Origin of the sequence: Rivihabitans pingtungensis, from assembly GCF_003201855.1 — a bacterium.
GTDB lineage: Bacteria > Pseudomonadota > Gammaproteobacteria > Burkholderiales > Aquaspirillaceae > Rivihabitans > Rivihabitans pingtungensis.
The window spans coordinates 32407-85568 of the sequence record NZ_QJKI01000008.1; the positions used below are offsets into that span (position 1 = coordinate 32407).

A 53162-nucleotide genomic window follows, 5' to 3' on the forward strand; every position below is an offset into this window, starting at 1 on the left:
GGTAGCGCACTCGCACGCCAGCCGCGCCGCCTGTGCTGTGCGCAGCGCGCAGCGCGCGGCGCAGGCTGACTGCTGACCAAGTGCGCCAGCTGTCTGGCGGCAGTGCGCCAAGCCGGGCAATCACTGCTGCACCAGCGCCGGCGCTTGCGGCCGCGCCGAGCTGGCCCGCTGCCAGCGCCGGCCGGGCAATCAGCCCTGCCGCCGCCCGCGCATGCGGGATGGCCGCTGTGCCCGCCGGCGTTGGCGCGTTGTAGCGCACTCGCACGCCAGCCGCGCCGCCTGTGCTGTGCGCAGCGCGCAGCGCGCGGCGCAGGCTGACTGCTGACCAAGTGCGCCAGCTGTCTGGCGGCAGTGCGCCAAGCCGGGCAATCACTGCTGCACCAGCGCCGGCGCTTGCGGCCGCGCCGAGCTGGCCCGCTGCCAGCGCCGGCCGGGCAATCAGCCCTGCCGCCGCCCGCGCATGCGGGATGGCCGCTGTGCCCGCCGGCGTTGGCGCGTTGTAGCGGGCCAGCGTGGCCAGGCTGGCGCGGGCATAGGTCTGCAATGTTGGCGACGGCCAGGCGTCCGGGTCGTCCGGCAGGCTGCCTGGGTCGTCCGGGTGGTCAATCGGGACGATGACAGTTGCCCATTCCGGCCAGCTGCGGACGTTTTTGTACGCGGCCACCGCAGATTTGATCCGCGCCCATTCTGCTGCGTCGGCAAGTGCAGGCTGCCAGGGCAACGTCACACGGAACGTGCCCGGGTGGCCCTGTGGTGTTTGCTCCCACCACTCGGTGAGCCTGGCGCGCGGGTAGCCGATAGCTGCCAGCGCGGTGAGCACGGCCCAGGGAGTGCCGCGCAGCCGGTGCAGCTCAAAACTGCGTTTGATCAGCTCGCGCAGCTGATCCGGCGTGGCTGCCGCGTCCGCGCCGTCAACGTGGCGCTCCCAGGCCAGCAGCGGCAGCAGCTCGACCGGGCAGGCGTCAGGGTTGTGATACCGGCGGATGATGCTCGGGTCGGTGCCCACCGCCAGCGCGTCGACGACGGCGCGCTCCAGCGGCGTGCTGTTGTGCGGCAGCAGCGCCGCCAGGCTCATCGCACCATCCAGCCAATGTCCACCAAGTCAAACACCACGGCGGTGTCGGCGGCGCAGACGATGTCGTCGGCAAAATCTGTTTCGACGCGCAGCACGCCAGGCTGGCGCAGCGCGGCGTACACCATGGATTTGTCCACGATCTGGCCCAGCCGCACCTGCCGGCCACGGGCATCGCCGGCGGCCAGCGCATCAGCAAATGCGCGGCGGGCAGCGGCGACGATCAGCTCGGCGCCGGTGGCAGCGGCCAGCAGCAGGGTGGCGTGCAGCTGGGCGCGGATGATGTTGGCCGGCTCGGTCAGCACATGGTCGGTCAGCGAGCGGGTCGGCGAGGCGCGGCCACCGCGCAGCGCGGTTTGCAGGCTGTCCAGCAGCGCGGCGCTGGGCGCGCTGTCGCCGGCCAGCGCCACGACGCGCACCTCGACCGGTGCGGGGCTGTAAACATGCACATCTGTGATGTCGGCGCTATGCGCCAGCGCCAGCGCGGTGTAGTAATCGGCGCTGCCGATGGCCAGGGTTTCCCAGGCCAGCTGGGCGCGCAGGCGCAGCCGGGCGTCGCTCTCGTACACCGCCAGCGTGGGCGGGGTGGTGGTGTCGTCGGCGGGGATCAGCTCGATGCGCTGGACGTTGAGCGCGGCAGCCAGGTTGTCCAGGTCCGCGCCGGTGGCGTACACCAGGCTGCTGGCCCGCCAGGCGTCGTTGACGCGGGCGCGAAACACCAGCTCGCTGTATGCGGCGTGCTCGGTGAGCAGGGTTAGAGGTTCGCTCTCCAGCTCCAGCGTGCGGGCCAGCGCGTCGCGCATGTCGACCGGGGCGCGGGCGATGATCTCGGTTTTGCGCCGGGCAATGTCGGCCTCGACATCGAGCGGCTGGAGGATGTCCGGCTGTGGCAGCTGGCTGAAATCGACGAGGCTCATGCTGCGGCCGCCAGTTCGGCGCGGGCCATGGCCAGCGACCCTGCGCCGCCGTCGCCGGTGCGCACGTAGTCGATGGCCAGCGTCCAGTCTGTGGCGCTGTCGCTGGCGGCAAAATCGATGCGCGACACGCGGATGCGCGGCTCCCAGCGCGCCAGCGCGGCCACGGCTCCGGCGCGCAGGCGCTGGATCAGCAGCGGATTGACCGGCTGGTCAATCAGTGCGGCCAGCGTGGCCCCGAATTCGCGGCGCAGCATGCGCGTGTACAGTGCGGTGTGCAGGATTTTGGCGACAGACTGGCGCAGGTGCGCCTCGCCGGACAGCCAGCGTCCGGTGCGGGCGTGCATGCCAGACCAGGCGGCGAGCGGGGTGGTCATGCGCTGGCATCCTGTCCGTTGGCCACTGGGGCGCCTGTGGTGTTGTCACCTGCATGCACGCCCGTATGCGTGTGTGTGTGCACGACAACGCCATTGGATTGCATCAGGCCATCGTGGTGGATGATGTCGCCCTGGATAGCCGCTGCGTGCCGTCCGACACGACCACGTCCAACCATGCCAGACAGATAGCTCAGCAGGTCATGCACAGTGAGGTTTCCGGTTGCGTCGGTATCCGGTGCATCCAGCACGATATGCGGGGTTTTGATGGTAATCGTGTTATTTTTGATGGTGATCGACGATGCCCCGGCCGTCAGCACGATGCTGCCACCGGCAGGCACAGTCAGACGGCTCTCAGACGTGGCGTGGTTGTGCTCCCAGCGCGCACCATCCGGGTACTCGCGGATGGTGTTGTCTGCGCTGGCGCCATCTGGTGGTGGGGCATTGTCGCTGTTGAGTGACGGCAGCAGGCGGGCCTGGCTGAGGTCGCCGGACGGGCATTGCAGGGTAACCTGCTCGCCGACGGTCAGTGGATCCCAGTCACGGGTTGCGCCGGCTCGGCCATGCGACATCGGCAGCCAGTCGGTGAGCAGCTGGCCGGTGCGGATGCGCACGCGATTGCCGCTGTGGTCGATTTTCTCGACCACGCCGTGGCGGGTTGAGCCGGCGATCCGGTTGGCGTTGTCAACATGTGGGTCCATGTGGCGATCATGACGCAGGCGGCACGCGCGCGCATGAGTGCTGGCTGTAGTCTGCCCGGCTACAGACCGACAGTAGCCAACAGCATTTCGCGGACCATCTCGATATCCGCGTCGCTAAAACCTAGGAGTTGCCGCGCAGGGTATTGCACCTGCAGGCCATATTTGTTGACGCGGTCACGAAGGCCATGCTGATGGATGTTGGCCAGGCGACCTGCCCCCGCTACAAACTGGATGGTGGCGCTATCAGCCGTGGTGCGCACAGCCATCCAGCGGGTTTTGCTGAGTTTGGCAAACATGCGGGCGCGACTGCGCCTGAGTTTGTGTGTTTTGTCGTCAACCTGGGGGCGGCGCGGCGTGTATGCACTGCCATCAGGATTTTGCTGTGCGGCGATGCGCATCTGCTGGTTGTCGCGCAGCTGTTTGCCGGCCGCGCGCAAAAACCGAGCTCGCGCACCGGGCGACAGGCACGCGAGCAGCGCGGCGAGTTCACGCTCGAGTGCCGCCAACCCTGCGTCGTCAGACATCTGGCCACCCCCACGGTCTGCTCGGCCATTCGGCGAGTTTTTCGTCACGCAGCCAGAGTTCCCAGCGCTCGGCCATCACCATGTGAGATGGGTCGGTGGGATTGTTTGGTGTGTCGTGCGGGACGATTTCGGCGCGCACGACGCCGTCAACCAGCGCGGTGCGCACAATGACAATCTCGTCGCACTCGATGTCTAGCAGCATGTCGCAGCTGCTGTGATTGAGCTGATCAATCTGGTATTTCAGGCCGGTTTTGTTGCGGTCAGGGTTGCGCAGCAGCTCGGGCTGATATTGGCGCAGCCAGGGGATCAGCGGCAGGATGATCATGTTGATGTCGCCGGGAAAATCCTTGATCAGCACGCGCAGGGTGTAGTGCCAGCGCCAGCCGTTGGAGCGCTCGCCGGTTGCGGCAATGCGGCCGTGCTCGACCCACATTTCCAGATTGTCCGGGCGGTGGGCCAGCTCGGGGATCATCGCCATCATCGCGGCGCGCAGGCTATCGGGTTTTTTCATGGCTGGCCTGGCAGTCGATGCAGCGGCGGGCGGTGGGCATGGCGGCGCGGCGGGCGGCGGGGATCTCGTCGCCGCAGTCCATGCAGTTGAGCAGGCCGGGCATGGCGGGCTGGCGGGCGGCGTGGTCAGCCAGCGCAGCGGTGCGCTGTGCCAGCTCCAGCTCGGCGGCGCGGTCAAAATGGTCGGTCATTTGAGCAGTCCATCGGCGTGGTCGGCGCACAGCGCGCAGGCGTCGGCCAGCTCGCCGCCTGCTGCGCCAATAAACGCCCGCTGGTAAAAACACCAATGCACCGGCCGCTGACGGCCAGCATCGCCGACCATGGCGCAGACGATGCGATAGCCTGCATCATGGATATAGGTGTCTGGCACGTCGGCAGACCAATGCAGCGGATCACGCATCGCGCTGCTCATTAATGCCAGGCTGTTTGATGACGCGGGCGACAGCGATTGCTGCGGTTGCGTATAGCCCCCAGTTGGCGGGCAGCACCTGGGCCAGAGCAGGTACTGCGGGCTCCAGCGCGGCGATGCCTCCGGCCAGCAGGCCGATGCGGATGCTCCAGTAGTTGAGCGCGAGACGCGGTGAGATGAGTTTGATCATTGCAGTTTTTCCAGGAGGTCAGAGATGCGTCTCTGGCGATCAATCAAGCCCAGCGTGCTGCCGTTGATGGCCTTGGTGATGGCGGTGTTGTCCTGCTTGTCCGCCAGGGCGTTGAGCTTGTGGGTGTCCCAGTACCAGCCGGCGGTCAGTGCGGCGTATTTCGGCGTGGCGGCCAGATCCGGGTTGGCGACCAGGTCCACCCCCAGCGCGGCGCCGGCGGCCTGATAGTTGGCCTTGCCGGTCAGCTGGATCAGGCCACGGCCATGGTAGCGCCAGCCATCGCCCGAGGCTTCAGGGCCATTGCCCATGCGGCCGCCATAGACTTTGTTGGCGATTTTTTCCGGCTGGCGGGCGTAGGCATTGGCGGTGGCATCGTCGGGAAAGCGCGACGGCCAGGTATTGCGCAAGCCCTGGGCCGAGTAGTTGAGGTTTTCGTTCAGCGTGCGAAACCCGCCAGATTCATGGCTGCACTGGCCGATGAAGGCGGCCATGCGCAGCGGGGTGTTGATCTGGTATTGATGGCATGCCGCTGCTAGTGCAGAGGCAAATCGAACAGGTACGCCGGCGCGATGCAGTGCATCAGAGAGATCCACCATCAGATTAACCCCCCATGCTTTGCGGCAAATACGCCGGCCATGGCCAGCGCCCACAGCGCTCGCTCAACGAGCGTGACCGTGCGCGCGGCCTGCGGCGCGGCGTTTTCGAGTACGCGCATCCGGGTATCCAGCGCGCGGATCTCGGCGGTTTGGCCATTAACGGCCTGAGTCATCCAGCCAATCCGCTCCTCGAGACGGCCGACCACCTCGATGGTGTTGGCCATCCGGCGCAGATCCTCGCGCATGGCGGCGATGGTTTGCTGCATCGACTGCAGCGTCGAGTCAATTTCAGGGGGCATGTTCATCTCCACAGATTGACGGTGGCGACCACCGGGGTGACGGTGGCGACATCCGGCAGTGTTACGGGGTGGCCGGCAGGCAGGGTCAGTGGATAGCGCTCGGCCAGGCCAGGGTTGATTTGCATGGTGTTGGCGACCATGGCACCGGCGGCGCGACGCTCGCGCCAGACCAGGCTCTCGATGGTGTCTCCGCGCTGGGCGATGGCTGTGCTCATAGGAGCTCGATCACGTTGTGGCGGTGGCGGTCATCGCCAGGCACACCCGCCGCCAGGATTTGCTGGATCGCATACCAGGCATCGCGTTTGTAGTCGTCAATTGGCCACGTTGCCCGGTCGGCACGGGTGTGGCCCTCCCAGGTGGTGTCGTAATCGCGCATGCGCTCGAGCAGCGCCGCCGTGGCGGTGCAATAGACGGCCTGCACGTAGGCGTGCACGACGGTGCTGATGCCGTCGATCTGCTCGGCTGTGACATCGGCCAGCGCCGAGGCGCCGGCAGATTGCTGCCGCGTGCGCCAGAGTTGCAGATCGCTGTTGATCTGCGCGATGGCGGTGATCAGCGCGCTGCGCAGGCGCATGGCGGTGACCGTGCCGTCCAGCCGCATGGTTTGACGAGCCATTTTCGGGTCGATGGCGGGCCAGAATGCGGCGCTGGTGATGGGCTCGCCATCGTCTGCCGGCGCGCCGCCGGCAGTGACCTGGACGGCGACAAATTGATTGGATTGCTGTGCCATTGCTGCCGCTCCTGCTGTCGGCGGTGGAGGGGGTTGCCGGGTGCGGGTTAACCCGTCCCATCACCCCCTGCCGCCGGGTGCGGGGTTCGCTCGTTTACGCGCCGGCGTGGCCGGCGGTGTCCTGTTGCGCAGAGCGGGTGGCCCGCTCCAGGCGTTCGATATCTTTTTTGACGCCGCATTTGTCGTGCAGGCGCATGGCCTCGCGCAGCGCGGTCAGGGCGGCGGGCGGATCGGACTCGGTCAGGCCGAGGCCGATCGCCTTGAACCCCTTCGCGCGCACCTCGTCTGGCATATCCTCATCACGAGCCATGTCCATGATCGCCTGCACGGCAACCACATCCGGCGGCTGGCCGGACGCGATGGCGCGCAGTGCGGCATCCGAGATTTCCTCGACCAGCAGGCAGCCCAGCGACCGCTGATATTGGTCAGGGAGGGTCAGCCGGTTGCGCAACGCGTAACTGGCAATGTCCAGCGCGCCGGGGTAGTCGCCCACATCGATCCGCCAAACCAACACGGTCATCACCACGTCGTCCTGGCGCGGGCTCTCGGCCGACAACACGCCCTCCACCCAGGGGGTGTAGTCAGGCAGGATTTTGCGTTTGTGCTCGATTTTCCGTTCGACGGACTGGATCTGTTTCAGGTCGCGGCGGTCGGCCAGCAGTTTGGCCAGCATCAGCTCGTACTGCGTGCCCGTGGCCTCTGGCAACGCGCCGTTGGCGCCAGCGGCCGGCGCGCCGCTGGCGCGGGCAGCCAGCGCGCGCTGGAATTTGGCGGCGGCCGGGGTCAGTGGTTTGCGTTCGGCCATGGTCATGCCACCAGCGTGATGTTTTCGATCAGGCAGGCGCCACCATGGTCCTCTACGACGTAGGCGTCGTTGGACGATTCGTAGTTTTCGATTTGGTCCCGTTTGGGGTTGTCAACAATGGTTCGCCGACGCCCGCCGGTCTGGTAGTAGCGGCTCAGGTTGTCCAGCCTGGTGATCAGGATCGCGTCCGGCGGGAAACCAGGCACACGCATCGCGCTGAGGTTGCCAACGCGCATTTGCGACACCAGTGCGTCCATTGCCAGGCGTTCAGTGGGCGCCTGCACCGAGTTGATCAGCGGGAAATATTTGTCGTGCATCAGTTTGCGTCCGACCACGGCAACCAGCTGAGTATCCTCGCGATACCAGGGGTCGAGCATATTTTCGACGGCATCGACAACCACCGCGTCCAGCGTTTTATAGCCGTTTTGCGAGGTTGCCGAGCTGCCAACCAGGATTTCGCCAGACCCATCGTCAACTTCGTTGAGCACACGCTGCGGTGCGTTGATGCGGATTTTCTGCAACCAGCCAACATTAACGTCTTGCAGCATCGGATTGGCGGTGCGGTCGCTGTTGGCGGCGCGTGATACACCGTTGAAACCCACCGTCATCACATCCAGCGCGGTGCGCTGCAGGATGGCATCGCGCAAACGTGCCTGGAAATCCGGGAATTTGGCCCACATGTCCAGTTTTTCGTACCGCACCAGCGTATCAAAATCGGTTTTGGTGCAGATGTAGCCAATCTGATCCATGGTCGATGGATCAATCGGCTGACGGTCGTGTTGGGTCGTGTCCGTGGTGCTGGCAATCGGCGAGCCAATGCCCAGCCCCAGTTTTTCACCCATCAATTCGTTGACCGGGACGTTGTTGATGCGCCGCATGAAATCGGAGGATTCCTGCAGCCGGGATTCCAGCTTTTGTTGCGCGCTCGGCGCGACGTTGTATTTGCAGTTCATTTCCAGCGGCCCACTCAGGCCATACAGCTGACCCAGGGTTCGGAAATATTGATCCAGCGCCAGTTTGGTTTGCGGGGTCATCGTGTGCCTCAGCAGTCGGTTTGTTGATATTGTTGGCCGCCAGTCGCCGGCGGGATGCCAGCGCCAGAGGGCTGGGTCGACAGTTTCTGGGTCAGCTCGGCCAGACTGGCGCTGGTGGCAGCCACAGTGGCGGTGAGTTTTTCAACCTGGCCGGCCAGGTGGGCGGACTGCTCGGCACTGGCGCCAAACAGTTTTTTCACCTGCTCGATGGTGGCGAATTCATGCTGTTGCGGTTGTTGCGGTTGTTGTGGCTGCTGGCTGGGTTGTTGGCCAGCGCCAAATACCCGCGCGAGCATCTCGCTGAGCGCCGCCATCATGGTTTTCTCGGCGCCTGGCGGGTCATTGGCTGGAGGGGTCGCCGCGCCGAAATCCACGCTGATTTGCTGGGCGCTGGAGTAACACTCTGCGCCCTGGGCATTGCTGGAAAATTTGATGCGTTCAGTGCCAATGCTGGCGGGGGAATCGGTAAACGCCAGGCCGGTGAGATAGGCCTGCCCACTGCCCAGAAAATTCGGCACCATTTCGATTGACGAAAACGCCTTTTTCCATTTGTCCTGCAACGCGGCAACGCCCTCATCCACCTCCACCACCGCGAGCAATTGCAGACGGTCAGCGCCAAACAGGTTTTTGGTTTCTGTCGACAGTGACACCACCCGCCCCTGAGAGGAAAAGGTGCTGTCCGGCATCAACGACAAATAGTGCTCTAAATTACACACCCCGGTGTAAAGTTCGGGGTTGTAGTTTTTCGCCATCTGCTCGATTTGCTGGCGGGTGATGGCGCGGCCATCAATAGTCATCCCCTCAGTGGCGACGACAAATGGTTTGGATTGTTTCGGCATGGAATCCTCCAGTAGCGATAACGCCATATTACTGACCCAAATAATCGCGTCCATGCGGTTTTCCTGTAGATAATCCTCCTACAACATATCGAGCCGGCAAATCTCGCGCGCGCGATGCACAATCGCGCCATGTCCACATCTTCTACCGACATTGACCCGCGCCGGCAGGCCAGAACCTTGTATTGGCAGGGATGGCGGGTATCTAGCATTGCACGGTTCCTCGGTGAAAAGGTGCCGACGGTACACAGCTGGAAACGGCGTGATGGGTGGGATAGATCAGATGAAGCAGAGCGCATTGGCAGCAGCCTGGAAGCCCGACTGCATGTACTAATTGCGAAAGAGAAAAAAGAGGGGTGCGATTACAAGGAAATCGACCTCCTGATGCGGGAGATCGAGAGGCTCGCTCGGGTGCGTAAATATGAGGGCACAGGTCGAGAATCAGACCTAAATCCTAATATTCTGGCTCGCAATGCAAAGCCAAAAAAACAGCCTAAAAAGAATTTTTTCAGCGATGAGCAAATTGAAGCTCTCACTGATAAATTCCATGAAAACATGTTTGGGTACCAGAAAATCTGGTATCGAGCGGGCAAATCTGAGCGGATCAGAAATATTCTGAAAAGCCGTCAGATTGGCGCCACGTATTATTTTGCCCGCGAGGCGTTGATTGATGCACTGGAGACAGGCCGAAATCAGATTTTCCTGTCGGCGAGTAAAGCGCAGGCGTTTCAGTTTCGTAGTTACATAGTCGATTTTGCCGCTGAGGTTGGGGTAAAACTGACGGGTGACAATATCAAACTGTCAAATGGGGCAGAGCTGATATTTTTGGGCACAAATAGCCGGACTGCCCAGAGTTACCACGGAAATCTGTATATCGATGAGATTTTCTGGATTCAGAATTTCCAGAAATTGCGTACCGTGGCGTCGGGGATGGCAAGCCAGAAACGCTGGCGACAAACGCTGTTCTCGACGCCCAGCACAATGTCGCATGAGGCGTATCCATTTTGGTCGGGTGAGCTGTACAACCGAGGCCGGGCAAAAACCGACCGGATCAAAATCGACATCTCGCATGCAGCGCTGGCGGGTGGGATGCTCTGCGCTGACGGCATGTGGCGGCATATTGTCACGTTGTCTGATGCTGAGCGCAGTGGCTGTGATTTGTTCGATATCGAGCAACTCCGACGGGAATATTCTCCTGCGGAATTTGCCATGTTGTTTGATTGCCAGTTCATCGACGATGGCACCAGTGTTTTTCCGTTTAGCATGCTGACCCGCTGTATCGTGGACAGCTGGGATATTTGGCTGGATTTCAAACCATTTTCGGCCAGGCCATATGGCGACCGCCCGGTGTGGCTGGGGTATGACCCCAGCGATGCAGGCGATTCTGCCGCACTGGTTGTGATAGCGCCACCAGCCGTGGTTGGTGGTAAATTCCGTGTGCTAGAGCGCCATGAGTTTAATGGGGCAGATTTCAAGGCGCAGGCTGATTTCATAAAAGGCATTACAGAAAAATACAACGTAGAATATATTGGAATTGATAAAACAGGGGTAGGCGCAGCAGTCTACCAGTTGGTAAAACTGTTTTTCCCTGCCGTGGTGGGGCTGAATTATTCCGTTGAGACAAAAACCATGATGGTGCTGAAAACACTGGACGTGCTCGGCAATGGCCGGCTGGAGTTTGATGCAGGCTGGACAGAGATGTCGGCTAGTTTTATGGCAATCAAGAAAACCATGACAGCGAGTGGCGGAAAAGTGACTTACGATGCCAGCCGCGACAAGAATTCCAACCATGGAGATTTGGCATGGGCTGTGATGCACGCACTGATGCATGAGCCTCTTGAAGGCAAGACCGAAAACAACACGGGGAGCGTATTGATATGGTAGACATGACCGCCGAAAAAACCGAGGATGGATCATTTGAGGTTTTTTCGTTTGGCGATCCTGAGCCGGTATTATCCGCTCGCGGTCTGCTGGATTATATCGAGTGTGTCCCACTGCAAAAATGGTATGACCCGCCGATTTCGTTGGATGGATTGGCCAGAGTTGCGCGTAGTGCGGTATGGCACGAATCGCCGATGATCCTGAAACGCAATATTTTGGCGGGGATGTTCAAACCCAATAAAATCATGGACCGGCAAACGTTTGCGCGGTTTTGCTGGGAGTTCATGGTGTTCGGCAATGCCTACCTGGTTCCACAAAAAAATTTGCTGGGCGGTACGCTAAAATTACAATGCCCACTGACGAAATATACTCGCCGTGGCATTGAGCGCGGACAGTATTGGTATGTTCCGCGCTGGAATGAGGAAATTGAACTCACTCAGGTTTTCCATTTGATGGAACCTGATCTCAATCAGGATGTATATGGTGTGCCTCAGTATATGTCGGCGTTGCAATCAGCGCTGCTGAATGAGTCCGCCACCCTATTCCGTCGCCGATATTATGAAAACGGCAGTCATGCTGGGTTCATTTTGTACATGACTGATGCCACGCATAACAGCGATGACATTAAAGACATTAAAATGTCACTGAGAAATAGCAAAGGGGTCGGGAATTTCAAAAACCTTTTTGTTTATGCCCCGAATGGTAAAAAAGATGGCATCCAGTTAATTCCAATCGCTGAAATTGCAGCGAAAGATGAATTCGTTGGCATCAAAAACATGAGCCGCGATGACCTGCTGGCGGCGCATCGGGTGCCGCCACAGTTGATCGGGGTGATCCCCAACAATACGGGAGGATTCGGCGACGCGGAAAAGGCCGCCCGCATCCTGGCGATCAATGAGATCGGGCCGCTCACACAGCGGCTGATGGAGGTCAACGATTGGTTAGGGGAGGAGGTGATGACGTTTGGTGAGTATCCGCTGGCGGCACTGGCCGCTGCGGCGCCGGCCTAGCCGGCAATGAGACGGTGCGACCGTCCAGGGTGCGGGAACACCCAGGGCGGCCACCTCCTGCAGGGTTGGCTGCATTACGGCCTGGGCACCGTGCTGTGCACACAGCGGGCAACAGGCTACATTATGCACCGTGTATATGCAACAGAATGACATCCGCTGCGGCAACTGCCGCCGAAAACTGGGTGAGGGGGTCTACCTCTCGCTAACCATCAAATGCCCGCGCTGTGGGTGCATCAACCATCTGAGGGCCGAGAGCCCCAACCACACAGAGCGCCACGAGCGCCTGGCCCTGGAGGCTCTCAGTGAAACCATTGCCCATCATCCCGTGGCAGGGCGGCAAACGCCGTCTGGCCCGCCGCATCCTACCCCTGTTCCGCGATCACACCTGCTACGTTGAGCCGTTTGCCGGCGGCGCTGCGCTGTTTTTTCTCAAACAGCCCTCTGAGGTCGAGGTGCTGAATGACATCAACGGCGAGCTGGTGAACCTGTACCGGGTGGTCAAACACCACCTGGACGAGTTCGTCCGGCATTTTCGCTGGGCGCTGGTGTCGCGCCAGGAGTTTCTGGCCGCACGCGACATTGACCCAGCGCAGCTGACGGACGTGCAGCGCGCTGCGCGGTTTTTCTACCTGCAGAAACTGGCGTTCGGGGGCAAGGTGGCTGGCCAGACGTTCGGGACGGCGGCGACGGCGCCGCCACGGCTCAACCTGCTGCGCATTGAGGAGGATTTGTCAGCCGCTCATCTCAGGCTGGCCCGGACCACGATTGAGCATTTGCCGTGGCTGGAGTGCGCCCAGCGTTACGACCGGCCAAACACGCTGTGCTACATGGACCCGCCGTACTGGGGCACAGCAGGGTATGGCGTGGAGTTCGCCCTGAATGAGTATGTCCGCATGGCCGAGTTCGCCCGGCACTGCCGAGGGCAGGTGGTGGTGTCGGTCAACGACATCCCAGAGATGCGCGAGGTGTTTGCTGGGCTGCAGGTTGAGACTGTCAGCACCACATACACGGTCGGATCGATCAACCGGGATGCCCCGCGCGGTGAGCTGATCATCAGCAACAGGTGATGCCCACCACCACTCCACCAGAAAATGCACCTAAATGGTGCATTTTTTCGTTTATGCGTTGACATGTGCCTAAATTTTAGGCAATACACCCACGCCAACACCCAGCGCGCGCAGTCGAGACCCCGCCCCGCCCGCGCGCTAAACCGACCTGTTTTTTTGCGCATGCATGACAGGCCAGGATGTAGTGCTGGCGCGGCGCGAGCCCCCCACTATGGGGCCCAGCGGATCATGCATTTTCATGCGCCAATTGCATGCACAAACCGTGCGCCCAGCGGTTGGCACGGTAATGCCACCGCGAAATGGTAATCGGGGGCACCAGGTGCTTGCCGTCACACACAAACTGCTGATTTTTCAGTGATTCATTGATTACCAAAGCGGGTAATTTTTGGTAATCAAAAAGGTAACATGCCTGTAACCATCTGATTATTAACGTAATTATATATGCATAGATAACTATCTAATAAGGTAACAAATTACTAATTAATTACCAAAAAGTTACCATTTCAAAAAACAAAAACACTGTTTAAAATCAATTGGTTATCCGTTAATTTGTGTGGTAGTTACCTAAGTTACCATTTTTTTGTGCATCAACACATGCGCGCACACATTTTGACGTGACGCATGCACACACACATGCATGCACAAACATCATCGCGGCCGCAAAAAAGCCCACGATCATGACCGTGGGCTCGCCGCGTTACGCCAAATTTACGCCAAACACTGCGTAACTCATTGAAAAATATACTTGTTATGGTGCCGGTAATAGGAGTCGAACCTACGACCTTCGCATTACGAATGCGCTGCTCTACCAACTGAGCTATACCGGCGCCGGTCTGGGTGTTTCAGACACAAGCGCGCATTCTAGCAATGAATGCACGGCTTGTGAACCACCCGCCGACCGCCGACATCAGCCTTGCTTTTGCAGCTCGGCCAGCACTTGTGCCGGTTTTTCGGTGATTTCCAGCACGGTGCGCAGGCGATTGAACGCGGCGGCAGCTTGATCCGGATAACGGCCAAACGGCACCAGGCCGCTGTGTGCCCAGCCGGCAGCGGCCAGGGCGTCCACGCGGAACTTGGCGGCGCGGGCGTCGCCGCCGCTGATTTGCAGCAGGGCGCGGTCGATCAGGATATGCGGAAACGGGTCGCGGGAGATGGTGGAAAAGTGTTCGGGTTTGACTTCATCAAACTGCATGATTCGGGTTCCTTCTGTGGCCACGGAAGATTTCACTGTCCCCGCGAGAACACGGAAACAAACGCTTGAAACGGTGCTAGCAGGCAACGCCCCGAGCAAAAGCACAGAGCGCAGCGCGGTGAAAGACAGACACGGCGCGGATTGCCGACAGACAAGCATGGCATGGGTGCGCTGGGCGCGCAAGTGCCGCGCCAAGACTGAACGACGGGTCAGGAATTCGCACAGCAGGCACGACGTTTTGTCATATCCCGCTGGCAGGCTGGCCGCTGGATGGCGCAAAGCAGGAGCAAGGCAATGGAAATCTCGCGGGAATACGGCGCAGATCAGGCGGGCGTGCTGTATGGTTTTGCTTTTCGGCCCGACACCGCCGGGCTGGAGCTGCCAGCCACCCAGTGGCCGGCGCGCCTGCGCACCGGCCTGGACGATGGAGGTTTTGTCTGGCTGCACGTCAATCTGGCGCACAGCGGCAGCGAAAAATGGCTGCGCGCGCACCTGGGCCTGCCAGAAGATTTTTACGCTGGCCTGCGCGAAGGCCCAGCTTCGACCCGCATCGAGCAACTGGACGGCGAGGCGCTGCGCGCGGTAATCAACGATGTGATTTTCACTTTTGGTAGCCCGGCGGTGGAAGTCTCATCGCTGTGGGTGTACGCCGACGCGCATTTGCTGATTACCGCCCGGCTTAAGCCCTTGCGCTCGGTGGATGCACTGCGCGCAGCGGTGAAGCGCGGCGTGCGCTTTGGCTCGCCGGTGGATTTGCTGGTGCATCTGCTCAGCGGTCAGGCCGATGTGCTGGCGCAGATCGTGCGCGACGCCTCGCAGGCGGTGGACGCCATCGAAGACCGCCAACTGGCCGAACGCCCGCGCCACAGCCGTGCCGAGCTGGCCAGCATGCGTCGGGTGCTGGTGCGCCTGCAACGGCTGCTGGCCCCCGAGCCGGCGGCGCTGTTTCGCCTGCTTAACCGCCCACCGGCCTGGCTGGACGCCGACGCGGTGCAGGGCTTGCGCGAATCCAGCGAAGAATTTGCCGTGGCGCTGAACGACCTGGGCGCGCTGACCGAGCGGCTGAAACTCTTGCAAGAAGAACTGGCTGCCCAGCTCAACGAGCAAAGCAACCGCACGCTGTTCACCCTGACCCTGGTCACCGTGCTGGCGCTGCCGATCAATATCGTGGCGGGCTTATTTGGCATGAACGTCGGAGGGATACCGCTGGCCGAGCACCCGCATGGTTTTTGGGTGCTGGTGGGTTTGATTGCGGCGTTCACCGTCCTGGCGGGAAGCTGGGCTTTTGGCCGGCAACGGCCATAAAAAACGCCCGCTGACGCGGGCGTTTTTTATGGCGCAGTGGGCGCAAAGCAGCATCACGCCGCCAGTTTGGCGAATGCCCGGCGCGCCGCCGCCACGGTGGCGTCGATGTCGGCTTCGGTGTGCGCAGCAGACACAAAACCCGCCTCAAACGCCGACGGCGCCAGATACACGCCTTCGGCCAGCATGGCGTGGAAGAAGCGGTTGAACAGCTCGCGGTCGGACTGCATCACCTCGGCGTAGCTGCGCGGAACCTCAGCGGTGAAATACAGCCCGAACATGCCGCCCACGCTGTCGGTGCTGCACGTTACGCCAGCTTCACGGGCGGCGGCGGCCAGGCCATCGACCAGTTGGCGGGTGCGCTCGCCCAGGCGGGCGTGGAAGCCTTCAGCCTGAATCAGCTTGAGCGTGGTCAGCCCGGCAGCCACCGCCACCGGGTTGCCGGACAGCGTGCCAGCCTGATACACCGAACCCAGCGGGGCGATGCAGGCCATGATGTCGGCGCGGCCGCCAAAGGCGCCAATCGGCATGCCGCCGCCCACCACCTTGCCCAGCGTGGTCAAGTCCGGGCGGATGCCGTGCAGCTCTTGCGCGCCGCCCAGCGCCACACGGAAGCCTGTCATCACTTCATCGTAAATCAGCACCGCGCCGTGGCGGGTGCACAGCTCGCGCAGCGCGGCGACAAACTCGGCGCTGGGGCGAATCAGATTCATATTGCCGGCAAACGGCTCCAGAATCACACAAGCCAGCTGGTCGCCCAGCTCGGCAAAGGTTTGCGTCAGCTGTTCGACGTTGTTGTATTCCAGCACCAGGGTGTGGCGGGTGAAATCCGCCGGCACGCCACCCGAGCTGGGCGTGCCAAAGGTCAGCAGACCCGAACCGGCTTTCACCAGCAAGCTGTCGGAATGGCCGTGGTAGCAGCCTTCAAACTTGACGATCTTGTCACGGCCGGTAAAGCCGCGCGCCAGGCGGATGGCACTCATGGTGGCTTCGGTGCCGGACGACACCAGGCGCACCGATTCAATCGACGGCACCAGCTTGATGATTTCTTCGGCGATCAGGATTTCGGCTTCGGTCGGCGCGCCAAACGACAGGCCGTTCACCGCCGCCGCCTGCACGGCGGCAATCACTTCGGGGTGGGCGTGGCCGACAATGGCCGGGCCCCAGGAGCCAACGTAGTCAATATATTGGGTGTTGTCGGCGTCCCACAGAGACGCGCCCTGGCCGCGCTGGAAAAAAATCGGCGTGCCGCCCACGCTGCCAAAGGCGCGCACCGGCGAGTTGACGCCGCCGGGGATGGAATGGCGGGCGCGTTCAAAAAGGGTGTGGTTGCGACTCATGAATGTGCATCCTGCGTAGTGTGCCCCTGCGGCCAGCGCGAGTACGGATGCTGGCTCAGGTGGGCGTTGGTGTAGCGGCCGTCGGCGGTGACTTCCGCCCCCAGCCAGGCCGGCCGCTCGAACGGCTCGGCTTCATCCTGCAATTCGACTTCCGCCAGCACCAGACCGGCGTTGTCGCCAAAAAATTCATCGACTTCCCAGACATGCGCGCCCACGGTGACGCGACGACGGATTTTTTCCATTGCCGCCGGGCACACCTGCGCCAGCATCTGTTCGGCGTCGGCCAGCGGAATCGGGTATTCAAACTCCAGCCGCGAGGCGTCGGTGACCATGGCCTTGACCGTCAGCCAGCCTTGCTCGCCGTCCACGCGCACGCGCACCACGCGCTCGCGCGATACGGCGATAAAGCCCTGCTTGAGCACCCGGCCCGGCGCCTGCCGCCAGCCGTCGCCGCTGACCAAAAAGCGGCGTTCAATTTCCATTGCCATTGCGGATGGCGCTCCTGCGCCAGATATCTTCAGAAAGGTTTCACGATCACCAGCAGCACCACCGCCAGCAGAATCAGCACCGGGATTTCATTGAACACGCGAAACCAGGTGTGGCTGCGGGTGTTGGCGTCGGCGATAAACACCTGCAAAAAGTGCCGGCACATCAGGTGATAGACAATCAAGCCCGCCACCAGCGTCAGCTTGGCGTGCAGCCAGCCGCCACTGACGCCATAGCCCAGCCACAGCACCAGGCCCAGCGCCAGGGCAATCAGCCCCAGCGGGGTCATAAAGCGGTACAGCTTGCCGGCCATCAGCTTCAGCCGCGCCAGTTCGACCATATCGCCGGCCATGGCCAGATTGACAAAAATGCGCGGCAGATAAAACAGCCCGGCAAACCAGGCGATGACAAAAAACAGATGCAAGGCCTTGATAATCAGGTAATCCATCAGCCAGCCCTTGTGCAGTGGTCAGAACTCGACCATTTCAAAATCGTCCTTGCGCGCGCCGCAGTCCGGGCAGGTCCAGTTCATCGGGACATCTTCCCAGCGGGTGCCCGGCGCGATGCCGTCTTCGGGACGGCCTTGCGCCTCGTCATAGATAAAGCCGCAAATCAGGCACATCCAGGTTTTCATGTGGTTGCTCCGGGGTGGGACAGGTAAAATGAAATTCTACATTGTTCACCCCGTTCGAGAATCCATCTTGTCCCAAATCGCCGAATTTCCGCCCATCGTCATGACCCTGGCTGGCGCTGACCCTTCCGGGGGCGCAGGCATCCAGGCCGACATCCTGACGCTGGCCAGCCTGGGCTGTCACCCCTTGTCCGTGATCACCGCCGTCACCGTACAAGACACCCGCAGCGTGGAAAACTTCTGGGTGATGGATGCCGAGCAAGTGTCTGATCAGGCGCGCTTTCTGCTGGAAGACATGCCGGTTTCGGTGTTCAAGGTGGGCATGATAGGCAGCGTGGAAAACGCCGCCGTGATTGCTGAAATCGCCGCCGACTACCCGGACGTGCCCTTGATTCTCGACCCGGTGCTGGCCTCGGGCGGCGGCGACGAGCTGGCGCGCGAAGAGCTGTGCGAAGCCATCCGCGATCTGCTGCTGCCGCTGACCACGCTGGTCACCCCCAACAGCATCGAAGCCCGCCGGCTGGCGGCCAGCAACCCGGACGAAGAAGACGAGCTCTCGCTGCCGCAGGCGGCGCAGCGGCTCTTGCAGGCCGGTGTGGAATACGTGCTGATCACCGGCACCCACGACAACACCGTGCAGGTGTGCAACACCCTGTATCACCGCAGCGGCATGACCTCGCGCGAACACTGGCCACGGCTGCCCGGCAGCTACCACGGCTCGGGCTGTACGCTGGCCTCGGCCATCGCCGGCTCGCTGGCCAATGGCCTGAGCATGCCCGACGCCGTGCGCGAGGCGCAGGCCTACACCTGGGAAACCCTCAACCGCGCCTTCCGCCCCGGCATGGGCCAGGCCATCCCCGACCGCCTGTTCTGGGCGCGCGGCGACGCCACCGCCGAAGACGAAGCCCCCGCCGCAGGAGAGCCCGATGGCCTGGCCTGACGCCCTGCCCCGCCGTGGGCTGTATCTGATCACCCCGGACACCACCGACAGCCTGCGCCTGTTCAGCCAGTGCCTGCGCGTGCTGCCGGCGCGGCCGGCGCTGCTGCAATACCGCAATAAATCCACCGACCCGGCGCTACGCCTGGCGCAGGCGCAAACCCTGCGCGCGCTCACCCGCGCCGCCGGCGTCGGGCTGATCATCAACGATGACGTGGCGCTGGCCGCCCAAGTGGGCGCCGACGGCGTGCACCTGGGCCGCGACGACGGCGACATCGCCGCCGCCCGCGCCCGCCTGGGCGAACACGCCATCCTCGGCGCCTCGTGCTACGACCAACTGCCGCTGGCGCACGCCGCCATCGCCGCCGGCGCCGACTACGTGGCCTTTGGCGCCGTCTGCCCCTCCGCCACCAAACCGAATGCCGTGCGCGCCCCGCTCAGCCTGTTTGCCGACAGCGCCGCGCTGGGCGCGCCGCGCGTGGCGATTGGCGGCATCACCCCGGCCAATGCAGGCGAGATTGTCGCGGCCGGCGCCGATATGCTGGCGGTGATTGGCGGGGTGTTTGACGCGGAAGACCCGCTGGCGGCGGCGTGCGCGTTGAGTGCGGGGTGGGGATAGCCACAGCAGACCTTGGCATAAAACTTAGCGGCCGCGCGCCTGGCCAGGCGCGCGGCCGCTAAGTTTTATGTAGCGTCGCTCACCCACCCCTCCTGGCTTTGTTGTACAACTTTGCCGTACAACGCGTACTGTCCGTGGTCACACGCTTAACCAGGGTCACTTCGCTGGGTGTTGAGCGGCGCTTGGCCGCACTTTGTAGATCGGTGTTTACAGCTCAGACACCGCCACCGGCTTATCGGAAGTGGATGCCGGCATGATCTTCATATTGCCGGCCTTGGCCAGGCTCACCAAGCCATCAGCGATTTTGACACCATTGGTGACTTGCCCGCTGACCGAATTGACGGCTTCTTTCAGATTGACCAATTTGGGCGCCAGCATCGGGTTGCTGCTCACGCCGCTGACCAGATTGGTGCTGCGCTGGGCCAGTTCCTTGTCTTTCATCAGGCCAAGCATGAAGTTGAACGCAGAACCCGCCAGGTTTTTGCGCTGTGCAGCGTTCATCTTGTTGATGCTGTTGACGGTTTCCTGATTGTTCAGCGTCTTTTGCAGCGCGGTGGCCGTGTCGGCATTGATCTGTTCAAGCTTGGCCTTTTTTTCAGACACATCGGTCATCTCATTAGCCGCTTTTATGGCGGCTTCGTGCTTGGCCTTTTCTTCTTGGCTGGCCAGCGCCAGATAGATCAACCGGGCCGACTGGTTGATCAATTGATCAGCCTGACGAGCGGTCTGGATGAATGCATCCACATCGTCACCGGACACATTGCTGGTGCTCGCGGTGGTGCCGGTGACGGCTTTAGTCAGGTCACCCAGACCAAACGCATGCGCTTGATGGCCAGCGGCCATGGACAGGGCCAGCAGGGTTGCTGCAATTTTTGCTTTTTTCATGATGTGCCTTGGTTTGCTACTTGGTTTGAAAAAGATTTTTTGCGGTTTGTTTGAGCAATTCGCCAACATCCTCATACAACTCTGCCCGTTGCAATTGGCCAAGCTGGGTGCTGTCGATATTTTGCTGATAACCGCTGGTCTTGAAGGTATGTTCAAGAATCATCTGTTGACTGACCGTGTCACCCTGCTTTTGCCGGAATGCGGTTTTGACTTTGTAACGGGTACTGCACGCATCGCCTTCGCAGGGGCTATCGACGGGATCAATCCGGTACAGTGATTCCAGGCATTGATCAAATGCAGCTTCCGGCAGCTTGATATTCGCCTTGAAGCCGCTGGCGCTGCCAACCCGGCGTTCAACCAGGCCTTTGAGCGAACGGTTGACCATATTGAAGCCGGTTTGGGCCGCCACCGCGTAGGCCAGCTCATCGTAGCGAGGCACAAACTGGCTGCCGACCTGGCTTTTTGGATTGGGGCAGTAGGCCAGTCGCATGGCGCCGCCAGCCGGGGTGTTGATCTGATCAATCAGGAGCTTGTCGCCCTTGCTCGGAGCAGGGGGTGAGCCGGCAATTTCCAGTTGAGCACGCAGTGCAATACGACGGCCTTCACGCGCCTCAACCCGCGCTTCCCAAGTGGGGACCAGCACGTCTTTGCTGATTTCCCGGTAAATGCGCACGGCTTGTCCGGGTTGCAGCACTTGGGCGGTATCGTTCACCCAGAGCTGGCCATTGTCTGTATCGGTAATTTCCAGCGTGGCGTGCTTGAACTTGACCTCTTTAGAAAATTTTTCGGCCAATTCAACCAGCGCGTTTTTCAGCGCCACTTCGCGGCGGTCAGCCGCCGCGATGCCGATGCCGTTGGTGACAACGTCCTGAAGGCTTTCGTCGGCATGGCGGGCGAATAGCACCTGGCCATTTTTTGCCAGCAGTTCGGCAAATGCCCACGATTTGTAGTGACGCTGTGTTTTGTAAGCGAGGTTGGTCGGTTTTTCGTACTCGACCACATCGGGAACAACCAGCCGGATAAAGTAATCAGGCAGCTCACGTTGCCCGCTGACAGCCGAGCCGATTTGGGTGTTGGAGTCGATTGCGGCCTGAACCTTGCCATAGTTTGCATTCAGCGGCAGCACGGCAAACTGGGCATCCGCGCCCAACTGATCGGCAAACAGCTGGCTCATCACGGCATCCGGAATATCCGCATTGCCATCGCTGACCACCACCAGCACACGTGGCTTCTTGACGTCGGACAGCTTCATCATCGACGTTCTGGCGTAGCGGCCGCCAGAGGAAATCTTGCCGCCAATCGGCGTGGCGACGGCGTAATCCTGGCCCGCATGCTCGATCTTGATCTCGTTGCCCCCGGCATCCAGCAGGATATCGTCCTTGCCAATCCCGGCCGCATAGCCTTTGTCCAGAATGCCATAGCCTTTCCAGGTTTCCTTGACCGTCGCCTCAACCACATAGGGCTTGAACTGGCTGGCGGCATGGGTCAGCAGTTCATCCAGGGTGCGCTCGAAGCTCTGCTGGGTGTACTGGCTGATCTTGGCGGCAATGGTGTCGGGCGTGCTGGTAAAGGTGGTGACCCGGGTCTGGTTGAACGATTGCAGCACCTCGCCGGTGAGCGGGTTGCTGAAATACAGGCTGAGCGTTAACGGCAGGTAGATATCGCGGGTGCCGTCTTTTTTATTGACTTCAAAGCGTGACGCGCGGGTCACCTGCACCGAAACCGCCAGCGTGCGATAGCGGTTTTTGGCATCAATCTGCTGGGTCAGGTTGTTAAAGTTTTTGGCAATTGCCTGGCCTGCATAGCCGACGTTCTGCCGGATATTGGCCTTGAGCACCTTGCCGATTTCAGGGCTGATCTTGCTGGCGACGCCTTTTTGATTGTCCGCGCCTTCATCAAAAAAAATACCGGGCACCGGGTAAACATGAATGGTTTCCCCGGCGCTGGCCAACATTGGCGCCAGCGCAAGAAACAAAGCACTGACAAGTAATTTTTTATTCATCACTTGCCTTTGCCGCAGCCGTTCATGCACAGCGTAATGATATTGCCGTCGGTTCTGGAATCAAGACGGGAAAATTGCTGATCCGACGCCAGCGCCATGGCGATAGCTTGGTCAATCGGGTCGCTGCCCTTATACGCCGCGACAATTTCAACCTGCCGGTCGTTGGCCTGACGTTGCACCTGATTTTCCAGTGCGGGCACATTTTTCAGCGCCTGGCTGAAGGCAACGCGGGTCATCAGCGAAATATTGCTGCCAGTCAGACGAACGATATATTCACTACCGTACATCGTGCGGCGTTTGTAATAGTCTTGCACGCGCTTGCCAACCTGGCTGGCCAGGCTTTGCGACAGTTTGATCGCCAGTTTGGCGCGGCAATCGTCCGAGGTCTGGCCGACCGCGTTTTCCGACTGGGTGCTCGAGCCGATGTCTTCGCCGGTTTTGGTCGAGAAGTTCTTGGTGCTGGCCACCCCGGTACAGGCGTGCATGCCAGAGTTACTGTCGATGCCGCGATCGTAGATCACCGAAGTGCCCAGCATGAAGTAATCGGCAGTGGCTTCTTTTCTGGCAAAGTTGACGTATTTTTCCAGCTCGGCGCTGTTTTCCAGCTTGTCCAGCGTCACCGGCTTGTTGCCAAAATACCGGCTGCGGAACAGTGTGTTGTCGATTACTTTAATGTCCAGATCAACAAACTGGCCTTTCAGCTCGTTGTACGTGTAGTTCTTTTTGTCCGGGCCGGTATTTTGCGGCTGGTATTTGACCAGTTTCTTGAAGTAGGTGTTGTCGTGCTCTTCCGCGTTGACCTGATGCGCGTAGGCTGCGCTGCTGGAGGATGCAGCAGCCACGGTGGTGCTGCGCGCGCCGGCAGCCTGATAAGTGCTGCCACTGGCGGCGGAATAGCGCCCACTGTCACGTGCGGCCACCGCCGCTTTACCGCCCTGCCCGTCGTTTTGAGCAGCGGCCACCCGGCTGTCGTACCCGGCATTGACCGTGCTGGCAGACGCGCCCTTGACGGCATAGGCGGCCTTGTCGGAAGCCACATACGCCGATTTACTGGAGCGGGCAGCGGCTTCTTTTTCTTTATACGAGTTGCCCGCTTCGTGCTTGTATTCGATCAGCTCTTCCAGCGGTGCGCGCAGATCGGTCGGCGTGGTGAAAAATTCATCCATCAGCACAAGAAAAGACTGGCTGCGCACCGTGTTGGTGTTAAGAGCCAGGCCCAAATCGCTGATCACACTGCGCAGTTGCTTGTCATCCATGCGCAAGGTGATATTAATGCGATACGTGTCGCCCACCATGTCCGGCATCGGATCGTAGAACACCTGCTCGCCAACTTGGGCAATCAGCTCTTCCAGTTGTTCTTGCACCTTTGGGTTGTTGCGGGTGCCAGCGCCAACCACTTTATCCAGCGCGGCCAGTACGGCATTGCGTTTTGCCTGCCGCATGGCGGCGCCGCGAATATCGGCGGCGTTGCTGAACAGGCTTTTCTGGGCAGTGCCCACGCCCCGTGTTTCAATTTCCAATGCATGGGCAAAGGTGCTGGCCAATATCGTGGCAAGGGCCAGCGCCAGTGTGGTTTTTTTCATGCTAAATCCAGTATTTAGTCGGGGAGTTTTACGGAAACATCGCCAGCACGCACTTCGGTGACGCCGCCACCTTGCACGATGGACACGTCACCCACTGCGGCTTGGGTGGTATGGGTGCGCAGGCCGAAGCGATGCAGCAGGGTGCGATATTCTTCGCCGTTGCGAATGTCGGCGAGGTAGCGGCTCTGCTCGATCAGGCTGACTTCACGCAAGCCGTGGTTGAACGCCTGTTCAAGCGCAGCCAGGGCGGCAAGGCGGTTTTGGTTGGCGGCCTTGGCTTCGGCCGCCACCACCCAGGCTTCGACCACGCTGGGCGAGGCCGCCGTCAGTTGGTCGGCAAGCTGGTTGGCCTGGCCGAAGTTGTGCTTCATCAGCTCATTGCGCACCGCATCGAGGGTAACCTTGCTTTGGCTGGCTTCGGCAACGGGCGCCGGGCTGGCCTGGTTGGCGGTATTGCGAGATTCATTGCAGCCCGCCAGGCAAATCAGCGAGATCAGCAGTGCTTTGTACCAGTTCATGTTTCTTCTACTGCTTATGAGTGGATGCGGATGGTGATTAAGCGCGGCCAACAAAACTTAGCAAAGCGATCCTGGCTAGGCGGACGACCGCAGACAGTACGGCAGCGAGTACCGCAAGGTCGTGTCACAACGCCAGGAGGGTTTTGTGAGCCGCGCCAAGAGGCACAAGCGTAGCGAGTGCAGGCATAAGCACGTGAGCTTACTTATTTTGCAAAAATCGCATCATCTTGCTCTGATTTGGCATATATTCATATACGTAGAAATACGTAAATATATAATTAATAGTCATTCTCTACATCAGCACAGCGGCCCTGGCGCCGAGAGCGCCCTCATCAGTACCGCTCACCTCCAGCATGACTTGTCATCCGATGATGGCAAGTGGCATCTTTACCAAGATGTTCAGATTTCACCCTGCACCGCCCAGCGGCGCCTGAGATTTATCCGATTCCGTCATAAACCATGCATTTTTTCTTGGCAGAGAAACCTTGATGAGCGAAAAAACCCATTCATCTGGCTGGGTGTGGATAAGCACCGAAGATTCTATCCAGCGCGGGCAGATTTCCCGGCTGGCGCTGCTGGAAATCCCCCTGGCCATGGCCTTTTTTTGGGGGCTGAGCAGCCTGTCCCCCTGGCCCTGGCTCACCCTCATCGGCCTGATGGCCGCCCCCGTGCTGCTGCTGCGCTCGCCGGAGTCGGTGGAAGCGGGAAAAGAGATGTTGGCGGGGTATATGGAGAATAAGGAAGTATCCACAGGCCAGGACTGGCTAACCGGGCTCGTAGCCGTGGGACTGGCAGCAGGACTGAGCTACTGGGGAGCACAACATTTCTTGCAGGGGCAAACCGGCTGGGCGGCGTTCTGGCGCGGAGCGATGCTGGGAGGAGGAGCGGTTACCTTTGTTTTTACTTTAACTTTAATTTTTGTCTATGGCCCTATAACCACATCCACTGCTGTACATGAGCGTGCATATGTGGGTACGGTTGCAGGCGTAGTTGTGGGTGTAAGCATAGTTGTAGGTTTGGATATCGTTGCGAGTGTAGCTGTTGGTATGCTTGTTGTTACATTTATAAATATCAGCCCCACAAAACATTTAAATTATTCTTTGATACTGTTAATGCTGCCCACCATAATGTTCGGCTTCTTCGTTCGCGCTATATTCATCCGTCTTTTGGCAACCCTTCAATATTGGCGCTTGGGCTTAACCGCTTTTCCGAAAAATTGGCGCGAAACCGTTTGCGTTATTGATGCCCGCCATCTACCGGAGCTCTTGCCGGGAGCGGGAGAAATTGACAGTCAATTGAGTTTGCAAGGGTTGTTCGGGTACAAGATAGAGGGCGAACTTGACAACAAGATACTTAGCTTTCTGACCCTTACAACCCTTGCCCCCCTCATTTACCTCCCCGCCTTGCTCTACCGCTGGAACCTCAAAGCCAGCGCCTGGCTGTGGGGGCCGGTGGCGCTGCTGCTCAGTCCGGTGCTGTGGGCCAATGATGAAACCATGCGCCATAAAACCGCCTACTGGACCACTCGGGCCGTGCAATCCGTTTTGTGGTCGGTGTGGGTGGGTTTTGTCGGCTGGCTGCTGGCTGCATATTTGCCTGACGATGTGCGCGCGCTGTTTCCGCACTGGGTGACGGTGGTCTATGGCCATCTGCCGCTGCCGACTTTGGGGCTGCGCTATGGTCTGCTGGTGCTGCTGGCGCTGTCTCTGCTTGGCTTGCTATTGGCGGCTTACCCGGTGCGGGCGGCGCATGGCAAGGCTTTGGAAGGAGCCGGGGATTTTCACAAAGGCTATACCGAAGAATTGAAAGCCGAATTACACCGCCTGGCAATCCCGGTGCGCCGCTGGCTGCGGGTGAATCTGGTGTTGATGACGTTCAATATCTGGGCGTTTGCCTGGCAGTGGGCGGTGCAATATTGGCCGAATCAGTTGCAACACATCACTTGGCCGTGGCTACGGCCTTGGCTGTAAACGCCACTCGCCACACTGTCCTGGCGTTGTTGCGCGGCCTTGCCACGCCAGGCGCACCCGCCAGTTCAGCGTGGGCTCGTGCGCCGCGCGTGATCCCTCAATCCACCGCCTCCCCCACACAGCCCAATAAATGCGCCAGGGTGCGCGCTGTCGCGCCCCGGTGGCGTTGGGCGAAGGCCAGACCGGCGGCGCCCATGCGCTGGCGGGCATCGGGGTCGGCCAGCAGGGTGGCGACGGTGCGGTGCAGTTCGTCAGCGTCGGCCACCTGGCGGGCGGCGCCTTCGGCCAGGGCCAGGCGGGTGACTTCGGCAAAGTTGAAGGTGGAGGGGCCAATCAGCACCGGGCAGCCCACAGCAGCCGGTTCGATCAGGTTTTGCCCGCCCAGCGGCAGCAGGCTGCCGCCGATAAAGGCCAGATCGACGGCCTGATAGTAGGCAAACATCTCGCCCATGCTGTCGCCCAGCCAGACGCGGGTGTCGGCGCGCAGGGCGGTGTTGTTGCTGCGGCGCTGAAACGGGATGCCGCGCGCGCGCAACAGCTCGGCCACTTCGGCAAAGCGCTGCGGGTGGCGCGGGGTGAGCAGCAGCACCGCCGGGCTGTCGGCGGGCAGGGCGTCCAGCAGCAGGGCTTCTTCGCCCTCGCGGGTGCTGGCCGCCATCCACAGCGGGCGTTCTCCGCGCCATTGGCGCAGCTGGGCGGCCAGCGCGGCGGCTTGTGGCGGCGGGGTGATGTCAAATTTCAGATTGCCGCACACCGCCACCTGGCGGGCGCCCAGCGCGCGCAGGCGGGCGGCGTCGTCTTCGCTTTGCGCCGCCACGCCGTCCAGGCTGGCCAGCGCCGGGCCAATCAGCCCGGCCGCGCGCCGATAGCCGCGCGCCGAACGCTCAGACAAACGGGCATTGGCCAGAAACAGCGGCACGCCGTGCGCGCGACAGCCGGCAATCAGGTGCGGCCACAGTTCGGTTTCCATCAGCACGCCAAACATCGGCTGATAGCGGCCTAGAAAGCGCGCCACGGCATCCGGGGCGTCGTAGGGCAGGTAGCGCACGCAGGCGTCGGGATACAAGCTGAGGGCGGTTTCCCGGCCCGTGGGGGTCATTTGTGTGATCAACAGGGGTTTGTCGGGCCAGCGCGCGCGCAAAGCGGCCACCAGCGGCGCGGCGGCGCGGGTTTCCCCCACCGACACCGCATGCACCCAGATGGCGCCGTGGGCGTCGTCTGCGCGCGGCTCGCCGCGCGCCCAGCGCTCATCCCAGTGTTGCAGGTATTCCGGCTGCTTGCGCGCGCGTCGGCGCAGGTAATGGCCAATCAAGGGCGGCGCCAGCTTCCACAGCGCCGCGTACAGCAGCGGCCAGATCATGCCGCCACCCCAGCCTGGCAGCGCGCCAGCGCCGCCAGCACCGCCTCGACATCCGGGCATTGCCCCACCCCACCCAGATTCATCGCCCGCGCCGACGGGACCACGCCCGTCAAGGCCGGGTCGGTGTCGGTGTAAAGCGCCACCAAGGGCACATCCAGGGCATTGGCCAGATGGGTCAGCCCGGTGTCCACCCCCACCACGGCGCAGGCGTGGCCCAGCAGGCCGGCGGCTTCGGCCAGGCGCAGCTTGGGCGCGGCCTGGCTGCCGGGCAGGCCATCGGCCAGACGCAAGGCGCGCGCCTGCTCGACGGCATTGCCCCACGGCCACACCACGGCCACCCCCTGGGCGTGCAAGGCGGCGCCCAGGCGCAGCCAGTGCGCCTCGGGCCATTCTTTTTCTGCGCGCGAGGTGGCGGTCAGCAGCACGGCGTAGCGCTCGGCATGCAGCCAGGCCGGGCGCGCGCCGGGCTGAATGCCAAAGCGGATGTGCGCCAGATCAGGCTGATAGCCAAAGGCCTGGCCCAGCAACAGGCGGTTGCGGGTGATGGCCGACAGCGTGCGGCTGACGTGATAGGTCTTGTGATAGAAGCGGCTGGCCAGCGGCTCGCGGATGCTGTCGGCGGCATAGCCGCCCAGCGGCGTGCGCCGAACCAGGCGCGCGGCCAGCGCGCTTTTCAGCAGGCCTTGGGCATCCAACACCAGATCGTACGGCGTGGCGTTGAGCTGTTGATAACAGGCGCGCATCTGCCGCCACACCGACGGGCTCCACAGCTGTTTGCGCCAGCGCCGCCAGGCAATCGGCAACACCTGGGCCACCGCCGGGTGCAGACGGGGAATATCGGTAAACGCCTCTTCCGCCAACCAATCCACGCGCAAATCCGGAAAGCGGCAGGCCAGATCGGTCAAGGCAGGCAAGGTGTGGATCAAGTCGCCCATGGACGACATGCGAACAAGCAAAAGTCGTGACATGCCGCGATTGTACGGGCGGCCTGGGGGTTAACCAAGCGAAATCCCCGGGGCCAGCTGTGGATAACTCAAGGTTTTCCACCTGTGGAAAACTTATCCACAAACTCACCACCGGCCCGCCGTAGAACTTACCCCAAGCCCATACACAAGGCAAAGCGATGATTTTTATACAGATTTACCATGTTATCCACAGTTTTTGCCAAGTATTGTTTCATCGTCTTTTTTTAAAATGGGATCGTGTTTGAAAGCGATTGCAGGCAAAATAACTGTCCACCGCGCTTTGCCGACAGACCGTCAGACAGCTGTGGATAACTCAGCAAAACACCCAAGCGGCAAAGTTGTCCACAATGCGCCAACATCAGACAAGGTGGGTCATCCGGTAAAGCGCAAACAACGTAATCTGTTGATTTATCAATGTAAAACAGTGTTACCCACAGACTTTGCCGGACTATTGTTTCATCGTCCTTTTAAATTTGTATTCAATTATTAAGACAAGTCATGCAACTGTCTCTGGTGCTTATCACCCTGAATGCCGAAGCCACCTTGGCCAAATGTTTGGCCAGCTGCGACTTTATTGACGATATTGTGGTGGTCGATTCCGGCAGCCAAGACAATACAATGGCAATCGCTGAACAATTTGGCGCCCGTGTCATTCAGCAAACCTGGCTAGGGTTTGGCAAACAAAAACAATTTGCTGTTCAGCAAGCTCAATATGATTGGGTATTATGTCTGGATGCGGATGAATGGTTATCGGATCGGCTAAAACACAGTATTCAACAGCTGAATGCTGATCATAAAACCTGGGCGTTCACCATGCCCAGATGTAATAAATTCATGGGGCGGTTTTTAAAGCACGGTGAAGGCTATCCTGATTGGAGCTTGCGGCTGTTTCACCGCCAACATGCGCAATGGTCAGATGATGCAGTGCACGAAACTGTGCAATATCAAGGACTTATCGGCAAGCTACAGGGTGATTTGATGCATGAATCCGGCGAGGTGCTGGGTGAATATTTACGCAAACAGAATCAATACACCGATTTACAAGCCGAGGCATTATTAGCCAAACAAAAAAGCCCATCTGCCAGTAAAATGCTGCTCAGCCCCTTGGTGCGCTTTATCAAGTTTTATTTGGTTCGCCAGGGATGGCGAGATGGATTGCCCGGATTTGTGCATATCAGCATTGGCTGCATGAATAGCATGATGAAATACGCCAAGCTTTATGAACTACAACGCAAGAGTCGCCAGTAAATGAAAGTATTGCTCACCGGCGCTGCCGGATTTATCGGCCGCGCCACTGCTGAGGCGCTGCTCAAGGCCGGCCACCAGGTGGTGGCTGTGGATAATCTCAACGACTATTACGCCGTCAGCCTCAAGCACGCCCGGCTGGCCACCTTGCGTGAACAGCCCGGCCTGCAATTTTATCCACTGGACGTGGCCGACTGGCCGGCGCTGGATGCCCTGTTTGCCGAACAGCGCCCGGATGCAGTGATTCACCTGGCGGCGCAAGCCGGGGTGCGTTACTCGATCCAGAATCCGCATGCTTATGCACAGTCCAATCTGCTGGGCATGACCCATATTCTGGAAGCCTGCCGCCAACATCCGGTGCAGCATCTGGTGTACGCCAGCTCGTCGTCGGTGTACGGCAAAAACGCCAAAGCGCCGTTTGCCGAAGATGACCGCACCGACCAGCCGGTGAGTTTTTACGCCGCCAGCAAAAAAGCCAACGAAGTGATGGCCGCCAGCTACAGCCATCTGTATCAACTGCCGGCCACGGGTTTGCGCTTTTTTACCGTGTATGGTCCCTGGGGTCGGCCCGATATGGCGCCGTGGCTGTTTACCGAAGCCATCCTGCGTGGCGAGCCGATCAAGGTGTTCAATCACGGCCGTTTGCAGCGCGATTTCACCTATATCGACGATATTGTCGAAGGCATCCTGCGCGTGCTGGCACAGCTGCCGCAGGGGGATTGCCCGCACACGCTGTACAATATTGGCAATCACCAGCCGGTGGAATTGATGACTTTCATCAGCACCATCGAACAGGCGCTGGGGCGTGAAGCAGAAAAAATCTACCTGCCCATGCAAGATGGCGATGTGCCGATTACCTACGCCGATACGCAAAAACTGCGCGACGCTGTCGGGTTTTCGCCGGATACGCCCTTGGCTGACGGCATGCGGCGGTTTGTTGATTGGTATCGGGCGTATCACCAGTGCTAGAACCGCTCACGACCTTGCCGTACTACCCACACTGTCTGCGGTCACACGCCTGCCAAGGCCGCTGCGCTGGGTTTGCTGAGCGGCGCTGAGTGTAAAAAATAGACACGGCGAATGTTCCACGTGGAGCATTCCGCCCAATAAAAAAGCCGGTGAATATCCATTCGCCGGCTTTTTTATCACGCATCTGCGGTCAAAATAAGCTTCCGCTGCCTCCATCTGGCAAACGCCAATCAATCTCCCCACGGCCATGGGTGCGCAAAAAGGCATTGGCCTGCGAAAAATGCTGGCAGCCAAAAAAGCCGCGATACGCCGACAATGGCGACGGATGCACGCTGTTCAGCACACCATGCTGGGGATTGGCTGCGGCTGGCGCGCCCAGTTTTTGAGCGGCGCTGCCCCACAGCAAAAACACCGTGGGGGTGTCGCGTTCGGCCAGGTGTTTGATCACCGCGTGGGTGAGCACCTCCCAGCCCAGTTTGCGGTGGCTGTTGGCGCAGTCTTTTTCTACGGTCAGCACGCTGTTCAGCAACAGCACGCCTTGCCGCGCCCAGGCGCTCAGGTCGCCATGGCGTGGCGTGGGTGCGCCCAGGTCTTGTTGTTGTTCGGCAAAGATATTGCGCAGCGAGGGCGGGATTTTCACCCCGGCCGGCACCGAGAACGCCAGGCCGTGCGCCTCGCCTTCGCCGTGGTAAGGGTCTTGGCCGAGAATGACCACTTTCACCTGATCAGGCGGGGTGAGGTTGAGCGCGTGAAACACGGTTTCGCGCTGTGGATAAATTTGCGCGCCAGCGGCGTGGCGCTGCTGCAAAGCGTGGTCCAGCGCGCGCCATTTTGGCTGCGTCCACACCGCAGACAAGGCGCGGCGCCAGTCTGCGTCTAGGTTTGCGTAAGCGGGGGCAAGAAAGCTGAGGTCGGACATGATCGTCTAGGCGGCGGGCGCCGCGTCTGTGGATAAGCTGGGGATGAATGCACAACGGCCAGCAGGGGCTGGCCGTTGTGCGGGGTAAATCACGCTGGGCAATCAGTAGCGCGGCATGGCCGGATCCACCTGATCGGCCCAGGCGGCCACACCGCCGGCCAGGCTGAATACCTCAGCAAAGCCAGCGTTGAGCAAATACGCCGCCACCTGATAGCTGCGCACGCCATGGTGGCAGATCACCACCAGTGGCGCATCGTCCGGCAGGCTGTTCATGTGCAGCGGCACACTGTGCATCGGCATCAGCTGGCTATTGGCCAGGTGACAATGGGCGTATTCCCATTCTTCGCGCACATCCAACAGATGCGGCGCCGGGCGGCTGGCGTCGTTCAGCCAGTCTGCCAGGGCGCGGGCGGTGATTTCTTGAACGGCGCCCATCAGAACACAAAGCGTTCCGGCTGGCCCACGCCTTGCAGCGCGTCCAGATGGGTTTCAAACAGCACGGTGCTGCGCAGGCCGCTGGGGCCTTCTTTGACGCGCTCGACCAGGGTGGCGGCCAGCGGGGCCAGATCGCCCACCACCACCAGCATGCGGCCGCCCACCGCCAGCTGGCTGGTGAGTTCTTCCGGCACGCTGGGCAAGGCGCCGCCCACCACGATGACGTCAAACGGCGCATTGGTCGGCAAGCCGCCCACGCCATTGGCGGTCACCAGGGTGACATTCTGGATGCCGGCGCGCGCCAGATTGGCCTTGGCCAGCGCGGTCATATTGGCGTCGATGTCCAGGCTGTAGACATGTTTGCCCACGCTGGCCAGCAGGGCGGTCAGATAACCGCTGCCGGTGCCGATTTCCAGGATTTTTTCGTCTGCGGCAATGTTCAGCTCTTGCAGGATGCGCGCTTCCATCTTCGGTTGCAGCATGCGGCTGCCGTTGGGCAGGGGCAGTTCGGTATCGACAAAGGCAATGGCCTTTTGATTGTCGGCGACGAAGTTTTCGCGTTTCACGTGAAACAGCAGATCCAGCAGCTGCGTATTGAGCACATCCCACGGGCGAATCTGTTGTTCGACCATGTTGAACCGGGCTTTTTCAAAATCCATTGACCACTCCGAACGAGGTTTATCGAGCCATGACAGTACCTTGCAATTATCCCATATTTGCTTTAGCTTCACAGCACTGTCCGCTAGGGGTTTCCCGTTGGCCTGCCGGCCCCGGGAATGAGAGTTACCCTTTGAACCTGATCCGGCTCATATCGGCGTAGGGAAGCGGGATGGCGCACGTATTGTGCGGTTTCCCGTTTTTTTGCCGAACACGAGGAAAATCCGCCATGAACGCACCGCACACCCCCTTCAACCAGACCGCCGAGGTTGACCAGGCCGCTGTCCAGCCGCTGCCCAACTCGAAAAAGATTTACGTGACTGGCAGCCGCCCGGATATCCGGGTGCCGATGCGTGAAATCAGCCAGGCCGACACCCCCACCTCGTTTGGCGGCGAAGCCAACCCGCCGATTACCGTGTACGACACCTCCGGCCCGTACACCGACCCGGCCGTGCGCATCGACGTGCGCTCTGGCCTGGCTGCGCTGCGCGCCGCCTGGATTGAAGAACGCCAGGACACCGAGCTGCTGGCGGATTTGTCCAGCGAATACGGCCGTCAGCGCGCCGCCGACGAAAAGCTCGACCCGTTGCGCTTTAACCTCACCCGCGCGCCGCGCCGCGCCAAGGCCGGGGCCAATGTCAGCCAGATGCATTACGCTCGCCGTGGCATCATCACCCCGGAAATGGAATATGTGGCGATTCGGGAAAACCTGCGTCGCCGTGAATACCTGGCCAGCCTGAAGGCCAGCGGCCCGCAAGGCGAAAAAATGGCGCGTCTGCTCACCCGTCAACACCCCGGCCAACGCTTTGGCGCTGGCATTCCGGAAGAAATCACCCCGGAATTCGTCCGCGACGAAATCGCCCGTGGCCGCGCCATCATCCCGGCCAATATCAACCACCCGGAATCCGAGCCGATGATCATCGGCCGCAACTTCCTGGTGAAGATCAACGGCAATATCGGCAATAGCGCGGTGACTTCCAGCATTGGCGAAGAAGTCGAAAAAATGACCTGGGGCATCCGCTGGGGCGCCGACACCATCATGGATTTGTCCACCGGCAAAAACATCCATGAAACCCGCGAGTGGATCATTCGCAACAGCCCGGTGCCGATTGGCACGGTGCCGATTTATCAGGCGCTGGAAAAAGTCGGCGGCAAGGCCGAAGACCTGACCTGGGAAATCTTCAAAGACACGCTGATCGAGCAAGCCGAACAAGGCGTGGATTACTTCACCATCCATGCTGGCGTGCTGCTGCGCTATGTGCCGATGACTGCCGAGCGCATGACCGGCATCGTCAGCCGGGGTGGCTCGATCATGGCCAAATGGTGTCTGGCCCACCATCAAGAAAACTTCCTCTACACCCATTTTGAGGAAATCTGCGAGATCATGAAGGCCTACGATGTGGCCTTCAGCCTGGGCGATGGCCTGCGTCCTGGCTCGATTTACGACGCCAACGATGACGCCCAGCTGGGCGAGCTGAAAACCCTGGGCGAGCTCACCCAGATTGCCTGGAAGCACGATGTGCAGGTGATGATCGAAGGCCCCGGCCATGTGCCGATGCAGCTGATCAAAGAGAATATGGACAAAGAACTGGAATGGTGCGACGAAGCGCCGTTCTACACCCTTGGCCCGCTGACCACCGACATCGCCCCCGGCTACGACCACATCACCTCGGCGATTGGCGCCGCGCAAATTGGCTGGTATGGCTGCGCCATGCTCTGCTATGTGACGCCGAAAGAGCATCTGGGTCTGCCCAATAAAGATGATGTCAAAGAAGGCATCATCACCTACAAGCTGGCCGCCCATGCGGCGGACTTGGCCAAGGGCCACCCTGGCGCACAGATTCGCGACAATGCCTTGAGCAAGGCGCGCTTTGAGTTCCGCTGGGAAGACCAGTTTAATCTGGGCCTGGACCCGGACAAGGCCAAGAGCTTCCACGATGAAACCTTGCCCAAGGACAGCGCCAAGGTGGCGCACTTCTGCTCGATGTGCGGCCCGCACTTCTGCTCGATGAAAATCACCCAGGACGTGCGCGACTACGCCGCCCAGCAAGGCATCAGCGCCGAAGCCGCCTTGCAGCAAGGCATGGAAGTGAAGTCGGTGGAGTTTGTGAAGGGCGGCGGCAAGCTGTACGACAAGCTGTAAGCTGCCGCATGCCCTTGGCTATGCCCAGGTGTCCACCTGCATGCCAACGGCGCCAGGGTTGGCGCTAGGGGTGGCCGTTGAGGTTTGCGTGCTTGTCAGTGCGTGCTTGAGCTCACTGGCTTGAGTATTCAAGCTGGCAATGGTGCGCTGACCTTCTGGTGTTTTGCCTGATGGGCAAGCCATCCAGTCGGCCAGTTGCTGTTGGCAACGGCTCAGTTGTGCATGCAGGGCGGGGCTGCTGGCGTGGGTGGCTGAGGTGATTGGCATGCTGTTCTCCTGGTAAGGGTGTGCATGCTATCTGTCGTTGCCACTGCGCCAACCTTACTATCAGCCTACAAAAAACCCTCGGTTGCCCGAGGGTTTTTTGCGTTCACGCCAGATGTTTCACGTGAATCATCAGGCGGCGATGGACACCGTGCCCAGCGAACTTTGTGCCTTGCTGCTGGATTGGCCGCTGTAGGTTTGCACCAGCTGCATGATTTGCTTCACCACATTCTCATCCAGCGCGCTGGCGCTGCTGCTTGAGCTGGTGCTGGCCGTGGTGGTGGCGCCGGTGGCCTGGTTTTGCTCTTGGTAAGCCATGGCTTCGTCGTGGGTCACCTTGCCGTCACCATTGGCGTCAGCGGCTTCAAAGTTGCTGGCCAGGGTTTTCATCAGGCTGGCCAGATCGCTATCGTCCGTCTTGCTGGCGATTTCGGTCATTTGATCTGCCGTCAGGCCTTCGTCCTTCTTGCCGCCGCCATGGTGGCCGTGATGGCCTTCAGCCTGGCCCGGTTGCAGCACGTTCTGCATCATGCTGGCCAGTGCATTGGCGATATCGGTGTTGCTGGCGGTGGTGTCGGTCGAGCTGCTGCTGGTCGAGGCATCGCTGCTGCTGGAGGTGCTGCTGGAATTGGACAGCGCGTAAGCCAAGGCTTCGGTGGCGCTGACTGTGCCGTCTTTATTGGTGTCGGCCGGGTCATAGCTGGCGGATTGGCTGCTGCTGGTGCTGCTGCTGTCGGTGTCGCTGTCTGCATCACCATTTCCACCTTGCGGCGGCGGCGGGGGCGGCATATCGCCCTTGCCCTTGGTGCGCATGGCCTGGAAGCTGTTCTCCAGCTGATCTTGCACTTTTTTCAGGCCGTCGCTCAGCTCGGTTTTGGTCAGCTTGCCGTCGCTGTCGCTGTCCAGCGATTTGAACACCTCTTCAGCGCTGGCGCTGCTGGTCGAGCTGTTGTTGCTGCCCAAGGCCGAGGCCAGGTCGCTGGATTCCAGATAGCCTTTGTTTTGGGTGTCCAGTTTGGAAAACAGGTCGTCCGCCATCTGGCTGGCGTCGGGGCGCTGGCGCGCGCCGCCAGTGCGGGAAAACATCATGGCCGAGGCGGCGCTGGTGCTGCTTGAGATGCTCATCGACATGGTGAGGCTCCTTATAAGCATGTCACGGTAAGTGGGTAGGGCAGTGCATGCGCCAAAGCGATGACTGCCGGCTGCGTGATTGCAAGAATCTCACCTAAGTTCATGAAATTAAAGGTTGTTGTTGGTAAAGTCGGGTAAATTTGCGTTAAATGTCATCGAGTTTTGCCGCGCGGGGTCGATGGCGGAAACATTCACCCCTGGCATGGATGGGCCGGCTGGCAGTTTTTGCCGCCTGGCCTGGCAAATCCTGCCAAAACACGCTGCTGGGCAAATGGCTGATGCACAATGGATTTAACATTTGCCAAATAGCCGCCATCCGTGCCGATGGCGATTTTTGCCGTCAGTCAGGCTATGTAAAGCTGGGTAAAGCCTGGCAAAGCCGCTCAGAGCGCCAATCAGGAACCGTTATCATGCAAGACATGACGCTTTTACAAGGAAATCCCGCCATGAACCGGCTATTGCTGGTCGATGACGATGTCGAACTGGCCGAGATGTTGCGCGATTACCTCGCGCAGGAGGGCTTTGCCGTGACTTTGGCTCACGATGGTGAAGCTGGCGCCCAGGAGGCATTGTCTGGCCAATACGCGCTGATCGTGCTGGATGTGATGATGCCGCGCGCCAGCGGCGTGGAAGTGCTGGGCCGCGTGCGTTCGCAAATCAGCACGCCAATCATCATGCTCACCGCCAAGGGCGACGATGTAGACCGCATCATTGGCCTGGAAATGGGCGCGGATGATTATGTGCCCAAGCCTTGCACCCCGCGCGAGCTGGTGGCGCGCATCCGCGCCGTGTTGCGCCGGGTGAACAGCACGCCCACGGAGTCGGCAGACAATCTGCTGCAGATTGGCGAGCTGACACTGTGGCCAGGCAAACGCACCGCGCAATGGCGCAATGCACCGCTGGAGCTGACCAGCACCGAATTCAATCTGCTGCTGCAACTGGCGCGCAATGCTGGCCGGGTGGTCAGCAAGCGCGAGCTGTCCGAGCAGGCGCTGGGCCGCTCGCTGACGCGTTTTGACCGCAGCATTGACGTGCACCTAAGCAGCATCCGCCACAAACTGGGCCGTCGCCCGGATGGCCAGTCGTGGATTGAAACCATTCGCGGCATTGGCTATCAATTTATCCGGGAGTGAGGATGCCTGCCGCCCTGTGGCCACGCGCCAGCCTGCTGCGCCGTAGCCTGTTCTGGAAAATCCTGCTGGCCTTCTGGCTGACCTTGCTGCTGGCTGGCGTGGGCGCCGGGCTGGTGGTGTGGTGGCATATTCCCAAGCACGAGCATCAGCCGCTGTCGGGAGGGCCGCGCACCGCCTTGCTGCTGCACATGGCTGAATCCGTGCTGGTGCATGGCGACGAAACCACGCTGCGCCGTATCCTGATTGACTGGTCTGGTCGCGAAGCGCCGATTTTTGCCGTGGACGAACAAAACCGCGAGCTGTTGGGCCGCAAAGTCGAGCCCGAGGCCATTGCCACCGCCCGACAACTGGCGGCGGGCAAGGGCGACGATGCCCGCGTGCGCAGCGTCACCCTGTCGTCCGAGCACACCTATGTGCTGTTTGTGCCTGGCCACGAATTTCGCCCGCGCATCGGCCTGCTGCCCTTTATGCCGCCCTTGCCCGACGGTAATTTCCGCCGGGGCGACGATGGCCGGCCACGCGATGGGCACGGTGGCCCGCCAGGCTTTGAGCGCGGCGACAAATTTCGCGGCGGCCCCGGCCTGCCGCTGCCCTGGGTGCATGTGCTGGCCGGCATCCTGGCCAGCCTGGCGTTCAGCGCCGGCCTGGCCTGGTATGTGGCCAAACCGATTGGTCATCTGCGCCAGGCGTTTCGCGCGGTGTCTGCCGGCAAGCTCAATACCCGAGTGCGCGCACGCATGGGGCGGCGACGCGATGAATTCAGCGATCTGGCCCAGGATTTTGACAGCATGACCGGCCAGCTGGAAGCACTGATTGGCGCGCAACGCCGGTTATTGCATGATATTTCCCACGAACTGCGCTCACCGCTGGCGCGCCTGCAAGCCGCCATCGGCCTGGTGCGGCAAAACCCGCAACAACTGGATGCCACGCTGGATCGCCTGGAGCGTGAAGTCACCCGGCTAGATGAACTGGTGGACGAAGTGCTGACCCTGGCCAGGCTGGATTCCGGCTTGCCTGGCGTGTCGTCACAATCCTTCGACTTGCTGGCCTTGCTGGATGAGGTGATTGGCGACGCCCAGTTCGAGGCGGAATCACTGCATAAATGCGTGCGTTATCGTGGCGGCGGCGAAGCCCATATGCACGGCCGTGCGGATTTGCTGATGCGCGCGGTAGAAAACATTGTGCGCAACGCCATTCGCTACACCCCGGAAAGCCAGTGTGTGGAAGTAGAAAGCCAATGCCAGGGCGGCCAAGTGCGCATCAGCGTCAGCGACCACGGCCCCGGCGTGGCGGATAGCGAGCTGGATGCCATCTTCCAGCCCTTCTACCGCAGCCCGAGCAACCCAACCGGCACCGGCTATGGCCTGGGTTTGGCGATTGCCCGCCGCGCAGTCGAAAGCCACGGCGGGCAGATAGTGGCCCGCAACCGGCCAGAAGGCGGTCTGCGGGTGGAGATCAGCTTGCCGCTGACCCCAGTTGCCGAGCCGCATTGATGGCGGGTGACGGATGGTGTGGCGCGCACTTGGCGGCCATGTACATGTACACGCGGTTACATTCCGACACGCCTCACTCACAGACCGCATTCAGGGCAGCGGGTAATCTTCACTCATCGGCTGCAAGACAACGCAGCGACACCCAAACCCCTGGGGATATGCCCCAAACCCTGAACGCTTGAGAGATAGAAGGATAACCGCCATGAACGCCAAGACCCTGACCCAATCCCTGATCGCTGGTGTGTTTGCCGTGTCCGCCGGCCTGGGCTTTGCCGCCGACGCCGCCAAGCCGGAAGCCAAACCCGCCGCCGCGCCGGCCCCGGCCGCTGCTGCTGCCCCGGCCGCCAAGGCTGAAGCCAAGCCGGAAGTGAAGGCCGAGGTGAAGAAAACCGACAAGGCCGAGAAGAAAGCCGTGAAGAAGGCCGAGCACAAGGCAGAAAAGAAAGTCGAAAAGACTGAAGCCAAGCCGGAAGCCGCCAAGCAGTAACCTCGCCTTGCCCACGCGCGTCGGACTGCCTCAGCCCGGCGCGCTGCGCTGAATCTTGACCGGAGATAGCCATGTCTGTTTGCCCGAAAATGCGCTGGGCCGCCTTGTGCCTGCTGATCACTACCTCATCTGCCTGGGCCGCCAGCCCGGACGTGCGCGCCGACCGCTTGGAGCAGCGCAGTCAGCAACAGGAACAGCGTGCCGACACCCTGCGCGCCCGCGCCGACCGCATCGACGTGGCGGATGCAAAGCATCCCAAGGTGGCCGAACGCCGTGAGCGTCGCCTGGAGCGCCATGCTAAGCACGCCGACCGGCGAGCAGACCGCCTGGAGCGTCGCGCCGATACGCTGCAATCGCGCTAAAAGTGCTTGAGTTTCCCTTATCCTGCTTGCGCCGCCTGTATGGCGGCGCTTGTGTTGGCGCATGCTGAGGCGCCAGGTGGCGGGCTGGCAATTGCCGGGGCGCTTGGTTACAGTGCAATGGCGAGCGGCGTGCATGCCATGCTGGTTTGCCGTCATTGCGCGCCATGTGACCGGAGTTTGCCCATGAAACCTTCTTTCTTGCTGTTCTCCCTGCTGGCGCTGGCTTCGGCGGGCGCCTGGGCGCAACGCCAGGGTTATCCACAGCCCAGTTATCCACAACAACATTATCCACAGCCGCCATCGGTACAGATCACCATCAATCCGGCGCCGGTGTATCAACAGCCCTATCGCTATGATTCGCGCACCGACCAATGGCGTCGGCCGCCGGGCTGGCACGAAGAAGCCCCCGGCCAGCGTCGTGGCCAACGCTATCAACACCCCAATGAAGAAACCTGGCAGCGTCCGCCGGGCTGGTATGACCCGCCGGCCGGTTCGCATCGTTAACACTGTCCATCCCCTGCTGGCCTGGTGACACGGCATGCGCACTGTCGGTGGCCAGCGTGCTGGCTGGACGATGGTGGCGCGGGGTTTTGCGCGGTGAACTTGCCGATGACATTGCCCCCCACGCCGGGCGCGAGCTTGTTACAATCAGGGCATCGTGAGACATCCACGAGTGTGCCGGCGGCCTGACAGTGCGCCTCTGGCCCGCGAACACCAGAGACGAAGCAGCCCCGGCAAGCAAGAGGGTATTCATGGTAGGCATTTTGATTGTGACGCATGGCAACCTGGGGGTCACCCTGGCGGAGTGCGCACAGCATATTTTGCAGCGCGAGCTGCCACACCTGGCGGTGATGGCGGTGGACAAGAACGACGACCCCGACCGCAAGCTGGCCGAAGCCCGCGAGCTGGTGCGGGGGCTGGATGACGGCAGCGGCGTGTTGCTGCTGTCGGATATTTTTGGCGGCACTCCTTCCAATATCGCCAGCCGGCTGATCGAGCCTGGCCGCATCGAAGCCGTGGCCGGCGTCAGCCTGCCCATGCTGGTGCGCAGCCTGTGCTACGCCGGGCAACCGCTGGAAACCGTGGTCAGCAAGGCGGTGACTGGCGGCCTGGAAGGGGTGATGTATATCGTGCCGGGGGATGCGCATGGCGCAAGTGCAAGTTGAAATCATCAATAAGCTCGGGCTGCATGCCCGGGCATCGTCGAAATTCACCCAACTGGCTGGCCGCTACGCCAGTGAAATCTGGATTTCGCGCAATAACCGTCGCGTCAACGCCAAAAGCATCATGGGCGTGATGATGCTGGCCGCCGCCAAAGGCTCGAAAGTAGACCTCGAAGCCCACGGCGACGACGAAGACGCCGCCCTGGCTGCGCTGGTGGCGCTGATCAACAACCGGTTCGACGAAGCAGAATAAGCACGTTGATACGGCACGTCGCCTCACGCGGCTGACGTGCGCTGTGCGTCCATGCTCGGGGACAGCAACACAATAGGGCATGCGCCGCGCAGCCAATGGGTTAGACCACCCAAGGCAGAAGCGCGCACCGCCAGGCATCCGGCTTGGTGAACCATAAAGATCGCGCTTCCGATAACAGTCTCGCAGGGGGAGGAAACGCCATGAGCATCAGTCTGCACGGCATCGGCATTGGCGGCGGCATCGCCATCGGACGCGCGCACCTGATTTCACAAAGCGCCGCCGATGTGGCGCACTACACGCTGGAAGCGCACGAGCTGCCAGCGGAAAAGCAGCGCTTTGAAACCGCCATCCGCGCCACCCGCAAAGAGCTGGAAATGCTCTGGGGCAGCATCCCGGAAAACGCGCCGGCCGAGCTGGGGGCGTTTTTGTCGCTGCACATCATGCTGCTCAACGACGCCACCATCTCGCGCGAACCGCTGAAGGTGATTGATGCTTTGCGCTGCAACGCCGAATGGGCGCTGAAAACCCAGTCTGACCAACTGGTGGCCCAGTTTGAAGACATCGAAGAACAATACCTGCGCGAACGCAAGCAGGACGTGCTGCAAGTGGTCGAGCGCATCTTCAAGAACCTGGCCGGCCAGAGCAGCGTGCTGCCGATGCCCGACCCGCTCAACGACGACGCCATCCTGATTGCCCATGACTTGTCGCCGGCCGACATGGTGTATTTCAAGGATTCCAGCTACGTCGCCTTTGTCACCGACGTCGGCGGCGCCACCAGCCACACCGCCATCCTGGCGCGCAGCCTGGATTTGCCCTCGGTCATCGCCACCCACAACGCCCGCCAGCTGATCAGCGAAGACGAAATCGTCATCGTCGATGGCATTCAGGGCGTGGTGATTGTCGCGCCCGACGAGCAAGTGCTGGCCGAATACAAACGCCGCCAGCGCGCCTGGCGCGAAGCGCGGCGCAAGCTCTCCAGCATCAAAAAAGCCAACGCCGTCACCCTGGATGGCGCGCCCATCGAGCTGGTGGCCAATATCGAACTGCCACAAGACGTCGAAGACGTCAAAGCCGCTGGCGCGGTGGGCATTGGCCTGTTCCGCAGCGAGTTTCTGTTTTTGGGCCGCGACACCTTGCCCTCAGAAGACGAGCAATTCGAAGCCTATCGCCAGGTGGTGGCCGATATGAAAGGCTTTCCGGTCACCATCCGCACCATGGACCTGGGCGCTGACAAAAACCCCAAATGGTCGGTGCATGGCGTCTCGGACAACCCGGCGCTGGGCCTGTGCGGCATCCGCCTGTGTCTGGCCGAACCGCAGCTGTTCCGCTCGCAGCTGCGCGCCTTGCTGCGCGCCTCCACCCACGGCAAGCTGCGCGTGCTGTTCCCGATGATCAACGGCCTGACCGACCTCAAGCAGGCCTTGGCCCAGCTGGACCTCGCCCGCCACGAACTGCGCAGCGAAAACATCCCCTTCGACGAGAAACTCGAAGTCGGCGCGATGATTGAAATCCCCTCCGCCGCGCTGGTGATCAACTCGCTGGTCAAGCACGTCAACTTTTTCTCGGTGGGCACCAACGACCTGATCCAGTACACCCTGGCCATCGACCGCAACGACGACGCCGTCAGCTCGCTGTACGACCCCACCCACCCGGCGGTGCTGTATCTGATTCAGCACACCATCAAGGCCGCCAACAAGGCTGGCCTGCCGGTGTCGGTGTGCGGCGAAATGGCCGGCGACGCCCGCCTCACCCGCCTGCTGCTGGGCATGGGCCTGCGCAAGTTCTCCATGCACCCGGCCAATATGCTCTCGGTCAAGCAAGTGGTGCTCAACACCCACCTGGATCGCCTGCACACCCTGACCGGCCGTATCCTGCGCGCCGACGATCCGGATAAAATCCACGACTTGCTCCAGCAGCTTAACGCGCTGGACTGCGCCGCCTGAGGCTGGCCGCTGGCGCGGCCGCCCTATTGGGGCGGCGCGCCCTCAACCTCAAACAGGCCCTATCGTTTTCATGCTGCAAGACGCCATCGACCCCGCCGCGCTCAAGCGCGTGCTGGTGATCAAACTGCGCCATCACGGCGATGTGCTGCTCACCTCTCCGGTGTTCACCACCCTCAAGCGTTGCGCCCCACAGGCCGAGCTGGATGCGCTGGTGTACGCCGACACCGCGCCGATGCTGCGCGGCCACCCGGCGCTGAGCCAACTGTTCACCATCGACCGCCACTGGAAGCGCGCCGGCCGCTGGGCGCAGCTGCGTCACGAATGGGCGCTGTTTCAGGCCCTGCGCGCGCGCCGCTATGATTTGATCGTCCACCTCACCGACCACAATCGCGGCGCCACCCTGGCGCGCCTGCTCAAGCCGCGCTGGGCAGTGGCCCCGGCCGGCAAAACCAGCCGGCGCTTCGCCAAGGCCTTCACCCACCGCTACCCGGTGGTGGGCGGCAACCGCCGGCACACCGTCGAGCTGCACCTGGACGCCCTGCGCCGCCTGGGCCTGCACGCCAGCGCGGCAGAGCGCGGGCTGGTGCTGTGCCCATCGACCGAGGCGCGCCAGCGGGTGGACGCCAAACTGGCGGCGCTGGGCCTGCCGGCCGGGCAGTTCATCCATATTCACCCCACCTCGCGCTGGCTGTTCAAAACCTGGCCCACCACGCATATGGCGGCGCTGATCGACGCGCTGACCGCGCGCGGCTGGCCGGTGCTGCTCACCGCCGCGCCCGACCCGGCCGAACTGGCCATGCTGGCTGATATTCAAGGCCGGTTGGCGCGGCCGGTGGCCAGCCTGGCCGGCGAACTGACGCTGGAAGAACTCGGCGCCGCGCTGCAAGGCGCGCGCGCCTTTGTTGGCATGGATTCGGTGCCGATGCATATGGCGGCGGCGGTGGGCACGCCCACCGTGGCGCTGTTTGGCCCGTCTGGCGACATCGAATGGGGGCCGTGGCGCACGCCGCATCGGGTGGTGCGCGAAGACCTGCCCTGTCGGCCGTGCGGGCGCGATGGCTGCGGCGGCGGCAAGCTCAGCGAATGCCTGAGCCTGATTGCCCCGGCGCGCGTGCTGGCGGCGCTGGATGAACTGTTGCAGGAGACCGGCCGATGACCCGTCTGGCGATTGTGCGGCAACGCTATAACCCCGCTGGCGGCGCCGAGCGCTTTGTCAGCCGCGCGCTGGACGCCCTGGCCCGCCAGGGCAGCCTGGACGTGACCTTGATCACCCGCCGCTGGGAAGACCACGCCGGCTACCACAGCCTGACCGTCAACCCGTTTTATCTGGGCAATGTCTGGCGCGACGCCGGCTTTGCCCGTGGCGTGCGCCAGGCCATCGCCCGCGAAGGCTTTGACCTGGTGCAGGCGCACGAGCGCATCCCCGGCTGCGACGTGTTTCGCGCTGGCGACGGCGTGCATCGCGCCTGGCTGGCCCGACGCGGCCGCGCGCTGTCGGCGCTGGGCCGGCTGAAACTCAAGCTCAACCCCTATCACCATTACATCTGCCGCGCCGAAGCGCGCATGTTCGCCGATCCGGCGCTCAAAGCGGTGATCTGCAACTCGCGCATGGTGGCCGATGAAATCCAGCAGTATTTCGGCCTGCCGGCCGACAAGCTGGCGGTGATTTACAACGGCGTGGACACCCAGGCGTTTCACCCCGGCCTGGCCAGCCAGCGCGACGCCGTGCGCGCCCATTGGCGCATCCCCGCGCAAGCGCCGCTGCTGGTGTATGTCGGCTCGGGCTTTGAGCGCAAAGGCGTGGCCGCCGCGCTGGCCGCCATCGCCCCGCTGGCCGGCGTGCATCTGCTGGTGGTGGGCCACGACAAACACGCCGCCCGCTACCAGGCGCAAGCGCGCGCGCTGGGCGTGGCCGAGCGGGTGATCTTTACCGGCGCGCAAAAAGACGTCAAAAGCTTTTACGCCGCCGCCGACGCGCTGATCCTGCCCACCCTGTACGACCCCTTCCCCAATGTCTGCGTCGAAGCGCTGGCCTGCGGCCTGCCGCTGTTCACCAGCACCGGCTGCGGCGCGGCCGAGTGGATTCGGTCAGGGGAAAACGGCTGGGTGCGCGATGCGCTGGACGTGGCCGGTTTCACCGCCGACATCGCCAGCTGGCTGCAAGCCCGCGCCGACTGGCCAAGCCTGCGCGCCCACGCCCGCGCCACCGTCGAGCCTTACACGCTGGAAGCGATGGCGGAAGAGTTGCTGGGGCTGTATCGGCGGTTGTTGGGGTAGGCGTGTTGGAGGGGGCTAATGCTGGGCGAGGTTGAATTTGGCGTCGCCCATGCCTGGCCAATGTGCAGCGGCAGGATAGCTGGAGTGGAATAAGAGCCGCTCACAAAACCCTCCTGGCGTCGTTGCCCGACCTTGCCGTACTTGTTGTACTGTCTACGGTCGTGCGCCTGGCCAGGAGCGCTGCGCTGGGTTTTGTGAGCGACTCGTAAGCGTCGCTAAATATCAGCCTGGCGCCCCCGACAGGAATCGAACCTGTAACTGCCCCTTAGGAGGGAACCAATACATCTACAAAAAACTATTGTGCCACATGTACTTACAGCGATCAAGTACGCTATCCTATCGAAAATGTTCCAAAATTGTTCCAAGTTCCACATTGGTGAGTTGGATGGATTAGAAAGGATAAGTCTCGATGGCTGGTAAGTTGATCACTGAAAGAACAGGTGTTTCTGGTGATGTGTCCTACCTGGTGCGCATCCGTGAAGCAGGTGTAGCTGTCAGCAAAACATTCAAACTTAAGAAAGAAGCTGAAAAATTCATCAGAGAAGTGAAGTCAAAGATTGATCGTGGTGAGTCTGTAGACATCACAAAAATCAAGAAAATGACTTTAGCTCAAATTTTTGATGAATATCTGAAGCACAACACCGTTTCAGAAGGTAAGAAGTATGACATTGAAAGATTAAAATTGGAAATTGGGAAAGTCCCTCTTTCCAACTTCAAAGCTGGTACCTTTGAGTTATACCTGAAAACCAAGCTGGAACAGATCATTCCTGACCAAGCCAAAAAGAAGAAAGCTCACCCACTTTACAAAGGTCATCAGGTTGTTGATGAAAAAACTGGTGAGTTGAAGAAGAAAACTTACAGTCAGAGTACGGTTCGTAAATATTATTACAGCATCAAAACTGCTCTGATGTGGCATGCCAAACATCATGATTACACTTTTGACCGAAAACCATTTGATGACAACCCACCTCCGAAAGCATGGGAACCAAGGGACCGGATTCTTGAGGCTGGTGAGCTAGATAGGCTACTAGATGCAACAAACAAGATGTATGTGAAGCAAGAAGAATGGAAATGCTTCATTTACTGGCAGTATTATTCTTGTATGCGTGCTGGTGAAAGTCTTCTTTTAAAATGGAATGAAATCCATTTAGATGAAGAAAATCCCCATTATTCATACATTTTTGTTCCAAAAGAAAACACGAAAATTGCAGATAAAAAGAATGCAGAAGATCGTAAAGTTCCACTAAGACCAGAGTTTTATGACTTCATCAAAAATCGATTGATGAAGTTGAAAAAAGATGATCAGCAACTTGTGTTTGGTGATTATTGGAAAAGTAGTTCAGTTCTTGGAAGTCGATTCAGGGTAATTTGCAAGAATGCTAAGGTTGAGAATTTTAAAATTCACGATTTAAGACATAGTGCAGTAAGTTGGTATTTTATCAATACAAGCCTAACTGATATTGAAATTAGTAAAATTTCAGGTCACATTGAACTATCAACTTTGAAGAGATATGCAACTTTGCGCCATAGTGACATTGGTACTAAATTGTGGGCAAATGCAAAATAAAAAAAGCACCTTCGGGTGCTTTTTATGCCTGTTTGCTTTCTTGAATCTGATTGAATTCTTCTTCTGTGATTTGCTCGCCATCAATCCACCATTCTTTATAGCCATTGCCAAATTCAACAGCAGGACCATCTTCACGATGATATTTGCCATTGATAGACCACTTTTTAACAGTACCAAGTTCTGTTTCTACAAGGTCAATAGCTGGTCCATCAGTGCGATGTAAACGGTCACTCAAAAGCCAATGTTTGTTGCCATTTATCCATTCAATGGCAGGTCCATCTTCACGATGAATCTTGCCATTTTTATAGTAAGTGGTTGTTTCTGAATTTGTGATTATTCCATTTTGTTTCATATTGTCTCCTTTGTTTTTTTCTTTCGATTGCCAGATGATAAAAATCATATAGCTTTAAATTTTAGAACGTTTATGATCCTTGACGGTTTTAACATCATCTTGATGAGCCAGAAATTTTTCTTCTAATTTTGCTTTTAAGAGAATTTTGTCTATTTCTTCATCGGTCAAGTCACCAACAATATCTTTAATAAATCGTTCGTATCGTTGCAATTTTGTGTAAGGGTTTTTTGTGTGTTCACTTACAAATGCTTGTGAGACACCTACCTTTTGGGAAATCTCTTGTTGTGTCATTCGTGGTCGTGTGACAAACAATCTAACTACTTCTCTGATAAGTGGTTTGTATTTTTTCGCTTTGGCAATACCACCTTTCCTTCCATTTTCTGCCATTATTTCTGAATAATCCATAATTCTCCTTGCTAGATGATATTTATCTTTTAGCAAATAAAATGGAAGAGTCAAGTCACTTTTTAAGTTTATTATGAGTGCTGCTTTTGAAAGATTCTTTCAATTTTTTAATTCTTTCAGCAGCAACAGCAACGCCAATTTTTTGTTCGAGACTATCAGCTTGTGATTTTAAAGCTTGAGCCTTAGCAGGATTCTTACAATTACTAATTTGAGTTCTAAGATCATTCAGTTGTGATTGCATCCCACCAATGGAACTATCGGAACTTGAACCACCAGATGAAATTATATCTGATGATGTTGGCGCATTATTAGAACCAGCAGACCCAGATTTACTACCTGATGAAGTTGAAATACTAGCTGTAATCGGCTTGATTTCAATCTGTTGTGTATCTGATGTTGCTTGAACTGTTTTAGTTACTGGAACTTCTTTTTCAACAAGAACAGGTGTCATACTTGTAGAACCTGAACCTCCAATACTGCCAGTTCCACCACCATCATCGGCAGGTTTTTCTCTCTTATCACCATAAACACGATCCTTGTTTTTTCTACCAAAAGGTTTAGAAATCAATTTTTTGTTGAACTCTCTCCTGGATTTTGTAAGTCTTTCAAGTGTAGCTCTTACCTTTTCAAAATCAGAATCATTTAACTGCTTTTTGAAATCAGCATTTTTTGTTTGATGATCAATTTTAATTTTTTTGAAGTCTGCACCATACTCATAAACAGGACCTTTTAGGCGAAAAGCTTTTTCACTGCCATGAGGTTTTAGCGAAATGAATTTATTATTCACTCTTGTGATTTCTCCAAAATTCTCAAGGCAATCACATAACTCTTGTCTGCTTGAAATTTTTCCATTGATGATCTGGTGTGCAACATAATCAGATACTTCATCTTTAGTTGGTTTATTTTTACGGAATTCATCAGCAGATTTTGAATTAGATTTTGGTAAAATTTTTCTTTCAAATTTTGATTCAGATGCTTTGATTGGATCAGGTACAACCTGGTCGTAACCCAATTGATGATTAATATAGGCATCAAAAGCATCCTTAAAATCCTCCTTAGCTTTACCTGGCGGAAATGGGTTCATTTGGCGCGAAGTGGTCAACTCAGCCAACGGGATAACATAATTTAATTCGATGTTTCCTTTGTCTTCATGAATATTCCAGTAATCAACATAGTTCACTCCCGGTTCAAGTCCCGCCATAAATGTTTTACGAAATGCATCAACTATTTTTTGTAGTTGTGCATCAGTTGGCTTTTCTCCATCACGAAAAGATAGAGTTCCAGAAACATATTTATGTTTTCTTTCGATGGAATCAGCGACAACAAGACATTCTTCTGCACTACCTGCAAAATCTCTGGGCTTCACACTTCTTTTAACATTCTTATGATCGAAATCACTTTTTAAGTAGTTAATTGCATCTGCAATTGAGCCAGTTCCATTATCGTTGATTACATTTATCATTTATTTCTTTGTGAATTCATCAAGAAATTTTTTCTTAATTTCATCATTTTCTTTGAGAGCGATTGCCAAATCCTTCAAAAAAAGTCTTGCTTCTTGTGTAGTAAATTCTTTTGTTGAGTTTAATTTTTTTGCAATCTGATTTAATGCATTTCCACTTCTACTTAACTCTGAAAGTATGTTTCTAGTTAAATTTTTATCTTCTTGTTTTTGATCCCAGTAAAGATCAATCTTAGTTTCATCACCACCAAAAATTTTATTTCTAACGAACTGTGCAACTGAATTAAAGTCTGATTTTTTCCATTCAGATTTCAATGCATCGTGTTCAATTGGTGATAGCTTTACATCCAAAGAGTAAGTTCTTTTGAACTGATGATCATCGGCATTACCGTGACGACCTGGGTGTTTTTTTGGTTTAACTTCATTGCTCATGTCTGCTCCTTTTCTTATTGTTGTTGAGCTTTTACAGGGTTCTAGGGCAGCGCCCTAGCGAGAGATAAATCCATCGGTTAAGCCCATTTATGGGATTAAGCCCGTATGGTTTATTAGTCTCGCTTTTTTGGATTTTAAAAAAATCACTCTTTTCAAGTTCCTTAATTTTATTCTACAAAATTAAAATTTAATGTCGAATTTTTTTGTAAAAGTCGATAGCAGATAAAATCAGAATGCTCTCTTGCTTTTGCTTTCCGATTTTGTAGGATAGTAAAAACAAGGAGATAATTATGAAAGGATGCCAAAAGAAAACTGCATTTATTCGCAATGAAGATGCTGAGTGGATTAATGATTTTTTGATTGGTGCAGGTCAATCCGATAACTTCGGAATGGTTGTTAGAAATGCAGTTAGTGAGTATGTGCAGAGAAAAAAGCAAGCTCGTGCAGCAGTTTACTTCAAGTTCATTGGTGAAGAAAATTGCAAAATATTGGAAGAGTATGCAAATGAAACTGGTGTGGATTTAGAAAAATTAATCAAGGATACCTTGATACAAAAATCAAAATTTGTTGCAAAACAAAAGGAAAATCATAATGATAATAACAATTGAAAGCTGGCATCAGCTTATGGAACTTCATCATCAAAAATCTATTGTTGAAGCAAAAATAAATCATATACTCAACTGCATTAATTGGTTGAAGTCTAATGAAGCCACAGAAAAATCAAAAGAGCAAATTAGTGAGTTAAAATCAGAAAGAGATGATTACTTAGAAATTTTTTCTTTAATCGAACAGTTATCTGATTTGATCTATAAAAGTGTCTCAGGATGCACAACAGAAGAAACTTTAATTGAAATTGATGTTGAAATAAAATCAATAAAAGAAAGAATAGAAGAGATAATAAAAAAGAGGTTGGCAAAATGAGAGAATTGTTATTTAATGGGTTTGTTGAGAGGATGAAATTTCAGTTATCAAAACCAATGACTGATAGTGAATTTTTAGACTTGTACAAAAATTTAGAAAAATTTATCAGCAAATTTCCTGACAGAAAAGAGCAAATAGAAAATGAATTTTTAGGAAATATGATATTAGAAAATTACTTCCTCTATTTTGAAATGTTGAAAAATAAAAATGCAAATCTCCCCGGCTGATGCCACCCCCCAGGGGGTTCATGAATAAAAAGGTGTCGTAGCACCTTCTACACTACGTGATCCACTTTGCAGGAATAGGGTTTAGTCAACGAGTAGAAAATAAAAAAGCACCCGAAGGTGCTTTTTATTTAGATATCTTTTTTGTTCTTCTTATCGTTAGTTTTCTTTGCTTCATCTTCCATTTCTTGAGTAAATTTCTTGGCTTTTTCAAGAGTCGAAAAACACTTCAGGATTTTATTTGAACCGTTTTCCCTAACACAATATCTGACTCGAAAATTAAGAGATTCTACATTTTTTTCATTACCATGTTCATCTAAAGGGTAGAAGTATTCTCTTGAACGAAGGATTTCAAAGCTCATAGGTTTCTTTCTATTTCTGATGATTGCAAAAATTAATTTCTTCTTCATATGCTATTCTCCTTTTTAAGAAGAACATATGAAGTTGATGCCAGAAGTCAACTATCTTATCATAAATAATTATGGTGAACTAGTCTTTTCATCGACCTGCTTTGTTTGTGGTTCAGATCCTGGACCATAAACAAAGTAGGTGCTCCCAGCCGGGAACGTTTGCGTTATGCTCTTCTGGAATCAAGGAGAAGCGATGAATACAGGAATCAGAATCAAGTCTCTCAATGGTGATACCTTCACCTTGTCCACCAAGTGAAGATGAAGACAAGAACAAGATTGCCAAGTAATAAATATCATCTGGCAATAAAAAAGCGCCCTAGGTGTTTTTCATTTATCTGCTATTGATTATATTTTCTAATTTGTTATAATTGCATCATAGCTGGTTGTTATTAGCGATGAACTAAACCGCATTTTTGATTGATGAGAGCACTAATTCCGCAACCAAGCTGCTCTAATTTTGACTCCTTTTCAGGTGTCTACTTTGATTTTGCCTTTGGCAATCAAAACAATCTTCTCCACAATCTTCACAATGTGGTGTCTATCGGCTCGCTTCAAACCATGTAGAAGTGATGCTATGTGCTGTGCCTGGTCATCTGGTGCAGGACTGATACCAACAAGCAGTTCATCAAGACGGCATTCAAAGAATTCAGCTATTGCTATTAGTTTGAGTAATGGAGGTTGTGTTTTACCTCGCTCATACTCACTGTAAGTCTTCTCTGTGATGTCTAGATGCTCTGCTACTAACTTTTGTGTGTAGCCGGTTTCCTCTCGCTTTCGCTTGATGCTTGCACCGATCATCTTCAATCGTTGTTCGTTCTTGTCCATGCCGTAGCCCTCCTAGTGGTTGGGTTCAGTATACTGGTGAAAGGTTCAACGATCCACCAGGTAGAGAGCTACCTGATAATTATCATCTGGCAACAAAAAAGCACCCTTGAGGTGCTTTTTTTTAGTCAAACAAGGCATGTAGCTTTCGTTTGTCTTTGCTGCTCAAGCAATTCATCAACATTGAGTAGTTATCATGAACCGTCTTGATGATTTCCTTGTGAAGATGGTCAAAGTCTTCAGAGCCCATGAACTTGATGACACTTTGAGGATTTTTAGGGATTCGTTTCAACCTCATTACTGCTTCGACCATGAAGTAGCTATTGAAAGCGATCAAGGTTTCCTTGATTTGTTCATCACGATTGAACATCATCTTCTTCCATACCTCAATCAACTTTTTGCCATCCCTTGTTTTGGCAAAGTCAAATAGAGGTTTTCCCATTCCGTTGATGCAATATTGAAGGCATGTAGTAGTAGTCATTACACACCACCTTTCTGAACTTCAATTTGAGCAGCTAATTTTGTACGTTCAGCACAAAAGTTAGTCAACATTTCTTCAAAGTTCTCAAAAAGAAGTTTTTCTACAAGATCAACGATTTTGTCTTGGAATTCATCACTATCAAGAAGATCACCATGACCAGCTTGTTGGATAGCTTCACAAATCTCTAGAGTTTGGTAGGTACTAAGAAAAGCAACGGCTTTTTGATAATCATCCATACCTTGGGTCTTGGTGTATAGCCGTTGTGCATAATCTGAGTAAAAGAATTCAGAGAATGAAACAAGACCGTATGGGATGAGTTTTACAGGAAAAGCAAACTGAGATGATTTTGATTTTTTAGACATGGTAATTCCTTTCATAAGTAAGTTTATCTATTGCATGTTGAACCCTCCTAGTGATAGGCAATTGATGGGTGATCACTTTTAATTGAATCTTCGTCGCTGTATTGTGGAAAG

66 protein-coding genes, 1 tRNA gene and 1 riboswitch are annotated in these 53162 nt (G+C 57.9%); of the genes, 26 read left to right on the top strand and 41 right to left on the bottom strand.

What is annotated here, in order from left to right:
• The 16 genes from DFR34_RS07885 to DFR34_RS07960 form a co-directional block, all read right to left on the bottom strand.
• Positions 1-1075, bottom strand: a 1075-nt coding sequence (locus tag DFR34_RS07885) for a phage tail protein I (protein WP_110390609.1), incomplete at its 3' end; no start/stop codon positions are given.
• Positions 1072-1989 carry a baseplate assembly protein gene (locus DFR34_RS07890; RefSeq protein ID WP_110390610.1) on the bottom strand — a complete coding sequence of 306 codons (918 nt, stop codon included), beginning with the start codon at positions 1987-1989 and terminating at the stop codon, positions 1072-1074. The genes DFR34_RS07885 and DFR34_RS07890, both read right to left, overlap by 4 nt.
• Positions 1986-2363 (bottom strand): GPW/gp25 family protein, encoded by a 378-nt coding sequence (locus DFR34_RS07895; RefSeq protein ID WP_110390611.1) that lies wholly within the window; start codon positions 2361-2363, stop codon positions 1986-1988. The genes DFR34_RS07890 and DFR34_RS07895 overlap by 4 nt, the downstream gene beginning before the upstream one ends.
• Positions 2360-3061: a phage baseplate assembly protein V gene (locus tag DFR34_RS07900; protein WP_110390612.1), complete on the bottom strand. Its 702-nt coding sequence runs from the start codon at positions 3059-3061 to the stop codon at positions 2360-2362. The genes DFR34_RS07895 and DFR34_RS07900 overlap by 4 nt, the downstream gene beginning before the upstream one ends.
• A 59-nt stretch (positions 3062-3120) precedes the next feature.
• A complete protein-coding gene (locus DFR34_RS07905; RefSeq protein WP_110390613.1) occupies positions 3121-3585 on the bottom strand; it encodes a phage virion morphogenesis protein in 465 nt (154 codons plus the stop codon).
• Positions 3578-4096: a phage tail protein gene (locus DFR34_RS07910; protein ID WP_110390614.1), complete on the bottom strand. Its 519-nt coding sequence runs from the start codon at positions 4094-4096 to the stop codon at positions 3578-3580. The genes DFR34_RS07905 and DFR34_RS07910 overlap by 8 nt, the downstream gene beginning before the upstream one ends.
• Positions 4080-4286, bottom strand: coding sequence for a TraR/DksA family transcriptional regulator (locus tag DFR34_RS07915; protein WP_110390615.1), 207 nt, complete (start codon positions 4284-4286; stop codon positions 4080-4082). The genes DFR34_RS07910 and DFR34_RS07915 overlap by 17 nt, the downstream gene beginning before the upstream one ends.
• On the bottom strand, positions 4283-4495 hold the full coding sequence (locus DFR34_RS07920; RefSeq protein WP_110390616.1) for a hypothetical protein: 213 nt from the start codon (positions 4493-4495) through the stop codon (positions 4283-4285). The genes DFR34_RS07915 and DFR34_RS07920 overlap by 4 nt, the downstream gene beginning before the upstream one ends.
• Positions 4488-4694: a DUF7940 domain-containing protein gene (locus tag DFR34_RS07925; protein ID WP_110390617.1), complete on the bottom strand. Its 207-nt coding sequence runs from the start codon at positions 4692-4694 to the stop codon at positions 4488-4490. The genes DFR34_RS07920 and DFR34_RS07925 overlap by 8 nt, the downstream gene beginning before the upstream one ends.
• Complete coding sequence (locus DFR34_RS07930; RefSeq protein ID WP_110390618.1) at positions 4691-5290, bottom strand: glycoside hydrolase family 19 protein; 600 nt, start codon at positions 5288-5290, stop codon at positions 4691-4693. The genes DFR34_RS07925 and DFR34_RS07930 overlap by 4 nt, the downstream gene beginning before the upstream one ends.
• Positions 5290-5589, bottom strand: a complete 300-nt coding sequence (locus tag DFR34_RS07935) for a hypothetical protein (protein WP_146215084.1) — start codon at positions 5587-5589, stop codon at positions 5290-5292. The genes DFR34_RS07930 and DFR34_RS07935 overlap by 1 nt, the downstream gene beginning before the upstream one ends.
• A 2-nt stretch (positions 5590-5591) precedes the next feature.
• Complete coding sequence (locus DFR34_RS07940) at positions 5592-5804, bottom strand: tail protein X (protein WP_110390620.1); 213 nt, start codon at positions 5802-5804, stop codon at positions 5592-5594.
• The gene (locus tag DFR34_RS07945) at positions 5801-6319 is read right to left on the bottom strand and encodes a head completion/stabilization protein (protein ID WP_110390621.1); all 519 of its coding nucleotides are present in this window, start codon (positions 6317-6319) and stop codon (positions 5801-5803) included. Before DFR34_RS07945 ends, DFR34_RS07940 begins: the two co-directional genes overlap by 4 nt.
• 94 nt (positions 6320-6413) lie before the next feature.
• Entirely contained in the window at positions 6414-7124 is a 711-nt protein-coding gene (gene gpM, locus DFR34_RS07950; RefSeq protein WP_110390697.1) for a phage terminase small subunit, read from the bottom strand.
• Between the two features lie 2 nt (positions 7125-7126).
• Entirely contained in the window at positions 7127-8158 is a 1032-nt protein-coding gene (locus tag DFR34_RS07955; RefSeq protein ID WP_110390622.1) for a phage major capsid protein, P2 family, read from the bottom strand.
• A gap of 8 nt (positions 8159-8166) precedes the next feature.
• On the bottom strand, positions 8167-8997 hold the full coding sequence (locus DFR34_RS07960) for a GPO family capsid scaffolding protein (RefSeq protein WP_158281766.1): 831 nt from the start codon (positions 8995-8997) through the stop codon (positions 8167-8169).
• Between the two features lie 129 nt (positions 8998-9126).
• Here DFR34_RS07960 and DFR34_RS07965 point away from each other — a divergent pair, with 129 nt between their 5' ends.
• The 4 genes from DFR34_RS07965 to DFR34_RS07980 all read left to right on the top strand — a co-directional run bounded on the left by DFR34_RS07965 (position 9127) and on the right by DFR34_RS07980 (position 12952).
• Positions 9127-10878, top strand: coding sequence for a terminase ATPase subunit family protein (locus tag DFR34_RS07965; protein ID WP_211309334.1), 1752 nt, complete (start codon positions 9127-9129; stop codon positions 10876-10878).
• Between the two features lie 2 nt (positions 10879-10880).
• Entirely contained in the window at positions 10881-11885 is a 1005-nt protein-coding gene (locus DFR34_RS07970; RefSeq protein ID WP_245906840.1) for a phage portal protein, read from the top strand.
• A gap of 136 nt (positions 11886-12021) precedes the next feature.
• Positions 12022-12282 carry a Com family DNA-binding transcriptional regulator gene (locus DFR34_RS07975; protein ID WP_110390626.1) on the top strand — a complete coding sequence of 87 codons (261 nt, stop codon included), beginning with the start codon at positions 12022-12024 and terminating at the stop codon, positions 12280-12282.
• Positions 12188-12952 (top strand): DNA adenine methylase, encoded by a 765-nt coding sequence (locus DFR34_RS07980; protein ID WP_170121690.1) that lies wholly within the window; start codon positions 12188-12190, stop codon positions 12950-12952. The genes DFR34_RS07975 and DFR34_RS07980 overlap by 95 nt, the downstream gene beginning before the upstream one ends.
• Positions 12953-13703: 751 nt before the next feature.
• Here DFR34_RS07980 and DFR34_RS07985 read toward each other — a convergent pair.
• Both DFR34_RS07985 and DFR34_RS07990 read right to left on the bottom strand, forming a co-directional pair.
• Positions 13704-13779, bottom strand: a tRNA-Thr gene (locus tag DFR34_RS07985).
• A gap of 80 nt (positions 13780-13859) precedes the next feature.
• Positions 13860-14144 carry a hypothetical protein gene (locus DFR34_RS07990; protein WP_110390627.1) on the bottom strand — a complete coding sequence of 95 codons (285 nt, stop codon included), beginning with the start codon at positions 14142-14144 and terminating at the stop codon, positions 13860-13862.
• 294 nt (positions 14145-14438) lie between these two features.
• On the opposite strand from DFR34_RS07990, the gene DFR34_RS07995 reads away from it, so the two are divergent.
• Positions 14439-15449: a transporter gene (locus DFR34_RS07995; RefSeq protein WP_110390628.1), complete on the top strand. Its 1011-nt coding sequence runs from the start codon at positions 14439-14441 to the stop codon at positions 15447-15449.
• 53 nt (positions 15450-15502) lie between these two features.
• On the opposite strand, the gene hemL is transcribed toward DFR34_RS07995, so the two are convergent.
• Genes hemL through DFR34_RS08015 form a run of 4 tightly spaced genes read right to left on the bottom strand, consistent with a single transcriptional unit; the run spans position 15503 to position 17906 of the window.
• On the bottom strand, positions 15503-16786 hold the full coding sequence (gene hemL / locus DFR34_RS08000) for a glutamate-1-semialdehyde 2,1-aminomutase (protein ID WP_110390629.1): 1284 nt from the start codon (positions 16784-16786) through the stop codon (positions 15503-15505).
• A complete protein-coding gene (locus DFR34_RS08005) occupies positions 16783-17274 on the bottom strand; it encodes a CYTH domain-containing protein (RefSeq protein ID WP_110390630.1) in 492 nt (163 codons plus the stop codon). Before DFR34_RS08005 ends, hemL begins: the two co-directional genes overlap by 4 nt.
• A gap of 29 nt (positions 17275-17303) precedes the next feature.
• The gene (locus DFR34_RS08010) at positions 17304-17720 is read right to left on the bottom strand and encodes a CopD family protein (RefSeq protein ID WP_110390631.1); all 417 of its coding nucleotides are present in this window, start codon (positions 17718-17720) and stop codon (positions 17304-17306) included.
• A gap of 21 nt (positions 17721-17741) precedes the next feature.
• Positions 17742-17906, bottom strand: a complete 165-nt coding sequence (locus DFR34_RS08015) for a rubredoxin (RefSeq protein ID WP_110390632.1) — start codon at positions 17904-17906, stop codon at positions 17742-17744.
• Between the two features lie 67 nt (positions 17907-17973).
• On the opposite strand from DFR34_RS08015, the gene thiD reads away from it, so the two are divergent.
• Both thiD and thiE read left to right on the top strand, forming a co-directional pair.
• Positions 17974-18843: a bifunctional hydroxymethylpyrimidine kinase/phosphomethylpyrimidine kinase gene (gene thiD, locus DFR34_RS08020; protein WP_245906841.1), complete on the top strand. Its 870-nt coding sequence runs from the start codon at positions 17974-17976 to the stop codon at positions 18841-18843.
• A complete protein-coding gene (gene thiE / locus DFR34_RS08025) occupies positions 18830-19459 on the top strand; it encodes a thiamine phosphate synthase (protein ID WP_110390634.1) in 630 nt (209 codons plus the stop codon). The genes thiD and thiE overlap by 14 nt, the downstream gene beginning before the upstream one ends.
• Positions 19460-19666: 207 nt before the next feature.
• Here the strand turns inward: thiE and DFR34_RS08030 are convergent, their stop codons facing one another.
• From DFR34_RS08030 to DFR34_RS08045, 4 genes are read right to left on the bottom strand one after another with little or no spacing between them, the layout of a single operon-like run.
• Positions 19667-20446, bottom strand: coding sequence for a hypothetical protein (locus tag DFR34_RS08030; RefSeq protein ID WP_211309335.1), 780 nt, complete (start codon positions 20444-20446; stop codon positions 19667-19669).
• Positions 20361-22298, bottom strand: a complete 1938-nt coding sequence (locus DFR34_RS08035) for a hypothetical protein (RefSeq protein ID WP_110390636.1) — start codon at positions 22296-22298, stop codon at positions 20361-20363. The genes DFR34_RS08030 and DFR34_RS08035 overlap by 86 nt, the downstream gene beginning before the upstream one ends.
• 47 nt (positions 22299-22345) lie before the next feature.
• On the bottom strand, positions 22346-23929 hold the full coding sequence (locus tag DFR34_RS08040; protein WP_110390637.1) for a hypothetical protein: 1584 nt from the start codon (positions 23927-23929) through the stop codon (positions 22346-22348).
• A 14-nt stretch (positions 23930-23943) separates the two neighbouring features.
• Positions 23944-24447: a hypothetical protein gene (locus DFR34_RS08045; RefSeq protein ID WP_110390638.1), complete on the bottom strand. Its 504-nt coding sequence runs from the start codon at positions 24445-24447 to the stop codon at positions 23944-23946.
• Between the two features lie 488 nt (positions 24448-24935).
• On the opposite strand from DFR34_RS08045, the gene DFR34_RS16800 reads away from it, so the two are divergent.
• The gene (locus DFR34_RS16800; protein ID WP_146215085.1) at positions 24936-26417 is read left to right on the top strand and encodes a hypothetical protein; all 1482 of its coding nucleotides are present in this window, start codon (positions 24936-24938) and stop codon (positions 26415-26417) included.
• 97 nt (positions 26418-26514) lie between these two features.
• Here the strand turns inward: DFR34_RS16800 and waaA are convergent, their stop codons facing one another.
• On the bottom strand, positions 26515-27777 hold the full coding sequence (gene waaA, locus DFR34_RS08055) for a lipid IV(A) 3-deoxy-D-manno-octulosonic acid transferase (RefSeq protein ID WP_110390640.1): 1263 nt from the start codon (positions 27775-27777) through the stop codon (positions 26515-26517).
• Entirely contained in the window at positions 27774-28745 is a 972-nt protein-coding gene (waaC, locus tag DFR34_RS08060) for a lipopolysaccharide heptosyltransferase I (RefSeq protein ID WP_110390641.1), read from the bottom strand. Before waaC ends, waaA begins: the two co-directional genes overlap by 4 nt.
• 238 nt (positions 28746-28983) lie before the next feature.
• Here waaC and DFR34_RS16805 point away from each other — a divergent pair, with 238 nt between their 5' ends.
• From DFR34_RS16805 to DFR34_RS08070, 3 genes are read left to right on the top strand one after another with little or no spacing between them, the layout of a single operon-like run.
• Complete coding sequence (locus DFR34_RS16805) at positions 28984-29232, top strand: hypothetical protein (RefSeq protein ID WP_146215086.1); 249 nt, start codon at positions 28984-28986, stop codon at positions 29230-29232.
• Positions 29233-29240: 8 nt separating this feature from the next.
• The gene (locus tag DFR34_RS08065; RefSeq protein ID WP_110390642.1) at positions 29241-29990 is read left to right on the top strand and encodes a glycosyltransferase family 2 protein; all 750 of its coding nucleotides are present in this window, start codon (positions 29241-29243) and stop codon (positions 29988-29990) included.
• On the top strand, positions 29991-30956 hold the full coding sequence (locus DFR34_RS08070; protein ID WP_110390643.1) for an NAD-dependent epimerase: 966 nt from the start codon (positions 29991-29993) through the stop codon (positions 30954-30956).
• 190 nt (positions 30957-31146) lie between these two features.
• On the opposite strand, the gene ung is transcribed toward DFR34_RS08070, so the two are convergent.
• The 3 genes from ung to DFR34_RS08085 form a co-directional block, all read right to left on the bottom strand.
• Positions 31147-31875, bottom strand: a complete 729-nt coding sequence (gene ung / locus DFR34_RS08075; RefSeq protein WP_110390644.1) for a uracil-DNA glycosylase — start codon at positions 31873-31875, stop codon at positions 31147-31149.
• Positions 31876-31977: 102 nt separating this feature from the next.
• Complete coding sequence (locus DFR34_RS08080; protein WP_110390645.1) at positions 31978-32310, bottom strand: rhodanese-like domain-containing protein; 333 nt, start codon at positions 32308-32310, stop codon at positions 31978-31980.
• A complete protein-coding gene (locus DFR34_RS08085; protein WP_110390646.1) occupies positions 32310-32969 on the bottom strand; it encodes a protein-L-isoaspartate O-methyltransferase family protein in 660 nt (219 codons plus the stop codon). The genes DFR34_RS08080 and DFR34_RS08085 overlap by 1 nt, the downstream gene beginning before the upstream one ends.
• Positions 32970-33044: 75 nt before the next feature.
• Positions 33045-33150: riboswitch (TPP riboswitch) on the top strand.
• 46 nt (positions 33151-33196) lie between these two features.
• On the opposite strand from DFR34_RS08085, the gene thiC reads away from it, so the two are divergent.
• Positions 33197-35110, top strand: a complete 1914-nt coding sequence (gene thiC / locus DFR34_RS08090) for a phosphomethylpyrimidine synthase ThiC (RefSeq protein ID WP_110390647.1) — start codon at positions 33197-33199, stop codon at positions 35108-35110.
• An 18-nt stretch (positions 35111-35128) separates the two neighbouring features.
• On the opposite strand, the gene DFR34_RS16810 is transcribed toward thiC, so the two are convergent.
• Complete coding sequence (locus DFR34_RS16810) at positions 35129-35377, bottom strand: hypothetical protein (protein ID WP_146215087.1); 249 nt, start codon at positions 35375-35377, stop codon at positions 35129-35131.
• A 129-nt stretch (positions 35378-35506) separates the two neighbouring features.
• The gene (locus tag DFR34_RS08095) at positions 35507-36505 is read right to left on the bottom strand and encodes an EF-hand domain-containing protein (protein ID WP_158281767.1); all 999 of its coding nucleotides are present in this window, start codon (positions 36503-36505) and stop codon (positions 35507-35509) included.
• A gap of 446 nt (positions 36506-36951) precedes the next feature.
• Between DFR34_RS08095 and DFR34_RS08100 the strand changes: the two genes are divergently transcribed.
• From DFR34_RS08100 to DFR34_RS08150, 11 genes are all read left to right on the top strand, one after another.
• Complete coding sequence (locus tag DFR34_RS08100) at positions 36952-37638, top strand: response regulator transcription factor (RefSeq protein ID WP_110390699.1); 687 nt, start codon at positions 36952-36954, stop codon at positions 37636-37638.
• 2 nt (positions 37639-37640) lie between these two features.
• The gene (locus tag DFR34_RS08105) at positions 37641-39131 is read left to right on the top strand and encodes an ATP-binding protein (RefSeq protein ID WP_110390649.1); all 1491 of its coding nucleotides are present in this window, start codon (positions 37641-37643) and stop codon (positions 39129-39131) included.
• A 202-nt stretch (positions 39132-39333) separates the two neighbouring features.
• Entirely contained in the window at positions 39334-39618 is a 285-nt protein-coding gene (locus tag DFR34_RS08110; protein WP_110390650.1) for a hypothetical protein, read from the top strand.
• A gap of 71 nt (positions 39619-39689) precedes the next feature.
• Complete coding sequence (locus tag DFR34_RS08115; RefSeq protein WP_146215088.1) at positions 39690-39980, top strand: hypothetical protein; 291 nt, start codon at positions 39690-39692, stop codon at positions 39978-39980.
• A gap of 183 nt (positions 39981-40163) precedes the next feature.
• Positions 40164-40484 carry a hypothetical protein gene (locus tag DFR34_RS08120; protein WP_110390652.1) on the top strand — a complete coding sequence of 107 codons (321 nt, stop codon included), beginning with the start codon at positions 40164-40166 and terminating at the stop codon, positions 40482-40484.
• Between the two features lie 248 nt (positions 40485-40732).
• Entirely contained in the window at positions 40733-41146 is a 414-nt protein-coding gene (locus DFR34_RS08125; RefSeq protein ID WP_110390653.1) for a PTS sugar transporter subunit IIA, read from the top strand.
• Positions 41127-41396, top strand: a complete 270-nt coding sequence (locus DFR34_RS08130) for an HPr family phosphocarrier protein (protein ID WP_110390700.1) — start codon at positions 41127-41129, stop codon at positions 41394-41396. The genes DFR34_RS08125 and DFR34_RS08130 overlap by 20 nt, the downstream gene beginning before the upstream one ends.
• Positions 41397-41596: 200 nt before the next feature.
• The gene (gene ptsP / locus DFR34_RS08135) at positions 41597-43339 is read left to right on the top strand and encodes a phosphoenolpyruvate--protein phosphotransferase (RefSeq protein ID WP_110390654.1); all 1743 of its coding nucleotides are present in this window, start codon (positions 41597-41599) and stop codon (positions 43337-43339) included.
• A gap of 70 nt (positions 43340-43409) precedes the next feature.
• Positions 43410-44495, top strand: a complete 1086-nt coding sequence (gene rfaQ, locus DFR34_RS08140; protein WP_110390655.1) for a putative lipopolysaccharide heptosyltransferase III — start codon at positions 43410-43412, stop codon at positions 44493-44495.
• Positions 44492-45616, top strand: coding sequence for a glycosyltransferase family 4 protein (locus tag DFR34_RS08145; protein ID WP_110390656.1), 1125 nt, complete (start codon positions 44492-44494; stop codon positions 45614-45616). The genes rfaQ and DFR34_RS08145 overlap by 4 nt, the downstream gene beginning before the upstream one ends.
• Positions 45617-46025: 409 nt before the next feature.
• Positions 46026-47183 (top strand): site-specific integrase, encoded by a 1158-nt coding sequence (locus DFR34_RS08150; RefSeq protein WP_110390657.1) that lies wholly within the window; start codon positions 46026-46028, stop codon positions 47181-47183.
• A gap of 22 nt (positions 47184-47205) precedes the next feature.
• On the opposite strand, the gene DFR34_RS08155 is transcribed toward DFR34_RS08150, so the two are convergent.
• From DFR34_RS08155 to DFR34_RS16820, 4 genes are read right to left on the bottom strand one after another with little or no spacing between them, the layout of a single operon-like run.
• Complete coding sequence (locus DFR34_RS08155; RefSeq protein ID WP_211309336.1) at positions 47206-47583, bottom strand: hypothetical protein; 378 nt, start codon at positions 47581-47583, stop codon at positions 47206-47208.
• A gap of 6 nt (positions 47584-47589) precedes the next feature.
• Positions 47590-47940, bottom strand: coding sequence for a hypothetical protein (locus DFR34_RS16815; RefSeq protein ID WP_146215089.1), 351 nt, complete (start codon positions 47938-47940; stop codon positions 47590-47592).
• 55 nt (positions 47941-47995) lie between these two features.
• Positions 47996-49402, bottom strand: a complete 1407-nt coding sequence (locus DFR34_RS08160; protein WP_110390658.1) for a relaxase family protein — start codon at positions 49400-49402, stop codon at positions 47996-47998.
• Positions 49403-49831: a plasmid mobilization protein gene (locus DFR34_RS16820; protein WP_146215090.1), complete on the bottom strand. Its 429-nt coding sequence runs from the start codon at positions 49829-49831 to the stop codon at positions 49403-49405. It lies immediately after the preceding gene.
• 290 nt (positions 49832-50121) lie between these two features.
• On the opposite strand from DFR34_RS16820, the gene DFR34_RS16825 reads away from it, so the two are divergent.
• The 3 genes from DFR34_RS16825 to DFR34_RS16835 are packed head-to-tail and all read left to right on the top strand — an operon-like array spanning position 50122 to position 50979.
• On the top strand, positions 50122-50439 hold the full coding sequence (locus DFR34_RS16825) for a hypothetical protein (RefSeq protein ID WP_146215091.1): 318 nt from the start codon (positions 50122-50124) through the stop codon (positions 50437-50439).
• A complete protein-coding gene (locus DFR34_RS16830; RefSeq protein ID WP_146215092.1) occupies positions 50423-50752 on the top strand; it encodes a hypothetical protein in 330 nt (109 codons plus the stop codon). The genes DFR34_RS16825 and DFR34_RS16830 overlap by 17 nt, the downstream gene beginning before the upstream one ends.
• Positions 50749-50979, top strand: a complete 231-nt coding sequence (locus DFR34_RS16835; protein ID WP_146215093.1) for a hypothetical protein — start codon at positions 50749-50751, stop codon at positions 50977-50979. The genes DFR34_RS16830 and DFR34_RS16835 overlap by 4 nt, the downstream gene beginning before the upstream one ends.
• Positions 50980-51107: 128 nt before the next feature.
• Here the strand turns inward: DFR34_RS16835 and DFR34_RS16840 are convergent, their stop codons facing one another.
• The 4 genes from DFR34_RS16840 to DFR34_RS16845 form a co-directional block, all read right to left on the bottom strand.
• Complete coding sequence (locus tag DFR34_RS16840; protein WP_146215094.1) at positions 51108-51386, bottom strand: hypothetical protein; 279 nt, start codon at positions 51384-51386, stop codon at positions 51108-51110.
• A 468-nt stretch (positions 51387-51854) separates the two neighbouring features.
• Positions 51855-52211, bottom strand: coding sequence for a helix-turn-helix domain-containing protein (locus DFR34_RS08165; protein WP_110390659.1), 357 nt, complete (start codon positions 52209-52211; stop codon positions 51855-51857).
• A 121-nt stretch (positions 52212-52332) separates the two neighbouring features.
• Positions 52333-52689, bottom strand: a complete 357-nt coding sequence (locus tag DFR34_RS08170) for a hypothetical protein (protein ID WP_211309337.1) — start codon at positions 52687-52689, stop codon at positions 52333-52335.
• A complete protein-coding gene (locus DFR34_RS16845) occupies positions 52689-53051 on the bottom strand; it encodes a hypothetical protein (RefSeq protein WP_146215095.1) in 363 nt (120 codons plus the stop codon). The genes DFR34_RS08170 and DFR34_RS16845 overlap by 1 nt, the downstream gene beginning before the upstream one ends.
• Between the last annotated feature and the right edge of the window lie 111 nt (positions 53052-53162).

Coding starts and splice junctions, on each gene's coding strand:
- DFR34_RS07890 (WP_110390610.1), bottom strand. CDS start 1,989: ATGAGCCTCGTCGATTTCAGCCAGCTGCCACAGCCGGACATCCTCCAG.
- DFR34_RS07895 (WP_110390611.1), bottom strand. CDS start 2,363: ATGACCACCCCGCTCGCCGCCTGGTCTGGCATGCACGCCCGCACCGGA.
- DFR34_RS07900 (WP_110390612.1), bottom strand. CDS start 3,061: ATGGACCCACATGTTGACAACGCCAACCGGATCGCCGGCTCAACCCGC.
- DFR34_RS07905 (WP_110390613.1), bottom strand. CDS start 3,585: ATGTCTGACGACGCAGGGTTGGCGGCACTCGAGCGTGAACTCGCCGCG.
- DFR34_RS07910 (WP_110390614.1), bottom strand. CDS start 4,096: ATGAAAAAACCCGATAGCCTGCGCGCCGCGATGATGGCGATGATCCCC.
- DFR34_RS07915 (WP_110390615.1), bottom strand. CDS start 4,286: ATGACCGACCATTTTGACCGCGCCGCCGAGCTGGAGCTGGCACAGCGC.
- DFR34_RS07920 (WP_110390616.1), bottom strand. CDS start 4,495: ATGCGTGATCCGCTGCATTGGTCTGCCGACGTGCCAGACACCTATATC.
- DFR34_RS07925 (WP_110390617.1), bottom strand. CDS start 4,694: ATGATCAAACTCATCTCACCGCGTCTCGCGCTCAACTACTGGAGCATC.
- DFR34_RS07930 (WP_110390618.1), bottom strand. CDS start 5,290: ATGGTGGATCTCTCTGATGCACTGCATCGCGCCGGCGTACCTGTTCGA.
- DFR34_RS07935 (WP_146215084.1), bottom strand. CDS start 5,589: ATGCCCCCTGAAATTGACTCGACGCTGCAGTCGATGCAGCAAACCATC.
- DFR34_RS07940 (WP_110390620.1), bottom strand. CDS start 5,804: ATGAGCACAGCCATCGCCCAGCGCGGAGACACCATCGAGAGCCTGGTC.
- DFR34_RS07945 (WP_110390621.1), bottom strand. CDS start 6,319: ATGGCACAGCAATCCAATCAATTTGTCGCCGTCCAGGTCACTGCCGGC.
- gpM (WP_110390697.1), bottom strand. CDS start 7,124: ATGGCCGAACGCAAACCACTGACCCCGGCCGCCGCCAAATTCCAGCGC.
- DFR34_RS07955 (WP_110390622.1), bottom strand. CDS start 8,158: ATGACCCCGCAAACCAAACTGGCGCTGGATCAATATTTCCGAACCCTG.
- DFR34_RS07960 (WP_158281766.1), bottom strand. CDS start 8,997: ATGCCGAAACAATCCAAACCATTTGTCGTCGCCACTGAGGGGATGACT.
- DFR34_RS07965 (WP_211309334.1), top strand. CDS start 9,127: ATGTCCACATCTTCTACCGACATTGACCCGCGCCGGCAGGCCAGAACC.
- DFR34_RS07970 (WP_245906840.1), top strand. CDS start 10,881: ATGACCGCCGAAAAAACCGAGGATGGATCATTTGAGGTTTTTTCGTTT.
- DFR34_RS07975 (WP_110390626.1), top strand. CDS start 12,022: ATGCAACAGAATGACATCCGCTGCGGCAACTGCCGCCGAAAACTGGGT.
- DFR34_RS07990 (WP_110390627.1), bottom strand. CDS start 14,144: ATGCAGTTTGATGAAGTCAAACCCGAACACTTTTCCACCATCTCCCGC.
- DFR34_RS07995 (WP_110390628.1), top strand. CDS start 14,439: ATGGAAATCTCGCGGGAATACGGCGCAGATCAGGCGGGCGTGCTGTAT.
- hemL (WP_110390629.1), bottom strand. CDS start 16,786: ATGAGTCGCAACCACACCCTTTTTGAACGCGCCCGCCATTCCATCCCC.
- DFR34_RS08005 (WP_110390630.1), bottom strand. CDS start 17,274: ATGGCAATGGAAATTGAACGCCGCTTTTTGGTCAGCGGCGACGGCTGG.
- DFR34_RS08010 (WP_110390631.1), bottom strand. CDS start 17,720: ATGGATTACCTGATTATCAAGGCCTTGCATCTGTTTTTTGTCATCGCC.
- DFR34_RS08015 (WP_110390632.1), bottom strand. CDS start 17,906: ATGAAAACCTGGATGTGCCTGATTTGCGGCTTTATCTATGACGAGGCG.
- thiE (WP_110390634.1), top strand. CDS start 18,830: ATGGCCTGGCCTGACGCCCTGCCCCGCCGTGGGCTGTATCTGATCACC.
- DFR34_RS08035 (WP_110390636.1), bottom strand. CDS start 22,298: ATGTTGGCCAGCGCCGGGGAAACCATTCATGTTTACCCGGTGCCCGGT.
- DFR34_RS08040 (WP_110390637.1), bottom strand. CDS start 23,929: ATGAAAAAAACCACACTGGCGCTGGCCCTTGCCACGATATTGGCCAGC.
- DFR34_RS08045 (WP_110390638.1), bottom strand. CDS start 24,447: ATGAACTGGTACAAAGCACTGCTGATCTCGCTGATTTGCCTGGCGGGC.
- DFR34_RS16800 (WP_146215085.1), top strand. CDS start 24,936: ATGAGCGAAAAAACCCATTCATCTGGCTGGGTGTGGATAAGCACCGAA.
- waaA (WP_110390640.1), bottom strand. CDS start 27,777: ATGATCTGGCCGCTGCTGTACGCGGCGCTGTGGAAGCTGGCGCCGCCC.
- waaC (WP_110390641.1), bottom strand. CDS start 28,745: ATGTCACGACTTTTGCTTGTTCGCATGTCGTCCATGGGCGACTTGATC.
- DFR34_RS08065 (WP_110390642.1), top strand. CDS start 29,241: ATGCAACTGTCTCTGGTGCTTATCACCCTGAATGCCGAAGCCACCTTG.
- DFR34_RS08070 (WP_110390643.1), top strand. CDS start 29,991: ATGAAAGTATTGCTCACCGGCGCTGCCGGATTTATCGGCCGCGCCACT.
- ung (WP_110390644.1), bottom strand. CDS start 31,875: ATGTCCGACCTCAGCTTTCTTGCCCCCGCTTACGCAAACCTAGACGCA.
- DFR34_RS08080 (WP_110390645.1), bottom strand. CDS start 32,310: ATGGGCGCCGTTCAAGAAATCACCGCCCGCGCCCTGGCAGACTGGCTG.
- DFR34_RS08085 (WP_110390646.1), bottom strand. CDS start 32,969: ATGGATTTTGAAAAAGCCCGGTTCAACATGGTCGAACAACAGATTCGC.
- thiC (WP_110390647.1), top strand. CDS start 33,197: ATGAACGCACCGCACACCCCCTTCAACCAGACCGCCGAGGTTGACCAG.
- DFR34_RS16810 (WP_146215087.1), bottom strand. CDS start 35,377: ATGCCAATCACCTCAGCCACCCACGCCAGCAGCCCCGCCCTGCATGCA.
- DFR34_RS08095 (WP_158281767.1), bottom strand. CDS start 36,505: ATGTCGATGAGCATCTCAAGCAGCACCAGCGCCGCCTCGGCCATGATG.
- DFR34_RS08100 (WP_110390699.1), top strand. CDS start 36,952: ATGAACCGGCTATTGCTGGTCGATGACGATGTCGAACTGGCCGAGATG.
- DFR34_RS08105 (WP_110390649.1), top strand. CDS start 37,641: ATGCCTGCCGCCCTGTGGCCACGCGCCAGCCTGCTGCGCCGTAGCCTG.
- DFR34_RS08110 (WP_110390650.1), top strand. CDS start 39,334: ATGAACGCCAAGACCCTGACCCAATCCCTGATCGCTGGTGTGTTTGCC.
- DFR34_RS08115 (WP_146215088.1), top strand. CDS start 39,690: ATGTCTGTTTGCCCGAAAATGCGCTGGGCCGCCTTGTGCCTGCTGATC.
- DFR34_RS08120 (WP_110390652.1), top strand. CDS start 40,164: ATGAAACCTTCTTTCTTGCTGTTCTCCCTGCTGGCGCTGGCTTCGGCG.
- DFR34_RS08125 (WP_110390653.1), top strand. CDS start 40,733: ATGGTAGGCATTTTGATTGTGACGCATGGCAACCTGGGGGTCACCCTG.
- DFR34_RS08130 (WP_110390700.1), top strand. CDS start 41,127: ATGGCGCAAGTGCAAGTTGAAATCATCAATAAGCTCGGGCTGCATGCC.
- ptsP (WP_110390654.1), top strand. CDS start 41,597: ATGAGCATCAGTCTGCACGGCATCGGCATTGGCGGCGGCATCGCCATC.
- rfaQ (WP_110390655.1), top strand. CDS start 43,410: ATGCTGCAAGACGCCATCGACCCCGCCGCGCTCAAGCGCGTGCTGGTG.
- DFR34_RS08145 (WP_110390656.1), top strand. CDS start 44,492: ATGACCCGTCTGGCGATTGTGCGGCAACGCTATAACCCCGCTGGCGGC.
- DFR34_RS08150 (WP_110390657.1), top strand. CDS start 46,026: ATGGCTGGTAAGTTGATCACTGAAAGAACAGGTGTTTCTGGTGATGTG.
- DFR34_RS08155 (WP_211309336.1), bottom strand. CDS start 47,583: ATGATTTTTATCATCTGGCAATCGAAAGAAAAAAACAAAGGAGACAAT.
- DFR34_RS16815 (WP_146215089.1), bottom strand. CDS start 47,940: ATGGATTATTCAGAAATAATGGCAGAAAATGGAAGGAAAGGTGGTATT.
- DFR34_RS08160 (WP_110390658.1), bottom strand. CDS start 49,402: ATGATAAATGTAATCAACGATAATGGAACTGGCTCAATTGCAGATGCA.
- DFR34_RS16820 (WP_146215090.1), bottom strand. CDS start 49,831: ATGAGCAATGAAGTTAAACCAAAAAAACACCCAGGTCGTCACGGTAAT.
- DFR34_RS16825 (WP_146215091.1), top strand. CDS start 50,122: ATGAAAGGATGCCAAAAGAAAACTGCATTTATTCGCAATGAAGATGCT.
- DFR34_RS16830 (WP_146215092.1), top strand. CDS start 50,423: ATGATAATAACAATTGAAAGCTGGCATCAGCTTATGGAACTTCATCAT.
- DFR34_RS16835 (WP_146215093.1), top strand. CDS start 50,749: ATGAGAGAATTGTTATTTAATGGGTTTGTTGAGAGGATGAAATTTCAG.
- DFR34_RS16840 (WP_146215094.1), bottom strand. CDS start 51,386: ATGAAGAAGAAATTAATTTTTGCAATCATCAGAAATAGAAAGAAACCT.
- DFR34_RS08165 (WP_110390659.1), bottom strand. CDS start 52,211: ATGGACAAGAACGAACAACGATTGAAGATGATCGGTGCAAGCATCAAG.
- DFR34_RS08170 (WP_211309337.1), bottom strand. CDS start 52,689: ATGACTACTACTACATGCCTTCAATATTGCATCAACGGAATGGGAAAA.
- DFR34_RS16845 (WP_146215095.1), bottom strand. CDS start 53,051: ATGTCTAAAAAATCAAAATCATCTCAGTTTGCTTTTCCTGTAAAACTC.